Annotated in this window: 50 protein-coding genes and 1 pseudogene (2 of these 51 cut by a window edge); 25 read left to right on the top strand and 26 right to left on the bottom strand. The window is 40.8% G+C overall.

The annotated features are described in order from the left end of the window. The 5 genes from EAE92_RS11245 to EAE92_RS11265 form a co-directional block, all read right to left on the bottom strand. Positions 1 to 607, bottom strand: partial view of an efflux RND transporter periplasmic adaptor subunit gene (locus EAE92_RS11245; RefSeq protein ID WP_214068147.1) — the 5' portion only. Its footprint begins 551 nt before the window's first position; the window shows 607 of its 1,158 coding nt (coding positions 1–607); it begins with the start codon at positions 605 to 607; the stop codon falls past the left edge of the window. 24 nt (positions 608 to 631) lie between these two features. Continuing rightward, positions 632 to 5,023 carry a condensation domain-containing protein gene (locus EAE92_RS11250; RefSeq protein ID WP_214068148.1) on the bottom strand — a complete coding sequence of 1,464 codons (4,392 nt, stop codon included), beginning with the start codon at positions 5,021 to 5,023 and terminating at the stop codon, positions 632 to 634. A 17-nt stretch (positions 5,024 to 5,040) separates the two neighbouring features. After that, on the bottom strand, positions 5,041 to 5,535 hold the full coding sequence (locus EAE92_RS11255) for a hypothetical protein (protein ID WP_036779744.1): 495 nt from the start codon (positions 5,533 to 5,535) through the stop codon (positions 5,041 to 5,043). Further along, positions 5,532 to 6,542: a hypothetical protein gene (locus tag EAE92_RS11260; RefSeq protein WP_214068149.1), complete on the bottom strand. Its 1,011-nt coding sequence runs from the start codon at positions 6,540 to 6,542 to the stop codon at positions 5,532 to 5,534. The genes EAE92_RS11255 and EAE92_RS11260 overlap by 4 nt, the downstream gene beginning before the upstream one ends. Positions 6,543 to 7,088: 546 nt before the next feature. After that, the gene (locus tag EAE92_RS11265) at positions 7,089 to 8,153 is read right to left on the bottom strand and encodes a radical SAM protein (RefSeq protein WP_214068150.1); all 1,065 of its coding nucleotides are present in this window, start codon (positions 8,151 to 8,153) and stop codon (positions 7,089 to 7,091) included. Positions 8,154 to 8,407: 254 nt separating this feature from the next. Between EAE92_RS11265 and EAE92_RS11270 the strand changes: the two genes are divergently transcribed. From EAE92_RS11270 to EAE92_RS11290, 5 genes and pseudogenes are all read left to right on the top strand, one after another. Next, positions 8,408 to 10,042 (top strand): (2,3-dihydroxybenzoyl)adenylate synthase, encoded by a 1,635-nt coding sequence (locus EAE92_RS11270; protein WP_214068151.1) that lies wholly within the window; start codon positions 8,408 to 8,410, stop codon positions 10,040 to 10,042. A gap of 22 nt (positions 10,043 to 10,064) precedes the next feature. Further along, a pseudogene (locus tag EAE92_RS11275) lies at positions 10,065 to 10,685 on the top strand (isochorismatase family protein); the annotation flags it as partial. A gap of 70 nt (positions 10,686 to 10,755) precedes the next feature. Continuing rightward, positions 10,756 to 11,526, top strand: coding sequence for a 2,3-dihydro-2,3-dihydroxybenzoate dehydrogenase (gene dhbA / locus EAE92_RS11280; RefSeq protein WP_214068153.1), 771 nt, complete (start codon positions 10,756 to 10,758; stop codon positions 11,524 to 11,526). A gap of 97 nt (positions 11,527 to 11,623) precedes the next feature. Then, entirely contained in the window at positions 11,624 to 12,076 is a 453-nt protein-coding gene (locus EAE92_RS11285) for a DUF441 domain-containing protein (RefSeq protein WP_011146947.1), read from the top strand. Between the two features lie 5 nt (positions 12,077 to 12,081). Continuing rightward, on the top strand, positions 12,082 to 14,130 hold the full coding sequence (locus EAE92_RS11290) for a tRNA(Met) cytidine acetyltransferase TmcA (protein WP_214068154.1): 2,049 nt from the start codon (positions 12,082 to 12,084) through the stop codon (positions 14,128 to 14,130). On the opposite strand, the gene EAE92_RS11295 is transcribed toward EAE92_RS11290, so the two are convergent. From EAE92_RS11295 to EAE92_RS11315, 5 genes are all read right to left on the bottom strand, one after another. Further along, positions 14,081 to 14,269, bottom strand: a complete 189-nt coding sequence (locus EAE92_RS11295; protein ID WP_036779759.1) for a YpfN family protein — start codon at positions 14,267 to 14,269, stop codon at positions 14,081 to 14,083. The two genes, EAE92_RS11290 and EAE92_RS11295, sit on opposite strands and share 50 nt — an antisense overlap. Next, positions 14,269 to 14,946: a M15 family metallopeptidase gene (locus tag EAE92_RS11300; protein WP_214068155.1), complete on the bottom strand. Its 678-nt coding sequence runs from the start codon at positions 14,944 to 14,946 to the stop codon at positions 14,269 to 14,271. Before EAE92_RS11300 ends, EAE92_RS11295 begins: the two co-directional genes overlap by 1 nt. After that, on the bottom strand, positions 14,943 to 16,070 hold the full coding sequence (gene dapE, locus EAE92_RS11305) for a succinyl-diaminopimelate desuccinylase (RefSeq protein WP_214068156.1): 1,128 nt from the start codon (positions 16,068 to 16,070) through the stop codon (positions 14,943 to 14,945). The genes EAE92_RS11300 and dapE overlap by 4 nt, the downstream gene beginning before the upstream one ends. Position 16,071: 1 nt before the next feature. Beyond that, positions 16,072 to 16,455 carry an ArsC family reductase gene (locus tag EAE92_RS11310; protein WP_214068180.1) on the bottom strand — a complete coding sequence of 128 codons (384 nt, stop codon included), beginning with the start codon at positions 16,453 to 16,455 and terminating at the stop codon, positions 16,072 to 16,074. Between the two features lie 225 nt (positions 16,456 to 16,680). Beyond that, positions 16,681 to 17,316 carry a response regulator gene (locus EAE92_RS11315; protein WP_011146941.1) on the bottom strand — a complete coding sequence of 212 codons (636 nt, stop codon included), beginning with the start codon at positions 17,314 to 17,316 and terminating at the stop codon, positions 16,681 to 16,683. 589 nt (positions 17,317 to 17,905) lie between these two features. Here EAE92_RS11315 and maeB point away from each other — a divergent pair. The 5 genes from maeB (at position 17,906) to EAE92_RS11340 (ending at position 26,835) form a co-directional block, all read left to right on the top strand. Next, positions 17,906 to 20,185: an NADP-dependent oxaloacetate-decarboxylating malate dehydrogenase gene (gene maeB, locus EAE92_RS11320; RefSeq protein WP_214068157.1), complete on the top strand. Its 2,280-nt coding sequence runs from the start codon at positions 17,906 to 17,908 to the stop codon at positions 20,183 to 20,185. Between the two features lie 98 nt (positions 20,186 to 20,283). After that, positions 20,284 to 21,162, top strand: coding sequence for a ChaN family lipoprotein (locus EAE92_RS11325; protein ID WP_422616054.1), 879 nt, complete (start codon positions 20,284 to 20,286; stop codon positions 21,160 to 21,162). 277 nt (positions 21,163 to 21,439) lie between these two features. Continuing rightward, positions 21,440 to 22,240 (top strand): TonB family protein, encoded by an 801-nt coding sequence (locus EAE92_RS11330; protein WP_214068159.1) that lies wholly within the window; start codon positions 21,440 to 21,442, stop codon positions 22,238 to 22,240. A 131-nt stretch (positions 22,241 to 22,371) separates the two neighbouring features. Next, positions 22,372 to 24,429 (top strand): S9 family peptidase, encoded by a 2,058-nt coding sequence (locus tag EAE92_RS11335; protein WP_214068181.1) that lies wholly within the window; start codon positions 22,372 to 22,374, stop codon positions 24,427 to 24,429. A gap of 129 nt (positions 24,430 to 24,558) precedes the next feature. Beyond that, positions 24,559 to 26,835 (top strand): TonB-dependent receptor, encoded by a 2,277-nt coding sequence (locus EAE92_RS11340; RefSeq protein ID WP_214068160.1) that lies wholly within the window; start codon positions 24,559 to 24,561, stop codon positions 26,833 to 26,835. A gap of 31 nt (positions 26,836 to 26,866) precedes the next feature. On the opposite strand, the gene xseA is transcribed toward EAE92_RS11340, so the two are convergent. Continuing rightward, a complete protein-coding gene (gene xseA, locus EAE92_RS11345; RefSeq protein ID WP_110086443.1) occupies positions 26,867 to 28,240 on the bottom strand; it encodes an exodeoxyribonuclease VII large subunit in 1,374 nt (457 codons plus the stop codon). Between the two features lie 172 nt (positions 28,241 to 28,412). Between xseA and guaB the strand changes: the two genes are divergently transcribed. The 3 genes from guaB (at position 28,413) to EAE92_RS11360 (ending at position 33,864) form a co-directional block, all read left to right on the top strand. Further along, positions 28,413 to 29,879 carry an IMP dehydrogenase gene (guaB, locus tag EAE92_RS11350; RefSeq protein ID WP_105395649.1) on the top strand — a complete coding sequence of 489 codons (1,467 nt, stop codon included), beginning with the start codon at positions 28,413 to 28,415 and terminating at the stop codon, positions 29,877 to 29,879. 73 nt (positions 29,880 to 29,952) lie between these two features. Beyond that, a complete protein-coding gene (gene guaA, locus EAE92_RS11355) occupies positions 29,953 to 31,530 on the top strand; it encodes a glutamine-hydrolyzing GMP synthase (protein ID WP_214068161.1) in 1,578 nt (525 codons plus the stop codon). A gap of 387 nt (positions 31,531 to 31,917) precedes the next feature. After that, positions 31,918 to 33,864 (top strand): tetratricopeptide repeat protein, encoded by a 1,947-nt coding sequence (locus tag EAE92_RS11360; protein ID WP_214068162.1) that lies wholly within the window; start codon positions 31,918 to 31,920, stop codon positions 33,862 to 33,864. Positions 33,865 to 34,223: 359 nt separating this feature from the next. Here the strand turns inward: EAE92_RS11360 and EAE92_RS11365 are convergent, their stop codons facing one another. From EAE92_RS11365 to EAE92_RS11375, 3 genes are all read right to left on the bottom strand, one after another. After that, on the bottom strand, positions 34,224 to 34,484 hold the full coding sequence (locus tag EAE92_RS11365; RefSeq protein WP_065391425.1) for a helix-turn-helix domain-containing protein: 261 nt from the start codon (positions 34,482 to 34,484) through the stop codon (positions 34,224 to 34,226). A 348-nt stretch (positions 34,485 to 34,832) separates the two neighbouring features. Continuing rightward, positions 34,833 to 35,225, bottom strand: a complete 393-nt coding sequence (locus EAE92_RS11370; RefSeq protein ID WP_214068163.1) for a DUF2335 domain-containing protein — start codon at positions 35,223 to 35,225, stop codon at positions 34,833 to 34,835. Positions 35,226 to 35,318: 93 nt separating this feature from the next. After that, on the bottom strand, positions 35,319 to 35,561 hold the full coding sequence (locus EAE92_RS11375) for a hypothetical protein (protein WP_228901878.1): 243 nt from the start codon (positions 35,559 to 35,561) through the stop codon (positions 35,319 to 35,321). 279 nt (positions 35,562 to 35,840) lie between these two features. On the opposite strand from EAE92_RS11375, the gene rlmA reads away from it, so the two are divergent. Beyond that, on the top strand, positions 35,841 to 36,659 hold the full coding sequence (gene rlmA, locus EAE92_RS11380; RefSeq protein ID WP_214068164.1) for a 23S rRNA (guanine(745)-N(1))-methyltransferase: 819 nt from the start codon (positions 35,841 to 35,843) through the stop codon (positions 36,657 to 36,659). 80 nt (positions 36,660 to 36,739) lie between these two features. Here the strand turns inward: rlmA and mntP are convergent, their stop codons facing one another. The 8 genes from mntP to pabB all read right to left on the bottom strand — a co-directional run bounded on the left by mntP (position 36,740) and on the right by pabB (position 45,105). After that, positions 36,740 to 37,321 carry a manganese efflux pump MntP gene (gene mntP / locus EAE92_RS11385; protein ID WP_044467173.1) on the bottom strand — a complete coding sequence of 194 codons (582 nt, stop codon included), beginning with the start codon at positions 37,319 to 37,321 and terminating at the stop codon, positions 36,740 to 36,742. 425 nt (positions 37,322 to 37,746) lie between these two features. Further along, the gene (locus tag EAE92_RS11390; protein ID WP_214068165.1) at positions 37,747 to 38,205 is read right to left on the bottom strand and encodes a DUF986 family protein; all 459 of its coding nucleotides are present in this window, start codon (positions 38,203 to 38,205) and stop codon (positions 37,747 to 37,749) included. Between the two features lie 66 nt (positions 38,206 to 38,271). After that, positions 38,272 to 39,138 carry a PTS mannose transporter subunit IID gene (locus EAE92_RS11395; protein ID WP_036805211.1) on the bottom strand — a complete coding sequence of 289 codons (867 nt, stop codon included), beginning with the start codon at positions 39,136 to 39,138 and terminating at the stop codon, positions 38,272 to 38,274. A 13-nt stretch (positions 39,139 to 39,151) separates the two neighbouring features. Beyond that, complete coding sequence (locus tag EAE92_RS11400) at positions 39,152 to 39,952, bottom strand: PTS mannose/fructose/sorbose transporter subunit IIC (RefSeq protein ID WP_036781969.1); 801 nt, start codon at positions 39,950 to 39,952, stop codon at positions 39,152 to 39,154. 75 nt (positions 39,953 to 40,027) lie between these two features. Continuing rightward, positions 40,028 to 41,011, bottom strand: a complete 984-nt coding sequence (manX, locus tag EAE92_RS11405; RefSeq protein ID WP_214068166.1) for a PTS mannose transporter subunit IIAB — start codon at positions 41,009 to 41,011, stop codon at positions 40,028 to 40,030. Between the two features lie 621 nt (positions 41,012 to 41,632). Further along, complete coding sequence (locus EAE92_RS11410) at positions 41,633 to 42,997, bottom strand: L-serine ammonia-lyase (RefSeq protein ID WP_214068167.1); 1,365 nt, start codon at positions 42,995 to 42,997, stop codon at positions 41,633 to 41,635. 177 nt (positions 42,998 to 43,174) lie between these two features. After that, positions 43,175 to 43,738 (bottom strand): CoA pyrophosphatase, encoded by a 564-nt coding sequence (locus EAE92_RS11415; RefSeq protein ID WP_214068168.1) that lies wholly within the window; start codon positions 43,736 to 43,738, stop codon positions 43,175 to 43,177. Beyond that, positions 43,735 to 45,105: an aminodeoxychorismate synthase component 1 gene (pabB, locus tag EAE92_RS11420; RefSeq protein ID WP_214068169.1), complete on the bottom strand. Its 1,371-nt coding sequence runs from the start codon at positions 45,103 to 45,105 to the stop codon at positions 43,735 to 43,737. Before pabB ends, EAE92_RS11415 begins: the two co-directional genes overlap by 4 nt. A gap of 139 nt (positions 45,106 to 45,244) precedes the next feature. Here pabB and EAE92_RS11425 point away from each other — a divergent pair, with 139 nt between their 5' ends. The 3 genes from EAE92_RS11425 (at position 45,245) to pip (ending at position 46,933) form a co-directional block, all read left to right on the top strand. Then, on the top strand, positions 45,245 to 45,424 hold the full coding sequence (locus tag EAE92_RS11425; protein ID WP_040153331.1) for a YoaH family protein: 180 nt from the start codon (positions 45,245 to 45,247) through the stop codon (positions 45,422 to 45,424). 107 nt (positions 45,425 to 45,531) lie between these two features. Then, positions 45,532 to 45,906, top strand: coding sequence for a protein YebF (gene yebF, locus EAE92_RS11430; protein WP_214068170.1), 375 nt, complete (start codon positions 45,532 to 45,534; stop codon positions 45,904 to 45,906). A 73-nt stretch (positions 45,907 to 45,979) separates the two neighbouring features. Further along, entirely contained in the window at positions 45,980 to 46,933 is a 954-nt protein-coding gene (gene pip, locus EAE92_RS11435) for a prolyl aminopeptidase (RefSeq protein WP_214068171.1), read from the top strand. A gap of 49 nt (positions 46,934 to 46,982) precedes the next feature. Here pip and EAE92_RS11440 read toward each other — a convergent pair whose 3' ends face one another. After that, the gene (locus tag EAE92_RS11440; RefSeq protein ID WP_214068172.1) at positions 46,983 to 47,213 is read right to left on the bottom strand and encodes a DNA polymerase III subunit theta; all 231 of its coding nucleotides are present in this window, start codon (positions 47,211 to 47,213) and stop codon (positions 46,983 to 46,985) included. Positions 47,214 to 47,531: 318 nt separating this feature from the next. Here EAE92_RS11440 and ftnA point away from each other — a divergent pair, with 318 nt between their 5' ends. The 4 genes from ftnA to EAE92_RS11460 all read left to right on the top strand — a co-directional run bounded on the left by ftnA (position 47,532) and on the right by EAE92_RS11460 (position 49,995). Beyond that, a complete protein-coding gene (ftnA, locus tag EAE92_RS11445) occupies positions 47,532 to 48,035 on the top strand; it encodes a non-heme ferritin (protein WP_214068173.1) in 504 nt (167 codons plus the stop codon). Positions 48,036 to 48,230: 195 nt separating this feature from the next. Further along, entirely contained in the window at positions 48,231 to 48,617 is a 387-nt protein-coding gene (yobA, locus tag EAE92_RS11450) for a CopC domain-containing protein YobA (protein WP_036781988.1), read from the top strand. Between the two features lie 2 nt (positions 48,618 to 48,619). Next, positions 48,620 to 49,513 carry a copper homeostasis membrane protein CopD gene (gene copD, locus EAE92_RS11455; protein ID WP_036805236.1) on the top strand — a complete coding sequence of 298 codons (894 nt, stop codon included), beginning with the start codon at positions 48,620 to 48,622 and terminating at the stop codon, positions 49,511 to 49,513. Between the two features lie 140 nt (positions 49,514 to 49,653). Continuing rightward, positions 49,654 to 49,995 (top strand): YebY family protein, encoded by a 342-nt coding sequence (locus EAE92_RS11460; RefSeq protein ID WP_036805239.1) that lies wholly within the window; start codon positions 49,654 to 49,656, stop codon positions 49,993 to 49,995. 227 nt (positions 49,996 to 50,222) lie between these two features. Here EAE92_RS11460 and EAE92_RS11465 read toward each other — a convergent pair whose 3' ends face one another. Next, positions 50,223 to 50,465: a DUF1480 family protein gene (locus EAE92_RS11465; protein ID WP_214068174.1), complete on the bottom strand. Its 243-nt coding sequence runs from the start codon at positions 50,463 to 50,465 to the stop codon at positions 50,223 to 50,225. Between the two features lie 664 nt (positions 50,466 to 51,129). On the opposite strand from EAE92_RS11465, the gene EAE92_RS11470 reads away from it, so the two are divergent. From EAE92_RS11470 to htpX, 4 genes are all read left to right on the top strand, one after another. After that, positions 51,130 to 51,627, top strand: a complete 498-nt coding sequence (locus tag EAE92_RS11470; RefSeq protein WP_214068175.1) for a GAF domain-containing protein — start codon at positions 51,130 to 51,132, stop codon at positions 51,625 to 51,627. Between the two features lie 95 nt (positions 51,628 to 51,722). Then, entirely contained in the window at positions 51,723 to 52,430 is a 708-nt protein-coding gene (gene proQ, locus EAE92_RS11475; protein ID WP_214068176.1) for an RNA chaperone ProQ, read from the top strand. 19 nt (positions 52,431 to 52,449) lie between these two features. Next, positions 52,450 to 54,501 (top strand): carboxy terminal-processing peptidase, encoded by a 2,052-nt coding sequence (gene prc / locus EAE92_RS11480; RefSeq protein ID WP_214068177.1) that lies wholly within the window; start codon positions 52,450 to 52,452, stop codon positions 54,499 to 54,501. A 350-nt stretch (positions 54,502 to 54,851) separates the two neighbouring features. Then, positions 54,852 to 55,739: a protease HtpX gene (gene htpX, locus EAE92_RS11485; RefSeq protein WP_036782002.1), complete on the top strand. Its 888-nt coding sequence runs from the start codon at positions 54,852 to 54,854 to the stop codon at positions 55,737 to 55,739. Between the two features lie 66 nt (positions 55,740 to 55,805). Here the strand turns inward: htpX and EAE92_RS11490 are convergent, their stop codons facing one another. Beyond that, positions 55,806 to 57,197: an L-cystine transporter gene (locus EAE92_RS11490; RefSeq protein WP_214068178.1), complete on the bottom strand. Its 1,392-nt coding sequence runs from the start codon at positions 57,195 to 57,197 to the stop codon at positions 55,806 to 55,808. 187 nt (positions 57,198 to 57,384) lie between these two features. After that, on the bottom strand, positions 57,385 to 57,671 hold the 3' portion of the coding sequence (locus EAE92_RS11495; RefSeq protein ID WP_046397547.1) for a metal-dependent hydrolase. 262 nt of this gene lie beyond the right edge of the window; only the last 287 of its 549 coding nucleotides appear in the window; the start codon falls outside the window, past its right edge; it ends in the stop codon at positions 57,385 to 57,387.

Genomic DNA, 57,671 nt, shown 5'->3' on the forward strand with positions numbered 1-57,671 from the left:
CCGGATCGACATGGATTGCAGTCACTACACCGGCAATGGGTGAATAGATTTGGGTATAACTGAGGCTGACTTCTTCGCTGTGTAAGATATGTTGATTCTGCCTGATATCTGCCTTGAGGCTTTCAATTCTTGCCTGGCTTTTTTTGACGCCAAAAGCCGCTTCATCCAGCAGTTGCTGACTGGTTGCGGAGCGCAGGTTAAGCTCTCTTTGGCGTTTTTCCGTGATGACCAGAAGTTGATAGGCGTATTGTTCCTCCTGCAACATAGCCCGCAATTTTTCTAGCCGCGCTCGGCTGGCCTCAACTTTAGTGCGATAAAAAGTATCATCAATGCTGGCGACCAATTTACCTGCTTCAACGATATCCCCGACCTCAACATATAACTTGGTTAGCTGGCCTGAGATTTGGCTGCCAACATTGACTTGTCTGGTTGGTTGTATAACGCCGGCGGCACTTACCGTAGTAATAACGTCACCTAATGTTCCGGTGACAATTTGTTCTGCCATAACCGCAGATGTCTCTTTTTGGCGAAAGTTGTTATAAAGCACGGTAAGAAAAACAATCATGACGATAGTGATAACAACCCATTTCTTTTTTTTAACCAGCACAATCAGCATCCATTTTAATACTTGTTATCGTTCCGTATCGCCAGGCATCAGGTCATGCTGAGTGCCCATGCAATCCAATAAATCAATCAAAAATAACCCCATATCGCTGATGATATCTTCTGAGAAAATATCATCATCGTATAGCCATTCCAGACCTATCCCGGTTGGTAAATTGATCAGCTCGAGCGCAATATCTCCTTTAGGCTTGAGCCCTTTGATTTTTTCCTTGGTGCAACGGGTTTCACCAAGATATAAACCAGTTTCAAATCCTATTTGAGAAGAGAAATAGTAGGTAACTTCCGGTAATTGCATACCGTGGTGGTGGTGAAGGTGTTGTTTTAAATACGCCAGTGAGATATTGGAATGAATATTCGCGCCTGCCAGAAAATCGCGGACATACCGGGATACGTTAATCAGCGAAGTTTCCGCGGTAGCGTAGGGCAGCAGTAGTGTTGTCGCGAAGCTGCCAACACTGTCAAACGATATGGGCGGAACGCGGTTGGCACAAGGAATACCGACGATAATCTCATCTTTATTGAGTAATGAATTGATGGTCATCAGAAATGCGCCAATCACAATATGTTCCAGAGTCACCGCATATTTTTTTTGCGTGCTGGATAGCGCGGTAATTAATTGAGGAGATAACGGCATTGAATAACGTCGGCCCCGGCTCCTCTGATGAGCTTCTGATGTATCATTGCGCTGTCCGACAGCCGAAAGTACATTGAATAATTTTTCTGTCCAAAAATTTAATGTTTCATCCGACATGCGCTGATTGATGACATTAATACCTGTTTTCGTAGCGGCTTCAATTTTTGGTACATTATCGGCGTAAGCGGAAGATAATTTTTGCAGCACATGAGCAATCGACATCCCGTCACAAAATGCATGGTGGAAATTTAATAAAAAGTAGTGTTCATGCTCTGCTATTTTTAATAATTTAAAATATACCGGTGGATTATCTTGCAACGCCATCGGCTTAAATGCCATATCATTTAAGATTTTGCGTAATGAAATCTCAATATTAATGCCGGTAGCATGAGTTAAATCGATATATTCGAAAGGCAGATTCTCTTCGGCAGCAGGTGAGAAGGTTAAAGAGAGTTGCCCATCTGTTATGGTGACTCGTTGGCAGAGCGCAGGAAAATATTGCATGATATACAGCAAAGCGTAACGTAATTTCGTTAAATCAATCTCGCCGGCCAGATGATAATATAGCGGGATATTATGAGCGCCTGAACGATTAGAGATAGTATCGATAATCCAATAATACTGATCGTGTTGCTCTGTCAGGCAAGTGCTATTCTTATCGGTTAAAACCGGTATTTGCCCTTGTTGAATGATAGATTGTAATAGATAACCTACTCTTGGGGCGTGATAGAAATCTTCCAGGTGGAGAGAACAATTAAAGCGTTGCTGGATCTTATTAATTAACAATAATGCTTTAAGCGAAGTACCGCCTGCGTCAAAGAAATTAGTCTCTTCATCAATAACGCTATCACTATCGCCAAAAACTTCCCGCCATAAAGTAAAAAATATTTCTCGTTTTCCCCCTTTAATCTGCGAAATGTTATCTTCTTTATTCAACTCCGACACTGGAGAAACATCGTTGGATACTGCTAGTTCGACAATAAAAGGTACCTGCAATTTTGGATAACATCCACGTAAGAATGAGACAATTTCGTGACGCGTGATTGAGTAGGAGCCATCAGGTATAAATATATTAATATATTGGTACCCAGTTTCATTTTCTTTTATCGTTAAATGAATATCATCAATATTAATCGCCGCTGTAAGTAATTTTTGCATTTCATCCAGATCGACACGTTTTCCGTCAATTTTACGTTCTTTATCCAGGCGGCCAATGAAATTTAAATTCCCTTGGTCATCGTAAAATCCACGGTCTCCGGTTAAATAATAGATTTCTCCATCGTTCAATTGTAAGAATTTACGTGAAGTTGACTGATTATCGTTAATATATCCGGTACAGATAGAATCACCACGGATGCATATTTCTCCGCTACTGCCATTAATGAGCTTATTAGTTCCATATTCCCGAATAACGATAATGCTATTTTTTAGTGCTTTGCCAATGATATTACCAGGCTGAAATTTATCATCTATTTTGTGACTGCTAGCCACAACGCAACATTCTGTTGGGCCGTAAGAGTTAATTAGGGAAATACCACATCCTACTTTTTCCAACCAATGATGAATGGCTTTATCCATTGCCAGATCGCCACCGATAATTGTCATTCTAATCGAAGGGGCGAGTTCTTTAATGGCTGCATGTAGGAAAAAGACAATTTGATGCCAATAATTGGTAGGAAAGTTAACTATAGTGACTGATTGTGCGTGGCAAAATGAAAATAGTGTCTCCAGTTCAACTATCATATTATCGTCGGCAATCGCTAATGTAGCGCCTTGATAAAAACAGCCAAACACCTCTTCAATATAAGCGTCAAAAACCGGGGTGCTGAAATTGAGAATAACATCGTCTTGTTTAATACCATACTGCGCTGTCATCGCAGCCAAATAAGCATAAAGCCCCTTAAATGTTATTGGTACTGCTTTCGGTGCGCCAGTAGTGCCTGAGGTAAAAAAGATATAGGCTTCGTCCTCTTGAATCGCGGGACGTTTTATATCATTCCCCAGGAATATCTCGGAAGGACGAGTCTCTATATCTTCAATAAAGAGAAGATGCGTATTATTAATACTGTTTACTTTTTCACGATAACGCCGGGCGGTAATTAATAAAGAAACATTCAGGCCACCTAATATGCTATTAATTTCTTCTTGACTGAATGTCATATTGATTGGGACAAAACATAATCCCGCAGTATGGATTGATAATATAGATAATAATGACTCTATCCCTCTAGGTAATAATACAGCTACCCTTCGGTTTTGTAGCGGGCAGGATAGTAGTAGTTGACTGAAAGTTAATAATTTTTGGTAAAGTTCGCGGTAATTAAGGCAATGCACACTGCTTATTTCTGCTTGATTCCCATAAATGACTGATTTTTTATCCGGCGATATTTCAACGATTTTTGCTATTCTGGCAAGAATACTCTCTTTGAACGGCTGATAAGCGACAATATTTTCTGGGTTCCATAGGATAGAGGTAATATTATCCATTGGTTCAATTTCTTTATATTTTTTCCAATATGTCTCGACCGTTTCATTAATATTTTCTGCAATAATGCTATAAATACGTAAATAATCGTCGATCAGAACATCAGCGGCAAAATGACTGTACAATCGGCTCCCCACATCCAATTCAACTAATGCTGATTTCTCATTAGGAGAAAACCGGATGTTAATACCATAATTATTGACTGCGCCGGAAGTCATACAACCGCGAATAGCGCGATTATCTTTCATAAGATCATGTTCAAGCTCATGCAGCAGATTAACATAAGGAGCGGCAGTGAATTGATCTGCTCGATTGATTGCCTCATCGTTTAAATCGTTTATATCAATACGGCTATGCTTGCTATGCAGACTCATTTGCGACTGCATTGCTACAAGGATCTGTTTTATTGTTGCCTGAGGAGTTAAAGAAACCATCAGAGGTAACGTGTTCATTGCCGGGCGATAATAACAGTACTCTCCTTTGTCGCGTCGGTTAGAGAAAGGTAAATTAATGATACTTGTTGATAAGCGACCTCGTTTGCTCATTTGCAGACATAAAGCCAGTATCATCATTAACTTATCATTAAAGGTAAAACTACCATTGTTTGCAGTCAGCAGTCGGCTTACTTTAATTGCTTTTGAAGGAAATAGGCGTTTACGGGCGTAATCCTCTAATTTAGGCAGTTGGTCGAGGTAATTATTCCAATACTCTTTATTGTTGGCATAATGCGCGTTTGCTTTATATTTAACATCGTTAAGGTAAGCTTGATAGGTAAAAACAGGCGCTGATGTTGGGTGGAATGTTTGTCGTTCATAGCAAGACAAAACATCGTGAATCAACTGACCTATGCCCCAATAATCTGTGGCGATATGGTGAGCGATAATTCCCCAAAAACAGCACCCAACATCATTAAAGTAAAGATAATGTCTTATCGTCACCCCTTTTTCAGGCGCTAGCGGTTGAGTTGTTCTCTTTGCAAAATCAGCTTTTGCCGCTGGTTCTACTGCTGGATCTGATAGTTTTATGTGTATAACTTCGACTGGCGTAGCGCTTTTTTCCTGAAAAATATTGTGTTCGGCAATACGGTAACGTAAGGAAAAACCATCATTGAATTGATGAATGGTAATAATGGCCTGCTTCAATCTTGCCAGGCTAATATTATCACTGAAGCTGACGAATTCACCGACATTAAAGACAGATTTATCGTCAGCAACAGTATTAGCGATAGCTAAGCGGAGCTGTGTATAATTCAACGGCCAATGATTGTCACGGTATTCCATTATCTTGCGGCTCCACGCTATATTTTATCTTGCAACTCGCCTTTTATTTTTTCAAAAATAGATTCATCTATGCATAATCCAATATTACCTTCTGAGTTAAAGCAAATCAGAGGGCGTTTGCTTACACGTAGAATGAAATATTTATTTTTTCCCTTGTGATAGTATCCAGACGAATAATGGATAATATGTATGCCATTACTGCGACTAAAATCTTCCAGGGAAACGCCTTCTTCCCGGCGTAATGAGGAGATAACCCATTCGTGTGAATATACCCCGGACTTCATCAATAATTTTTCTTCCTTGACCACGGCTTTATTTGATAACAGTTGATAGCCTACAAATAAGGCAATGATGACAAAGAGTGTCGTCGCGATACTTGCCGCCAGCTTATTGGGATTATTGTTACTGAGCCAGTATGGTACAGGCAGAAAAACTAAAGCGATCAGGACGAGCATAGCGACATTCATTAATATGACTTTGAAGTCTGGATTTAATCCCACGATATTATTCATGCTGCTGCCATTCCTAAAGATAATTCGGTAAAGAGATGAATCACTTCTTTGCGTTCTTCACGTGTTGCGGGCAGATTGATATAACCACACTTTTGCGCTGCAAACAGGCAAGCGGTGATCTCCCTTCTGACAGCTTCTTTGACCAGTGTATCGACCATTTCTTGGTTGTTATAGAGTCTGGCAAGATGAAGAGAAGCCGTGCCGGTTGAAAGGTCGCTATGATCAATTTTGGGTAAATAATTTGCCATACATACAGTAACCGCTGTTTGTACCGCCAGGCTTAAGTAGGCTACTACGTTAACTGCCGCCGCCGCATTCACTGCTGCGACAACTCGGGTGCCGACAGCCACGTTGACCGCGGCGACGACATTGGCCCCTACCGCAAGGCGAGCAATCTCAATACTGGTGTCATCTTCATGGTTTAAGGGTTCCAGAATTTCCTTCAGCCGGATAAGAGGGGGACTGTTTGTATCTTGGAGCTGATAGGATTCGATGTTTTCTTTAAAATGTGCGAACAGGCTGGCATCTTGATTGAGATGGTGATTGATTCGGCTTCTCAGACTGGAGCCTCTTTCGTTTAAACCATAGGTTTTTAGGTGGGAAAAGAGGGCTTCATAGTCGTTGGTTTTTACCGCGTTCATTAAGTCTTTGTCATAAGTGATGAATAGCAGTAATTCTTCCGCGGAACCGGGGCTGACGATATCTTTGTCTATGCCAAATTCAGCCAACACTTTTTCCGGCGACTCCCGGTATTCTAATGCCAAATTGGGCTGCTGCTGTAGGGTTTCCCAGAATCGGTTATAGGTGATGATCTCTTCCCAAACTTCAACCGGAAGTTTGGCGTTTGACATTGACAACCTTAGCTTATTTTCTTCAACCTCTCCCGGAGAGAGTAATGAACGTGGCACGCCAAAGAGGCGGTTACTATCAGTGCGAGCGTTAACGGTAGGTATAACACTGCCAATAGCTGCGCCGGCAGCCACGCCAATAAATGTACGTCTTTTCATGATTCGTTCCTTTATAAGTTAACGGAATTCTTTTTTTATTGAGCGTTATATAAGATAAGATGTAACCTTTCCTTATTAAGTTTCTTCATTACTGAGATAATTTCATAAAATAATTATTTAACTGATATTTCTTACCTGCGATATTCATTGTGAGCATATATTATGGTTGCCATAACAGGATTTGGGTATCGTTCCTGATACTCAATGGAAAAACATTCAATATGAAAACATAGAATAATCTACCCTCCGTTAGGTTAAAGGTCAGACGATACTAACTATTGGCTGGATGGTGACATTTTGCAATAGCTTAGTGGATTAAATTTATATTTTGAGCGTTTAGACTAAATATATTTTGTGATAAAAGGTACTTATTTAGAGTCTGATCACAAAATAGTAAGTAAAAATATTCCTAAAGAAGAATAAAGCTTTTCCTTGATTACCACCTCATTCAATAAAAATTTTCTAGCCGAAAAGGAGTTATTTTGGCGATATTCGTTAGTAATAACATTAAAATTTGGATTCGATCTTGTTGTATTTTTAATCAAATTATTCCTCAGTTAAGTTAACGGTATTTTTCTCTGCTGAGTAGTAGATGAGATCCAGTCTTTCTTTAGCATTAAATTTCTTCATCACGGGAATGATTTCTTTGTGATAATTATCTAACAGATTCCGGCGTGTTCCTTCGTCTTTATGCAAATGAGCACAGGCTTGGCAGGGGTGAACGATTTTTTCCAGATTAATGTTGCTATCCAGAGGGCGATATTTTTTTAGGATCTTGTATGGTCCTTCTGTCCTTAACCATACTTTCATAAAGTCTTCTTCCTGACCTTTAAAAAGCTGAGATACATCGTCTTCTTGCAAACGGCCAAGTTTCATTTCTGGGATATGCTCTAATGTTAGCCCACAACAGGCGGAAATTTCACCGTGTGGTGTTAGTACAATATTTTCAAAGACCTGATCACATCCTTTTGCCAGTTGCTGATCCCGGTTTGGCACATCTTTTCGTTCTTCGCTGGTGTCATAAAACGGCATCCAGGTATTTCGTTGTAAATTAATCTTGTTTTGTTCTTTCAGGCGCTTAATAACCGGGTTCTGTGTGATTTGCGTCGCAATGGCAGAATCAGCGGTATCCTGTTCTACTGTAATCAGTGTTGTAATGTTTTGTTCGGCCAATGCTTCTGCTGCTGCAACTACGCTGTCAAGAGGAATCCATTCACTGTGATCTTTCCCGGTGCTGATGTTCATCTCTGTGATGCCGGCATCTAGTAAATCTTGGGCGATCCTTTGCGCCTTTTCTCTATTTTTTCCCCAATAACCATTAGTCACGCAACGGGTTAATAAGCCATGATCTGAGGCAAAGCGAATAGCTTCAATCAGATCTTTACCCAGTAGGAAACATTCACCACCACTGAAAACGACGAGCTTTAGCCCCGGAAAATTCGCTTTTGAGTGTGTAATAAATTGTTTGATTTCATCCAGGCTTAAACGTGCTTTTACAGAGGGATTACATTCAAAACAACATTCTTTGCAAGCTGCATTGCAAGTATATGTTGTGATCACAGTGGCAGTATTCGGATATTGCTCCCAATACCCGGGAGGAAAGCATGACATAATTTACCCCTTTTAAATTAAAGGTTATACGTTACTAACTATTAGCAGTATAAGTTTATTTTGCAATATGTTGGGTAATATAAATTTGTATTTTGAGCGCTTGCACTAAGTATGACCTGTTACGAAATGTATTTATTTAGAAGCGGCTCACAAAATAGGGATCGAAATATTTCTGGTTGAGGGTAAAGTAAATATGTATAAACAGTAGTTGGCGATTGTTCAAGGTATTGAATATTATTGTAAGGAATAAAATCATGTCTATTGAATTTACACCCTGGCCGGTTGAATTAGCCGAACGTTATCGTGAAAAGGGTTATTGGCTTGGTAAACCCTTAACTGACATACTTTATAAACAGTGTCAGGTACAACCTGAAGCAATTGCTATTATCTGTGGTGACCGTAAATTTAGTTATCATCAACTTGATCAACAATCCTCTGCATTAGCTACAAATCTCACTTTAGCAGGAATAAAGCGAGGTGATACTGCTATCGTACAATTGCCAAATATAGCTGAATTTTATATTACGTTTTTTGCGCTCTTGAAAATGGGAGTAGTACCTATTAATGCATTATTTAGCCATAATAAACTTGAGTTACTTGCTTATGCACAGCAAATTGATCCAAGTTTGATTGTACTTTCATCAGAACATTCACTTTTGCAGAATAGTGATTTCCTGGAACAATTAAAAATACATTGTCCACGGCTGAGAAATATCGTCGTTGATGGACGGAAAATACAATATTCCAATGAATTATATATCAATGAATTAAAGCCGTGGTTAGAGTCAACAGATTTATCTTTGAATCTTGAGGCGACACGTTCAGATGAGGTCGCTTTTTTTCAACTTTCAGGTGGGAGTACAGGAACACCTAAATTAATTCCAAGGACGCATGACGATTACTATTATAGCGTTAGACGCAGTGTTGAAATTTGTGAGTTGACACAACAAACCCGTTATCTTTGTGCTTTGCCGGCGCAACATAATTATCCGTTGAGTTCTCCGGGAGCGCTTGGCGTATTTTATGCTGGCGGCTGTGTCATATCAGCAACAGATCCTGGGCCTACTACCTGCTTTCCACTAATACGTGAACATCAAGTCACAATGACCTCACTGGTGCCATCGGCTGTTGCGTTATGGATTCAGGCGATTAGGAAATACGAATATTCACTGGAAAGTCTTCAACTATTACAAGTCAGTGGAGCAAAGTTAAGTGAAAGTGTGGCGCGAGTGATACCGAAACTTTTTTCATGTAAGTTGCAACAGATTTTTGGTATGGCCGAAGGGTTAGTATGTTATACCCGGCTTAATGACGATGATGAACGTATATTTACCACTCAGGGGCGTCCAATGAGTGAAGATGATGAGGTGCGTATCGTTGATGATAACGGCAATATACAAGCGCCGGGTTCAACGGGTATGTTAATCGTTCGTGGGCCATATACATTCCGGGGATATTATAAAAGCCCGGAGCACAATTCGAAAGTATTCGACAAAGAAGGTTTTTATTATTGCGGTGATTTAGCTTATATGACTAAAGAGGGTTATGTATGTATTATCGGTCGTGAGAAAGATCAAATTAATCGCGGCGGTGAAAAAATTGCTGCGGAAGAAATTGAATCTTTGCTACTCAAACATGAAGGTGTTATCCATAGTGCTTTAGTTGCGATGCCTGATCCTTTGTTGGGGGAAAAAAGTTGTGCTTTTATCGTGGCGGCTGATCCGAATATAACCGGGTTGCAACTGCGGAAATATTTAAGGGGGTTAGGAATCGCTGAGTATAAATTGCCTGATCGCTTTGAGATGATTGATGTTATGCCTGTTACACCGGTTGGCAAGATTAATAAACTATTATTAAGAAAACTCATTCGAGATAAATTAAAAAATTAATTAATGACATGGAGGTATTGAGATGACCATTCCATCATTGAAAAATTATAAGCTACCTCAGCCGAAAGATTTTCCAGGCAATAAAGCCTCCTGGTTATTCGAGCCACATAAAGCAATTTTGCTTATTCATGATATGCAGGACTATTTCTTGCAATTTTTTGGTAATAATAGCCCTTTAGTGAATAAATTAATTGAAAATATTCATTTTTTGAAACTATTTTGTCAAGAAAAAGAGATCCCCATTATATATACAGCACAACCTAAAGTACAAAGTGAGGAAGAGCGCGCGTTACTTAATGATATATGGGGAGCCGGCTTGAATAGATCACCCCATTTACAGAATATTAACCGTGATTTGGCCCCTGATAACGATGATATTGTGATAGTTAAGTGGCGTTATAGTGCATTTCAACGTTCTTCGTTGGAAAAAAATATAAAAGAGTTAGGGAGAGATCAATTAATTATTTGCGGAGTGTACGGACATATTGGTTGCCTGATTACTGCGGTTGACGCATTCATGAGAGATATAAAGCCTTTTTTAGTGGGTGATGCGATAGCGGATTTTACGCTGGAAGATCACCTTATGGCTTTAAAATATGTTGCTGAAAAATCAGGCATGGTTATGAGTACTAAAGAAATAATTTCATCAGTAAATTTCGATAAATCGGATTTATAAAAAATGCGTAATAAATCGCTATCAAAGAAGAAATAATATGAAAAATAAACAAAATTTACAGATGGATTTTAGCCATAAAACCGTCTGGGTAACGGGAGCGGCACGTGGCATTGGTGAACAAATTGCCCGTGATTTTACCGCGCTTGGTGCTAACGTAATAGGTTTTGATCGCGTATTTGAGCAAGATGATTTGCCTTATCAATGTATACAACTCGATATTAGTGATCCAGAAAAGGTCGAAATGATTTGTTCCCAACAACTGTCTATCTCAGCCGAATTAGATATTTTGGTTAATGCTGCCGGTATATTGCAATTGGGAAATATTGATGAGCTAAATATTAGTGACTGGCATCGTTGTATTAATGTTAATGCTTCTGGGGCTTTTTATCTATTGCGTGCCGTGGTTCCCCATTTTAAACGTCAGCGCAGTGGCGCTATTATCAGCATTAGCTCTAATGCGGCACATGTTCCACGTATGCGAATGGCGGCTTATTGTGCATCAAAATCAGCACTGACAAGTTTAACGCATTGTGTTGGGTTAGAACTCGCGCCGTTTGGTGTACGTTGCAATGTTGTATCGCCGGGTTCGACGGATACGCTTATGCAGCGTTCCATGTGGAAAACCGATGATGATGAAAAAAATACGATTAACGGGTATCCTGAGCAATATAAATTGGGTATTCCCCTTGGTAAGATTGCAAACGTTAATGAAATTTCACATACCGTACTCTTCTTGTCTTCTGATTTGGCAAGCCATATAACGCTACAGGATATTGTGGTCGATGGTGGTGCGACGTTAGCTTGTTAATTGTTTGAATCAATACGAAAATACCCGTTGTTTCTGTAATATAAGGAAAAATTGCCCTCGCCTAATAGGATTAGGCTGTTGTAGGGTATTGAAATCTATGAGTCATCTCGATCCTACTTTACTGGTGCTGCTAGTGTTGGCAGCACTGGGTATTATCAGCCACAACATGACCGTCACTCTTGCAATGCTGCTCTTGTTGGTTATTCGCATAACGCCACTAAATCATTTTTTCCCGTGGGTGGAAAAATATGGGTTGACTATTGGTGTACTTATTTTGACTGTGGGAGTCATGGCGCCTATCGCCAGTGGAAAAATTACGGTACAGGCTGTCCTCAACTCGTTTATGAATTGGAAATCGTTACTTGCGATAGTGATAGGTGTATTAGTGTCATGGTTAGGTAGTCGGGGTGTTTCACTCATGTCTAATCAACCATCGACAGTCGCGGGTTTGCTGGTGGGAACGGTATTAGGCGTTGCCCTGTTTAAAGGTGTTCCTGTGGGGCCGCTGATTGCAGCGGGGATTTTGTCATTGCTAATTGGTAAATCATAGCCGTTATGTTATCAGAACTAAGTGTGATACAGACGGAAATGCAGCGGCAGGGATTACGTCGTTTGCTGGTATTGAGTGGAGATTATCATTGGTGCTATTTACAGGCTAATGAGTTACAGCGGAGATTTACCGGTGATTGGTTATGGATCTCTCATCGTAAACAGAACGCTGTGTTGCCAGAAAAGGCGGTCAGTTTATTAGGTCAGGAATATCTGCACGGAATATTTGACGCTACCGAAGGTTTTAATGCGGAAGCACTGGCGATATTGGCCGGCACATTGAAAGCTGGAAGTTGGTTGGTGATGATGATTCCATCTTGGCGCCAATGGCGTTATCAACCAGATAAGGATAGCGCGCGTTGGAACGAACAGTTAGATGCTATTCCAACACCGAATTTTGTTCAGCATATTCAGCAGCAAATTGTTAGCGATTCCCAAGTTTTGCTCTGGCGGCAAAATGATCCCTTATGCATCCCTGAATTTCCACAGTACAGCGCGTGGCAACTGCCTGATGGCAACCCAACTGTCAGCCAACATGCCATTTTGGTTCGACTTTTACAGGCAAATCGGGGGGTATGGGTCATTACTGCGCCAAGAGGGCGAGGTAAATCGACACTTGCTGGTATGTTAATGCAGCAATGGCAGGGAAATTGCTGGTTAACCGCGCCGGCGAAAGCGACAACAGAAGTTATCCAGTGCTATGCGGGGGACAAGGGAAAATTCTGGGCCGTAGATAATTTGCTCAAATATTGTAGACAAAATAGCGTATCAGATATTGATTGGTTGCTTATCGATGAAGCCGCTGCTATTCCAATGCCGCAATTGTCTGAGTTGATCAGCTATTTTCCCCGAATATTATTGACCACAACCGTACAGGGATATGAAGGTACCGGGCGCGGATTTTTACTTAAATTTTGTGTTGGGATTCTTGATAGCCATGTTTTGAACCTGACGGCCCCTGTGCGTTGGGCGGAAAATGATCCGCTGGAAAACTGGTTGGAAAACGCTTTACTGTTTGAGGATGCCATTCCTGCCAAGAATTTTGATCAGGCGATCAGTTATCACGTCTATCATCAGCAACAATGGATTAAACAGCCTGAATTACTGAGGCAGTTTTACGGCATATTAACCAGCGCTCACTACAAAACTTCACCTTTGGATTTACGGCGTTTACTTGACGCCAAAGGGATGCAATTTGTTGCCGCTCTTAGAAATAATGCCTTGATGGGGGCTTTATGGATGGTTGAAGAAGGTGGGTTGTCGCCTGAACTGGCACATGAAATATGGGCGGGCAGGCGTCGTCCAAGGGGAAATCTGGTTGCGCAATCGTTAGCTGCCCATAGCGGTTTACCACAGGCGGCGGTTTTGAAATCTCAACGGATCAGCCGGGTTGCTGTACAGGCTAATAATCGCAGACAGGGTATTGCTCAGGGAATGATCGCGTATCAACGGGACAGGGCAGAAAAACAAGGCGTGGATTTTATTTCCGTTAGCTTTGGTTATACCGCGGAGCTTTGGGCATTGTGGCAGAAATGTGGCTTCCAATTAGTGCGGATGGGAACTCATCTGGAAGCCAGCAGCGGTTGTTATACCGCAATGGCTATTTTTCCTCTGAGTGAACGGGGGATTGTTCTGGGGATTCAAGCTCAGCAACAGCTTGCCCGTGATGCACATTGGCTAGAATCCCAGATTGGATTTAGCTTGCCTGTTGATTACCAAACTGACCATCATCTCAATCGGCATGATTGGCAGGAACTATCAGGTTTTGCATTTGCTCACCGGCCGCTTTCCGCTTCATTGCCGGCCTTGCAACGGTTGTTGCTGAACAGTGATTTGCCGTTGATTGCGCTAAGAAATCATCTCCAGCAAGAAATGAGCGTTGAGCAATGTGTCTCTGTATTGAGATTGAGTGGCTACAAAGCATTAGTGCAACTCTGGCGGCGAGAAACCGCACAGGCGTTGTTAAGTCTCGATGAGAAACTCGCCGGAGACTGGCAAGAGTGGACTACGGCTTTTTCTGCGGCCAATCATCTTCATCATCCCACTTGTTATTGAGATCCCGATGAGGAGGCAGCTCCGGTTTGTTGTCCAGAAATTTTTTCACATCCAGGCGACGTAACTCTTTAATGGCATTGAGAAGAACGCCAACCAATAAAATTAAAATAATCCACCAATAATCAGCTAACCATTGCATTAGGTTATCTCCTGCTCAACGTGGAGGTAATTTTCAAATATATAAGGTAGATTAGCAGATAACCAGTCAATGCCTGCGATGTCATGCTGTTGCCATACATCCAGTAACATTTGTGGAGTCAGCGATTTTTCCAATTGTTTGGCTAATGGTTGGTAGCTGATATGCCACGGTTCATAAGCGATGCCGCTATTGTAACCGACAAAGGGACGGTAAAAACCGAAATGGGCCATATTCTCGGTTAACCAATGAGCTAATGGTTCGAAATAACCGCTATTTTCATATTCCCAAGGTTCAAGTAATAACTTCTGGTTATCCGGCAGTATCGTTGGATCATAGATATCCAAATCTGTTCCCCAGTGATGACGGCTACCACCGGGCAGGGCAGACCAACGAAGAATCGCCTTACAGCGCTCTCCTTCTGATAACTGGGTGATATCCATTGGTTGGCTGTTTTCATCCAACACCGGGCGTTCACCACGAAATTTTCCATTCCAGATAGCTTGCTGACGTTGAAAATCGCGGAATGTGCTGGCCGGTTGCAGATTAATTCCGGCCTTTTCAGCGGCTTGTTGCATGGCAAGAAAAGCATTGGCGGCTTCTGGTTGTAATCGGTGATTGCCGGAGAGAGAAATCAAGTGACCAGTAGCCAAGCCGGTTAACATATTTGCTGTGATCACTGGATTAGCTGCTCCATAACGCGTTGATAAATCCGGCTGAGTTGTTGCAGATCGGCGGCGCTAACAGACTCATTAACTTTATGAATTGTTGAATTGAGTGGTCCCAGTTCGACAACTTGAGCGCCCATCTGAGCAATAAATCGCCCATCTGATGTACCACCACTGGTAGATAATTCAGGTTGATAGCCGCAATATTGGTCTATTGCCTGTATGACAGCATTGACTAATTCACCTTTGGCCGTCAGAAAGGGCTGGCCTGCCAGTATCCACTCAATTGTATAATTCAGGTTATGATTTTTTAGGATAGTTTCAACTTGTTCACGAATTTGGCTATCAGTCAGTTCTGTACTGAAACGGAAATTAAATTGAACCTGCACATTTCCAGGGATCACATTATGGCTGCCTGTTCCGGCGTGAATATTGGCAATTTGCATACTGGTCGCCGGGAAAAATTCGTTTCCTTCATCCCAGAGTGTATTGACCAGTGTCTGTAAAGCAGGAAGGACACGGTGGATTGGGTTATCAGCTAAATGCGGATAGGCAACGTGGCCTTGAATACCGTGGACGGTGAGATTCGCAGTAAGGGAACCGCGACGGCCATTTTTCACCATATCGCCAAGGCGATGCTGGCTAGAAGGCTCGCCGATCAGACAGTAATCCAATTGTTCATTACGGGACATCAACGCTTCAACCACTTTGACGGTGCCGTGGGTGGCTTTTGCTTCCTCGTCTGAAGTAATAAGGAAGGCCAGACGACCATTATGGTTGGGATAGGAGGCAACGAAACGTTCAGCCGCGACAATCATGGCTGCTAACGAGCCTTTCATATCTGCCGCTCCCCGGCCATATAACATGCCATTACGGATAGTTGGCTCAAATGGGGGATATTCCCACTGAGATTCATCGCCCGCCGGGACGACATCAGTGTGTCCGGCAAAGGCTAACGTCGGGCCTGCGCCGCGATAGGCCCAAAAATTGTTTGTATCGCCAAAGGGCATCCGTTCAACGGTAAAGCCAATTGCTTGCAAGTGGGCGATCATAATATCTTGGCAACCTCTATCGTCCGGGCTGACAGAGGGTTGCTTGATGAGTTGTTGTGCAAGTTCAATTACAGGACAAGTCATTTCAGAGTGCCTCAGCAAAAAATCGCTGATATTCATCCACTTTATAGCCTAATAGGCAATCACCTTTTGCAGAAATTAATAGTGGACGTTTGATAATAGCGGGTTGTTCCAACATCAACGCTTTTGCCGCGTCAGCATTATTAATTGTTGCTCGTTGTTGATCGGTCAGTTTACGCCAAGTTGTACCGCGGGTGTTAATCAATGATTCCCAACCAAGTTTGTCAATAAATGACTGCAAAAGTGTTGCACTTAATCCATCAACACGATAATCATGAAACAGGTAAGTAATTTTCTGCTCTTCCAGCCAACGACGGGCTTTTTTTATCGTGTCACAATTCTTAATCCCATAGAGAGTAAAAGCGGGTTGAGAAGATTTATCCAACATCATTTAACAGATCCTTAAAGAAAATTTAAATACCTAAACATAATGCTGGAAAATGCTAGTTTTATCCAGATGATATCCTGATTTTTATTACCGGAGATACCAAAGCAGGAGACTCAATTTTGTTGGCTGGTTTCATAGGAGGTATTTGCTGCATAACATTTGCTACATAACGACGATAAGAGCCGATCCTCGGTAATAAGCTCAAGGATCGGTTCGGGAGAAGTATTAGGCTACTCCATTTTTCCTATGTTGCAAATACATGATTGTTGCAGCCAGGCGGGAACGTACATTCAGTTTTTTTAACAAGTTTCTGATGTGTACCTTCACGGTCTCTTCAGAAATAAATAAGACATCAGCAACTTCCTTATTAGTCATGCCACTGGAAACTTCTTTTAATACATCTAACTCACGTTTAGTCAATTCAGATAAAGGATCAACATGTTTATGACGGTTAGCGAGATGTTGGTATATTTTTTCGCTAAATACAGTTTGTCCACGAGCAGCGTGGCGAATACTGCTTAATAACGAATCTAAATCGCTATCTTTAAGTAAGTAGCCATTGGCTCCAGCGTCAATAGCGGCGTAAACATCATTTCGGTCATCTGAAACGGATAATACCAGTACATAGGAATTGATCCCTTTTCTACGGATAGATTTAATTGTGTCCACGCCTGAAAGACCATTCATATTGAGATCTATCATAATGACATCAGGTTTCAGCTTGCATGCAATATTTATTGCTTCTTCACCATTGTCAGCTTCTGCTGTCACGGTAAGCGCTCGATCGAGCTCTACAATCTGTTTCAAGCCATGGCGAATGAGAGGGTGGTCATCAACTATCATCACTGAATGGTTATACATTTTCCTTCTCCCTTAATAAGTAAAGCCACGAAATGCAGACTTTGAATTTGATTAAAAGGCAGTAATGAATGGGTCTGCCATAAATTAAATTGCTATGAAAAAATTTTACCAAAACCGATTGATTTACAGAATTGATAGCTCTGTAAGTCCAGAAAGCACATCCTGATATAAAAATATAAATAGCGCAAATTAGTTTGATAAGTAAAAAAAGAAGATGAGTAATTTTCACAAAAAACACATAACTTCCTGACTTAAAATGATGTTAAAAATCAATAAATTAAATTTGTGATTATTAGATTTGTTTTCTTTTATAAAATTTATTTTAATTGAATTTATATTGAGAGTTTTTTCATGCGATAATTATTTTAGTTATTATAACATCAATGATATTATATAAATGGTAATGTTTCTTTCTTTATTTTCCTATATAAAGTAGGGGTATGGGGGTAAATTGGGTAGTGTTTTTTATGAGCGAAAAAGTGCTACTTTATTGATAAGGTGCTGTCAATGTTATGATTTGACACACAGTACCGATTATACTGCTCCTGCTCTTACTCCAGATTGTAGATTGTATATAAAGGATCCGACGATGGATGAAAAATTAAAACAGAGTGCATTGGATTTTCACCAGTTTCCACAACCAGGGAAAATCACGATTACTCCAACTAAGCCTCTGACAACTCAGCGAGATTTAGCCTTAGCTTATTCACCGGGTGTTGCCGCGCCTTGCCTGGAAATTGCAGAAGATCCATTAGCGGCTTACAAATATACGGCGCGTGGCAATCTTGTGGCCGTGATATCTAATGGTAGCGCGGTCTTAGGATTGGGGAATATTGGCGCACTGGCAGGTAAGCCAGTGATGGAAGGAAAAGGTGTCCTGTTTAAAAAATTCTCAGGTATTGATGTATTTGATATTGAAGTCGATGAGTCTGATCCTGATAAATTGATTGATATCATTGCGGCGCTGGAGCCGACATTTGGGGGAATTAACCTCGAAGATATTAAAGCACCGGAGTGTTTCTATATTGAGAAAAAACTTCGGGAAAAAATGAACATTCCGGTATTCCATGATGACCAGCATGGCACAGCGATAATTTGTACCGCTGCTGTTTTGAATGGCTTGCGGATTATGAAAAAAGAGATTTCAGCGGTTCGCTTAGTTGTTTCTGGCGCCGGTGCTGCCTCAATTGCCTGTATGAACTTGCTGGTTGCGCTTGGGTTGCAACGCGAGAATATTGTGGTATGCGATTCTAAAGGGGTGATTTATCGCGGTCGCGATAGAAATATGGAAGAGACTAAAGCTGCCTATGCGATTGAAGACAATGGCAGCCGCACATTAGCTGATGTTATCCCTGGTGCGGATATTTTCCTCGGATGTTCCGGCCCTGGCGTGTTGACTCAGGACATGGTGAAAACGATGGCCAAAGATCCACTCATCATGGCATTAGCAAACCCTGAACCGGAAATTTTGCCGCCATTGGCGAAACAAGTTCGCCCTGATGCCATCATTTGTACCGGCCGTTCTGATTATCCGAATCAGGTTAATAATGTGCTCTGTTTCCCGTTTATTTTCCGTGGCGCGCTGGATGTTGGCGCAACAACCATTAACGAAGAGATGAAGCTTGCTTGTGTTCATGCGATTGCTGATTTAGCGCTGGCGGAACAGAGCGAAGAAGTGGCTTCCGCTTATAATGATCAGGATCTGTTTTTTGGTCCGGAATATATTATTCCTAAACCATTTGATCCACGCCTGATTGTGAAAATTGCCCCGGCAGTTGCCAAAGCGGCAATGGATTCTGGCGTGGCAACCCGTCCGATTAAAGACTTTGGCGCATATATTGAGAAGCTAAATGAGTTTGTCTATAAAACAAACTTGTTTATGAAACCTATTTTTTCTCAGGCTAAGAAAGCGAAAAAGCGTATCGTTTTGGCCGAAGGGGAAGAAGTACGTGTATTGCATGCGACTCAGGAATTGATCTCTCTTGGGCTGGCTTACCCAATTCTAATTGGTCGCCCCAGTGTTATCGAAATGCGTATTCAGAAACTGGGATTGCATATTGAAGCGGGTAAAGATTTTGAAGTCGTTAATAATGAGAATGATCCGCGCTTCAAAAAATACTGGCAGGAATACCATAATATTATGAAACGTCGAGGTGTTTCTGCTGAACAAGCTCGCCGGGCAGTTATCGGTAATCCAACCCTGATTGGGGCGATTATGGTACTGCGTGGTGAAGCTGATGGTCTGATTTGTGGTACCGTTGGCAGTTATAGTGAACATTACGAGGTTGTGAGAAACGTATTTGGTTTCCGTGATGGGGTTCATACTGCTGGTGCAATGAATGCATTGATGTTGCCAAGCGGTAATACTTTTATTGCGGATACTTATGTCAATAATGATCCAACGCCTGAGCAATTGGCCGAGATTACCCTTATGGCGGCAGAAACTATCCGTCGTTTCGGTATTGAACCAAAAGTTGCGCTGCTTTCTCATTCAAGTTTTGGTTCCACAGATTGCCTCTCAGCGCAGAAAATGCGTCAGACGCTGGAGTTGGTGAATAAAATGTCGCCTTCACTTGAAATTGATGGTGAAATGCACGGTGATGCTGCATTGGTTGAAAGTATTCGCCGTGACATCATGCCAGATAGCCCATTGAAAGGGGCTGCCAATCTGTTAATTATGCCGAATATGGAATCTGCCCGTATCAGTTATAACTTGCTACGTGTCACCAGTTCTGAAGGCGTTACTGTTGGCCCAGTTCTGATGGGGGTTTCCAAACCGGTACACATTCTGACGCCAATCTCTTCTGTACGCCGTATCGTCAATATGGTCGCTCTGGCGGCAGTTGAAGCGCAAACTCATCCGCTGTAACACCTATTGCCCCTGTTCCCTATATGGACAGGGGCTGTTTGTTGTAAACGATTCTTATTATCTATATGATGCGCAAAACATTAATATGGATAATGGACATGATAAAATTTCTCACGACTGTAAAATCTTTTCTGATTATCTGTGGTTTACTGATCTTATCTGGATGTGTATCTGTACAACAAAAACCAACTCTCCAAACGCTTTCACCGGAACTCACTCAGCAAGGGGCTATTATCGATCTTAAAACAGGTCACGCCCTGACCCCTGATGAATTGCTCAATCGATTGGCGCCGCATCAGCGGATAGTGGTGGGTGAAAAACATGATAATCCATATCATCATCAAATCGAGCTTTGGTTGGTTCAGCAACTTCCGCTCAAAAGAGAGCAGGGTTCGGTCCTGTTAGAGATGATTAATCCTGATCAGCAGCAAAAAGTGAATAAAGTTAAGAGTTGGTTGCAAACTAAGCCTATTGTACGTGAAAGCCGTATAAAAGAGCTTCTTACATGGCGAGAGGGGTGGCCGTGGGAGTTGTATGGCGGGTTGGTCATGGAGCTGATATCTCAGCCTTATCCGTTGCTGTCTGCAAACTTGGATCGCGGTGAAATTAAAGCGGCTTACAGTAACCCTCCGCTCCTCCAGGGGAATATTTCTGTTGCTGAAAATGTCAAAGCGCAGATTAAAGCGGTGATTGAAGATGTCCACGGTGGTGAAATAACGGAACAACAGTTATCTGCCATGACAACTATTCAGCAAATGCGGGATCGCAGAATGGCGGAACAGCTACTTAAAGCGCCAGTTCCCGCCATACTGATTGCGGGCGGATATCATGCAACGAAAGTGATGGGTGTTCCTCTGCATGTTAAAGAGCTATCGCCCCAAGAGGACCTTGTTGTGTTGATCATCGCTGAAAAAAGCAATGTACTGGATGACCAATATGCTGATTATGTCTGGTATACACCAGTAAAGAAACCATAGATATTTTAAACAAATATCCCCGTTATCTTTCAAGTTGTCTCTTTGTTGGCTGCACTCGCTCACCCCGGTCACATAGTTAGCTATGCTCCCGGGGATTCACTCCTTTGCCGTCGCGATACATCTTGAAATCCATAGGGTATAGTGGTCTTTTCCCTTATATAAAGGGCTTTGGCACAAGGATGTGCTCAAGTTAACGATACATGTAAAAATAATTTTCATTAGCATATGAAATTAATTATCATTACTAAATGATAATTAAAATTATGCGCTATCATCCATGTTGACGCTGACACACCCGGCCTTTAAAACGGGTCATTTTAAAAAAGGACTTGTTTCTGCTATCGCTGTTCACCTCATTTTGGCTGGCTGGATTATCTACCAACCAGAAGAAATTGCCGTTGATGAACTGATGCCGCCATCGGCGGTGATGATGGAGCTTTCATTGTTGACAGAAGCGACACATCAGGTACACAAACAACCTATTGGTATTGAACAGCAACTTTCTGTTGCCAGCCGACAGCAGGAAAGTGAGGTTAATGAGATTAAAACGCCTGAGCTTATGAAAGATGAACAGGCGCAGATTCTGGTGCATAAACCTAAAAAACAGGAAAAGCGCCATGAAGAGCTTAAAAAGACGCCACCGGTGAAGCGCCAGCAGGTAGAAGAACAAGAGAGTGAAAAATCTCAAAATAATGCTGCTATGGCAAGTAGTACGGCCACTTCTACTAATCTGACTTCGCGAGTCGCCGCTGCTTATGATAGTGATTCAAAGGCGGTTGCTGATGCGGATGCGCTATGGCGAGCGGAAGTTGTCGGGCATTTAAATCGGTATAAACGTTATCCGGAGGATGCGCAGAGAAGAAATCGCACTGGTCGTCCTACAGTCAGATTCACGATTGATAGACAGGGCTATGTCACTAACAGTGACTTAGTTCGTCGTTCCGGAACCCATTCTTTAGACAGGGAAGCGAAGCGAATTCTGGCAAGGGCGCAGCCGTTGCCAGCTCCCCCGAATATCGTTTTAAACGGTAATGAAATTACGATAGAAATTCCGATTGATTTTAGTTTAACTAATTAATATTTTTAAATGACTTAAGGACAGCATATATGTTAAGGCAGCAAGCGAGATTTGCCCTGAAAACTAAAGGGCTGTTATTGATATTTTTATTGAGCGGCTGGTTGAATTCTGCCGCCGCAGAGGAAGGAATTATGCCACCAAAGGCTATGAAGCAACCACACCATATAACTGTTCACGGTGATACTCGTATAGATGATTATTACTGGATGCGGGATGATACTCGTAAGGATCAAAAAGTCATTGATTATCTGACAGCCGAAAATAAATATACCGAACAGGTGTTAAAACCTGGTGAACAGTTGCGGGATACATTATACGAAGAAATGGTTGGCAGGATGAAGCAGGATGATCAATCAGTACCCTATACTTATAATGGGTATATTTATCGGACAACCTATGAAACTGGAAAAGATTTCCCGATTTATCAGCGTAAACCTGCTGATGGCTCATCAGATTGGCAAGTGCTGGTCGATGGTAATGAAAGAGCTAAAGGGCATGAATATTATCAATTGAGTAATTTTGCGATTACTCCAGATAATAAACGTATTGCGATTGCTGAAGATACGCAGGGGCGCCGTAATTATCAGATCTCTTTTAAAGATCTTGCTGACAAACAGTGGAATAACGATGTAATAAACAATACTTCTGGTAATATTGTTTGGGCGAATGATAACAATACGTTGTTTTATGTGCGCAAACATTCACAAACATTGTTGCCATATCAGGTATTTCGTCATCAATATGGTACTAATGCCAGCGAAGATCAGAAGATATATCAGGAAGAAGATGAGCGTTTTTATTTAAGCATGTCTAAAAGCACTTCCCGTGATTATATTATGTTATCGATAACCAGTAATTCGACTTCTGAATACTTACTGATTGATGCAAATAAACCACAAGCTGAACTGCAACTCTTTTCTCCTCGTCAAGAAGGCCGAGAGTATTATATTGACCATTTCCGCGATCATTTCTACATCCGTTCAAATCATGAGAATGAAACTTATGGGCTTTATCAGACGGACGCCATCAATACACCGTGGAAAATAGTTATTGCTCCGCAGCAGGATAGCGATCTTGAAGACTTCGATCTGTTTAATGACTGGTTAGTCGTACAGGAGCGAACAAAAGGATTACCGACAATTCGTCAAATTAATTGGCAGACACAGCAAGAAAAACAGATTAAGTTTGATGATCCAAGTTATATGGCATGGATTGATTACAACCCTGAACCCGATACTGATTTTGTCCGTTATGGTTATTCATCTATGACGACACCAAGTTCAACGTTCCAATGGAATATGAAAACAGGTGAGCGGGAATTACTTAAGCAGCAAGAAGTAAAAGGTTTCGATAAGCATCATTATGAGAGCCAGCGTATTTGGGTGAAGGCTCGTGATGGCGTTGAAGTTCCTGTCTCTCTGGTTTATCGAAAATCATTGTTCAAAAAAGGCCAAAACCCGATATTAATATATGGTTATGGGGCTTATGGTATCAGCATGGACCCTTCATTTAGTTCACCGCGATTGAGTTTATTAGATCGGGGCTTTGTTTACGCCTTGGTGCATGTACGTGGTGGCGGAGAACTGGGTAAAAAATGGTATCTACAAGGTAAAGTCGAAAATAAAATGAATAGTTTTAATGACTTTATCGATGTGACTAAGGCACTGATCGCTCAGAAATATGGTGACAGTAAACGTGTTTATGCGATGGGAGGGAGTGCTGGTGGTTTGCTGATGGGGGCTGTGATTAATCAGGCGCCGGAATTATATCGCGGCGTGGTTGCTCAAGTTCCATTTGTTGATGCCGTGACAACCATGCTTGATCCTTCTATTCCCCTGACAGTTGGAGAATATGAGGAGTGGGGTAATCCTGAAAATAAAGAGGATTATTCCCGGATTAAATCATATAGTCCGTATGACAATATAAAACACCAACGTTATCCAAATTTATTGGTGACGAGTGGGTTTTATGATTCCCAAGTGCAATATTGGGAACCGACGAAATGGGTAGCAAAATTACGGGATATGAAGGAAGGTAACTCTATTCTGTTATTAGAAACCAATATGAGCGCCGGGCATGGTGGTAAATCAGGTCGATTTAATCGATTAAAAGATACTGCAATGGATTACAGTTTTATTTTGATGCTGGATGATGCTAAAAAGTATTTTCCGCAATTAAAAGATAACTGAAATAAATTATAAATAATATAAATTTGTTATTTGAAGCACTGATAATAATTTATCAGTGCTAAACATTTTTATTCTCTAAAAACTGGTGTGTGAGCAAATATTGATTTGTATGCATTTAGGATAATTGAAATGAAAATAATGACAAAGATAGCAGGGGCTGGTGTGGTTTTAATTGGGCTGCAAGGATTTGCTTATGGTGAGGAAAAGCAAGAGAGGAAATCAGATAAGGTAATGAAGTTCAGTAGCCTTAAGGTTTCTGGTTCGCAGGATGACGCGGAAGTGCGGGCAATGGAAAGGCCCGGTTCTTACAGTTCTAAAGGTGAAGATACAAAACTTCAATCAATGGATAGCATATTACGTAGTATGCCAGGGACCTATACCCAAATAGATCCGGGGCAGGGAACGGTGAGTGTGAATATTCGTGGATTAAGTGGATTTGGTCGAGTAAATATGATGGTTGATGGTGTTAGCCAGAGTTTTTATGGTACATCTCCGACAAGTCCAGCTCACGGTACTACTTATAACCAATTCGGTACAATCATTGATCCTAATTTTATTGTAGGAGTTGATGTCAATCGTGGTCAATCTGATGGCGCAGGTAGTGTTAATGCGTTGGTAGGTAGCGCCAATTTTCGCACAATTGGTGTAGATGATGTGATATTCGCAGGGAATTCATTGGGAGTACGTACGAAAACAGCTTATGGAAATAATGGTATTGGCTATAATGGCATGATAGCGGTTGCGGGTAAAACACCCGCTTTCAGTTCTGAAGGCTCAATAGGTGCTATGCTGGCTGTCAGCGGGCATTCAATTGATGCACATTATAAGAATGGCGACGGAGTATTAAGCGATGAGTTTGTTACAGATAAATCGTTTAAGCAAAAACCCAATTCTCAATTAATGAAAATAAAAATTGAACCAAATGAATTTCATGATATGGAGATAAGTGGTCGTAACTATCATAATAAATTCACCCGCCGTCATATTGATAGTCGGGATATTTATTTAAAATACAATTACACGCCATTTAGTGAATGGGTTGATATAAAGTTACTGGTCAGCAACAGTGAGAGTAGTCAACGCTATGAAGGTGATTCACTTTTTAAGTTGCTAAATAGCAACGCCAAAAATAAGTCAGATGCAATAGATATCAGTAATATTAGTCGCTTCGACTATGGTGATACAAATTTTGAGTTAACATTTGGCAGTAAGCTGATGGAAACCGAATACAGCAGGACAACAAGTAGTGTTTATTCTGGTCAAGGTAAAGATGAAAAAGAAAAAAAAGAATATGACAAGAAAGATGGTGAAGTAAAAGAAAATAATGTTTTCGCGCCAAGTGGTAAACAGGATATTGCCAGTATTTATGGTGGATTGAAAATAAGTCGTGGAATTTATCAGGCAGATATTACGTTTAATTATATGGACTATAGTGTTAAAGGCTATAAACCGGCTTGTGATCTGAGAATTCCTTGTTTTCCCCAAGGCGCAACCGAATTGGATTTGAAAGAACATGGGTTTAATCCAGGTATTTTACTATCAGCAGAAATTATTCCTGAGTTCCAACCATTCGTCAGTTATGCCCGTTCAATGAGAGCGCCAAATATTCAAGAGACTTTCTATAGTAATGAAGGTGGTGGATCTATGAACCCATTTCTGAAAGGAGAGTCATCAGACACTTACCAAATTGGTTTTAACAGTTTCCGCCCAGACTTAATTGTAAAGGGAGATACTTTCCGTCTGAAAGCTGCTTGGTATCATACTAAAATAAAAAATTATATTCTCAGTGATATCTGGCTTATATGTGGCAATAGAAACAAATGTAAAGCCGATAGTTCGACAGATTACAATGAAGTCGATCCTAACATCAAAATGTATATTTACCATAATAGCTTGACTCCGGTAAAAATACACGGATATGAAATTGCTGCTGATTATGATGCTGGCATGTTTTATAGCAAATTGGCTTATAGTTGGCAAAAAACTCGCCAACCAACCTCTGCTGCTACAGCGCATTTTGGGGCAGAGCCATTGTCACAATTACCTGATCGCTTTATGACGTTGGATACCGGTGTTCGTTTATTTAATGAGAAACTCCGTGTTGGTGCGATTGTTAAATATACCGGTGATTCTCATAGACTGGACCCAGATCAATATAATTTTGATGACGATGGGAGGGTTGTACAGCAAAAAGAACCTAAAATACCAACGATAGTCGATCTTTATAGCGATTATCAGATAAATCACAATGTGTTGTTGAAATTTTCAGTACAGAACTTGGCAAATAAAAATTATTCTGAAGCACTTAATCGTGCAAACTCTTCTCCATTAATGACTGAGCAAACTTCGGCTATGCAAACCGCTCGGGGCCGGACCTATATTGCCGGTGCAGAAATCCGTTTCTGACATAGGAAAAATAAGTGGCAAAGGAAAGCCACTATTTCAGATTTGCAGATCGTTTTTTCCGTTCTTTCTTGATTTTCAACACCTCACTTTCAATCCAGCCATCTTGTAAACGGGTATTCAGGACATCACCAACATGCACTTGTTTGGTTTGTTTCAGTAATTTTCCATCCGATGTTTGATTAATGCTATAACCGCGGGCCAGGGTTGCCAAAGGGCTAACCGCTTCCATCCGTGAACAAGAAATGGCAAATTTTTCTCTGGAACGACTAATTTGCCTTTCAATCGCTTGCCTTAACCGAAAATCTTGTTGTTGAATCTGTTGGCTATATTGGTGGATCTGCGGACTAGGTTCAGCGTACCAGAGCCGTTGCTGTAATTTCTTATAAGTCAGATCACTTTGTCTCAAATGTCGTTGCAAGCTGTCAGTGAGCCGCTGGCGTAAACTGACTAGTAAATTTTGTTGACGCGCTAGTCGTAAACGAGGATGTTGTTGTTGTAAACGATGAGAGACCAGACTGAAAACACGCTGTTTCTGGGCAAAGAAGTAATCCATTGCCATTTCCAGCCGTTGTTGCTGCGACTGAATGTGACGTAACAATTCGAGCTGATTACGGCTGACTAACTCAGCCGCCGCTGATGGTGTCGGGGCGCGTAAATCTGCCACAAAGTCAGCAATAGTGACATCTGTTTCATGACCGACCGCACTGACTATCGGAATATCACTGTGAAAAATGGCTCTGGCGACGTGTTCGTCGTTGAAACTCCATAAGTCTTCTAAAGAGCCGCCTCCACGTCCGACAATCAGTACATCACACTCCTGCCGTTCATTGGCTAATTCAATAGCTCGGATAATCTGTAACGGTGCTTCTGTTCCCTGAACCGCTGTCGGATAGATGATGATGGGCAGTGATGGATCACGGCGCTTTAAAATATTCAAAATATCATGCAGGGCTGCGCCACTGGTTGAAGTAATTACACCAAGCTGTTGAGCCGGGGATGGCAATGGTTTTTTATGGCTTTGGTCAAATAACCCTTCTGTACTGAGTTTTTGTTTCAATAGTTCAAACTGTTGCTGTAACAGACCATCACCGGCGGGTTGCATACTTTCAACAATAAGCTGATAGTCCCCTCTTGGCTCATAAAGCGTAATTGCCGCACGAACTAAAACTTGCTGACCATTTTGCGGCCTGAATGTTACCCGTTGATTGCTATTGCGAAACATCGCCGCTCGCACTTGGGCACGTTCATCTTTTAGCGTGAAATACCAGTGCCCGGAGGAGGGCTGAGAAAAATTGGATATTTCAGCGCTTAGCCAAATTCTGCCCATTTCCATTTCAAGCAGTTGCCGAACCGTCTGATTGAGACGGCTGACAGAAAAAATTCCAGTATTAAAAAGTAGTGACATGTGAGAAAGATCAAATTTCAAAACAATAACTTAATGTGCTGATACTAACCTGCATCATGAAGTAAGCAAGAAATTTTTTAATAAAATGCTGGAGGCAACCGATTACGTTCTGTATAATGCCGCGGCAATATTTTATCCCTTAAATTTTCAGCAGCTTGGTGAGATATTGCTTATGTTACGAATTAAAAAAGAAGCTTTAACCTTTGATGATGTTCTGTTAGTTCCTGCTCACTCTACTGTTCTACCTAACACTGCTGACCTGTCTACTCAACTGACCTCCACCATTTGTCTAAAAGTTCCAATGTTGTCTGCCGCTATGGATACTGTCACTGAATCCGGTTTGGCTATCGCATTGGCTCAAGAAGGCGGCATGGGTTTCATCCATAAAAATATGTCTATTGAGCGTCAGGCAGAAGAAGTTAGCCGAGTCAAAAAACATGAGAGTGGTGTTGTGACAGATCCAGTCACTGTGGCGCCTGAAACAACGCTGCGTGAAGTTAAAGAATTGACAGAACGTAATGGTTTTGCGGGTTATCCGGTTGTCACTGGAGGAAATGAGTTGGTTGGTATTATTACTGGCCGTGATGTCCGTTTCGTTACCGATTTGGATCAGCCTGTTACTGCGGTAATGACGCCTAAAGAGCGTCTGGTGACAGTAAAAGAAGCTGAAGCCCGTGAAGTTGTGTTGCAGAAAATGCATGAAAAACGTGTTGAGAAAGCGTTGGTAGTTGATGAAAATTTTCATCTGCTCGGCATGATCACAGTTAAAGATTTTCAGAAAGCAGAACGTAAGCCTAACGCCTGTAAGGATGAACGTGGCCGTTTACGTGTTGGCGCCGCGGTTGGCGCTGGTGCTGGCAATGAAGCGCGTATTGATGCATTGGTTGCCGCTGGTGTTGATGTTTTGCTTATTGATTCCTCGCATGGTCATTCAGAAGGGGTACTGCAACGTATCCGTGAAACTCGTGCTAAGTACCCAAATCTACAAATTATTGGTGGTAACGTGGCGACTGGGGAAGGTGCAAAAGCGCTGGTAGCGGCAGGCGTCAATGCGGTTAAAGTCGGTATTGGTCCCGGTTCTATCTGTACTACCCGTATTGTTACCGGTGTAGGAGTGCCGCAAATTACCGCTATCTCTGATGCTGTTGAAGCGTTGGAAGGCACTGGTATTCCAGTTATTGCTGATGGCGGCATTCGTTTCTCTGGCGATATTGCCAAAGCTATCGCAGCGGGAGCGTCGTGCGTTATGGTGGGTTCTATGTTGGCAGGGACAGAAGAATCACCAGGAGAAATTGAGCTGTACCAAGGACGTTCATTTAAATCTTACCGTGGCATGGGATCATTAGGGGCGATGTCCAAAGGCTCTTCTGATCGATATTTCCAAACTGATAATGCCGCAGACAAACTGGTACCGGAAGGTATTGAAGGTCGTGTTGCCTACAAAGGCTTGCTGAAAAACATTGTCCATCAGCAAATGGGAGGCTTGCGCTCCTGTATGGGACTGACCGGCTGTGCAACTATTGATGAATTGAGAACCAAAGCAGAATTTGTTCGCATTAGTGGTGCTGGCATTCAGGAAAGCCACGTTCACGATGTCACCATTATCAAAGAGTCTCCAAACTACCGGTTAGGTTTGTAATCCATATTTATTGTGGCCCGTATAAGGGCCGCTTATCTTTATTTGTTACTTGTTTTTTTGGAATTCACCGCACATGACAACTAATATCCATCAGCACCGCATTCTTATCCTTGATTTTGGTTCGCAATACACTCAATTGGTTGCTCGCCGTATCCGTGAAATCGGGGTTTATTGTGAACTTTGGGCATGGGATGTCACTGAAGAGCAAATCCGCGAATTCAACCCAAGCGGTATTATTCTTTCCGGTGGTCCGGAAAGTACTACAGCACAAGGAAGTCCACGGGCTCCTGAATATGTTTTTAACGCTGGTATTCCTGTTCTCGGCGTTTGCTATGGCATGCAAACGATGTCAGTACAATTCGGTGGTAAGGTAGAAGATTCTACTGAACGTGAATTTGGTTATGCTCAGGTTGAGATTAAAGCGGAAAGCGCATTATTCCGTGGAATTCAAGATTCATCAAATGAGCAAGGTAAACCATTATTGGATGTATGGATGAGTCACGGTGATAAAGTTACGGCAATTCCTGAGGACTTTATCACTATCGCCAGCACTGATACCTGTCCATTTGCCATTATAGCGAATGAAGAAAAACGTTTTTATGGCGTGCAATTCCACCCGGAAGTCACCCATACCCATCAGGGGCAGCGTATATTGGAACGTTTTGTACTGGATATATGCCAATGTGAAGCGTTGTGGACACCTGCTTCTATTATCGAAGATACCGTTGTACGCCTGCGTGAACAGGTTGGTGAAGATCACGTTATTCTGGGGCTGTCCGGTGGTGTTGATTCCTCTGTCACCGCATTGTTACTGCATCGTGCAATTGGTGATCGCCTGACCTGTGTATTTGTTGATAACGGTTTGTTGCGTTTGAATGAAGCTGATCAGGTGATGGAAATGTTTGCCGGCAAATTTGGGCTGAATATTGTTCATGTTCCCGCGGAAGATCGTTTCCTTGCTGCACTGGCTGGCATCAATGATCCGGAAGAGAAACGTAAAACGATTGGCCGTGTATTTATTGAAGTCTTTGATGAAGAGGCAAGTAAGCAGACTCAGGTTAAATGGCTGGCGCAAGGCACTATTTATCCAGACGTCATCGAATCAGCAGCATCTGCGACAGGCAAAGCACACGTTATCAAATCTCATCATAACGTAGGTGGTTTGCCGGAAGAGATGAAATTGGGTCTGGTGGAACCGCTGAAAGAGCTGTTTAAAGATGAAGTACGCAAGATTGGTTTGGAATTGGGATTGCCTTATGACATGTTGAACCGTCATCCATTCCCTGGCCCAGGCTTGGGTGTTCGTGTATTGGGTGAAGTGAAGAAAGAGTACTGCGATCTGCTACGTCTGGCTGATGCTATTTTCATCGAAGAGCTGCACAAAGCTGACTTGTACAATAAAGTCAGCCAGGCGTTTACCGTATTCTTGCCGGTTCGCTCCGTGGGCGTAATGGGGGATGGTCGTAAATATGACTGGGTTGTTTCGTTACGGGCAGTAGAAACGATTGATTTTATGACCGCACATTGGGCGCATTTACCATACGATTTCCTGGGCCGGGTTTCTAATCGGATTATCAATGAAGTCAATGGAATATCAAGAGTTGTCTATGATGTCAGCGGTAAACCACCTGCGACTATTGAGTGGGAGTAAAAATTTAGCTTCCATAAGCTTCTGATAAAGTCTATCAAACCCAGTTAATTCAATGGATTAACTGGGTTTTTTAGTTCATATTGAGTCCAAACGATTTCATAGAGAGGCAGTAATTTTTACCGTTCAATCTAAGCGGCAAAAATACAAGGGGAATGAGGATGCTGGCGGACACGAAACTGAAATCATTAAAGCCAAAAGATAAAATCTATAAAGTGGGTAAAAGAATTTATACGTTGTTTCGTATCGATTGTCTGATATTCCCAGCCAGGTATTTAGCCCAGATTCTGGTGGTATATTTTGGAAGGTGAAGTATAATATTATAGCTCTTTTATTCACTTGTGTATCTTATGATAAAGCATTAGAATAATTTATATTTTAGATGATTTTATGATGAATTATTTAGACGATCTTCCAAAGCATAATAAAGCAAGTAAATCAGAAATTGCAGCTATCGAAGCTGTTGAAAATGCAATTAACCAAGCTGATTTATTTGAATTACAAAGTAAAGATATGCATGATTATGGAACTGATGCTCAATTAGAACTTAAGCATAATAGCTCCATGACGAATATTCGAATTTATACTCAAGTTAAAGGCACGGAAAAAAAAGAGAATGCAGATGGATCGATTAGTATTAGTGTTAACCGTACAAATATAAATTACTTATATCGCCAAAGAAATTCTTTATATCTTTGTTATCACTTAAATAGCAAAAGGTTATTGGTTTGTTCTGTGGATGATGTTATAAGAGAATACGAGCGTATAGGAAAAAATTGGCATTCTCAAAAACAAATCACTATAAATTTTCACCAATTATTTGATAATGATTTCCAAAAAAAACTACATCAATTAATTTTATCAAAAAATAATAATATATTATCTCAACATCACCGATGGAATACTGTTGAACTACAAGAAGTAACGCAATTATTGCAACAGTCTGTACCTTCTATAGACATTCCTTATAATTATACTCAAGCTAGTCAACTATTAACTCATTTCTATAATAATGAACGAGACGATATAATATCTTATTATTTTGATGAGTTTTTTGCTGTTTTAGGTAAATCGCCCAACATTATTCAATATGCTTATATGGCAGAAATTAACTTGGGTATTAACGGGGTTCCTGTGAAAGAAGAAAGAATTCGTGCGGGAATTGATATATTTAATAAACTTATAGATAATGGGAAGTATCATAAAGGTGATATGTTATATTGCATTGGAAATGCATGGGCAGCTATTAATGATACTCAAGCAGCAAAATCTTCTTACTTATTAGCCTTAGAGCATTTAAACGAATCCCAAGTAAAAGATACTAAAGCAATGTGCTATAAAAATTTGGGGGCAGTTTATGATCAACTAGGTGAAATTGATAATGCTCGTGATGCTTATGAGAAAGCACTTAAAAACTATCCGTGTTTAAAAGAAGCACATTTATCATTAGGAATATGGCACTATAAATATAATAACGATTTCGTTGCGGCATTAAAATATTTAGACAAGGTTATGGGTTTTTCTCCGGTTAAACAAGCTACTGTACATGGATGGAAAATAGCTGTTTTTTTTGAATTGAAAGATAATATAAATGCATTCCGTGAAATTAATACTTTGCTAGGACAAACAGATCACAATGAGTGGATCTTACCTTGGTGTGCAAAAAATGTTAGTCAGTTTGGAGGAAAAGATATTGAATCGGTTAAAAAATCCTCTGAGTTTTGGCTATATTATCTATCAAAAGATTCCTCACACATTGGTGCTGAAATAGAATATCTCTTATGCCAATCATTTATTCAATTTGAAAAACAAAATACTGATATTGATTATACTGAATTTAAAAATAGAATGCTAAGTATCCTTAAACATGAATCGAATGAGCAACAAGCGTTTATTTTGGATAGGATAGGTCATTGGGCACAAGATGAAGAATTATGGGAAGAAGCTGAGCAATATTTTAGGAAAGCTTATGAACTAGAACCTCAAGGTCATTATGGTTATTGCTTAGGTGTTGTTTTAAACAACTTAAAACGTTATACAGAAGCTTTACCTTTATTACTCTTACAGGCACAAGAATATCAACCAGATGCACAAAGTTGGTATCAGGTTGCGGAAGCTTATAATGGCATGGGAGACATTGAAAATACAATTACTTCTCTTCAGAAAACATTAGAATTAGATCCTGATTTTGAAATAGCTTGGATTAATTTAGGAGGAGTATTTTTAAATAATGGTGAGTTAATAAAAGCTAAACAAATTTTGGACATTGCAATAAAAAAATTCCCTGGAAATGAAAATATTAAAATTCTTGTGCAAAGATATCCTTTTTGGAATTAATCAATATATTTTTATATTTAACTTTTCACGGTATTTTAAGCGGTATAAGTTTAATTAATTTTCATTGAAAAATAATTCAATGCAACGATTTAGTGGGAGATCACAGGGTCTATAGACATTCGTTGAAGCCTAAAAATACCAATAAAGCTAAAATGTTTTTTGGTGTTTTTATCTATGGAATGTACTGAACTATATTCGCCTGCTGGGTATAATTGAGATTAGATTGAAGAGGTTTTAACTCATGAGTAGCATGTGTTCATAGCGGCTTATTAACAAAGTTGAATGCGTTAAATAGAAAAAAAACTGCTATTGAGCTGGTTAACAAATTGATTGAAGAATATAAAGAATAAACTCGATATTTACTTTAGCTTATTGTTAAAACTTGGTTTTTTCAGCTTTATTTTGTCTAGAATCTGGACTGGATTTAATGACAACAAACGAGACATGTGCACAAATTCCACGACATCTAGTCTTCTTTCACCATTTTCAACTTTGGTTATAAATGATTGAGGACGGCTAAATGCTTGTGCCAATTTTTCCTGTGTAATGCCTTTTTCCAAGCGCGTTTCGCGTAATAATCGGATAACATGCTGATATTCTTCTGAATAAATCGATTTCATTCGTTTTGCCTTAATGAAGAATCCTAAGATAGAATATCTCTCATTTGTAAGAATATTCAAAATAAGAAAAAAGAAACTTTACTGGTTATTTATTAAAAACTTAGGTTTGTGGTCTTTATGGCGATGATAAGAGTATACGAAATAAAGATATTAACAGGTTTTACAACTAGCTAGCAGTTAGGAGGAGCAATATGATGAATGTTTTGCCCTGACCTATACCCGTTATCTTTCAAGTTGCCTCTTTATTGGCTGCACTCTCTCACCCCAGTCACATCGTTATCTATGCTCCCGGGGATTCGCTCCCTTGCCGTCGCGATGTATCTTGAAATCCATAGGGTATATATTTATTCATTTTACAAATGGTTGTGGATTTCTATTTAAAACATAAATAGCTAGAATCGTTGTTACAGTACCGCATCCGATAATCCCTGCTAACCAATTATGCCCATTTAAGCCCAAGATTAAAGCGACAAACAGAGAGGTAAAAGTGAGTAATAATCCATAACTTTGTCCCCTTATAATTTTTCTTACCATTTGCTCTAAGGCGACTTTTTCCATCTCGTGTCTATGCTTCTGTTGTTGTTCGATGAGGGTTAGAAATCGGTCAGCAGCTCCCTTTGTATGTTGTTCATAAAGCGTTAATATCTCTGAATCAAGCAATTGATAATATAATGGATTGATATCACCTTGATTAGATTGTTTAACTATTTTCGGATGTTTTCCGGTGGCTCTTTGGCTCATATATTGTCTCTTTCCCTGTAGATAATATATACCCGTCATCTTTCAAGTTGCCTCTTTGTTGGCTGCGCTCGCTCACCCCAGCCACATAGTTTGCTATGCTCCCGGGGATTCACTCCCTTGCCGTCGCGATGCATCTTGAAATCCATAGGGTATAATTTCATCATTGAATTGCTTTAATACAGCGGCAAAGTCCGCACGGACTTTATCCAGATCATCCGCTAAAGTATCAACATCACTTTTCTGTGGGATAAAATCCAAATAGTTTGTATTGGGCATAATATCGAATTTCGGTGAAATTGATCTTAATTTATTAAAATATTGTATGAAAATATTCATTATATTATCCGCATTATTAGTTGTTTATATTAGTTAAATAATTTATTAGCAATGATGTTTTCTTAAGTTTTGATTGAAGAATCATACCTGATAAATAGATTTATGCCATAGAAATATTGCGAGCCGTTTCAAAAAAAGGACTGAAAATAATGGAATATAATTTCATTCAAGATAATGATTAGTCGTTTATATAGAATTATTAATTGGTATGATTTACGACGAAAAGTATCAGAATATGCTATAGTGCCGGCTGGTTTTCGCTTATATTTTGGGAATTTTATGTCTTATCAATGCCCCCTGTGTCATCAATCTTTATTTCTCACTCGACAGCAATGGCGCTGTGAGAATAATCATCAGTTTGATTGTGCTAAAGAAGGGTATGTCAATTTGATGCCCGTTCAGCATAAAAGATCCAAGGAACCGGGGGATAGCCCGGAGATGATGCAATCAAGAAGAGCATTTTTGGATTCAGGGCATTATCAACCATTACAAAGACGGGTTTCGGAATTACTGGAGAAGTATCTGCCAGAAAATGCAGAGAGTTTGCTGGATATAGGATGCGGTGAAGGTTATTACACCGCTGCGGTTGAAGCGCAATTAAGCAAGAGACGTAATCTTAAAATCTATGGGTTAGATGTTGCTAAGATCGCGGTTCGTTATGGCGCTAAACGCTATCCTGTCGTTAACTTTTGTGTTGCGTCGAGCCATCGTTTGCCATTTGCCGATAAATCGCTTGCCGGGGTATTAAGGATTTACGCGCCTTGCAAAGCGGAAGAGTTGGCAAGGGTGGTTAAGCCACAGGGAGTTGTTTTGACAGTTACTCCTGGTCCTCGCCATCTTTATCAGCTCAAAGAGTTGATTTATCAAAATATTCATCTTCATCCATTGAAGGCGGAACTATTGGAAGGATTTGAATTGATAATCGATGAATCGTTATCTTATCCAATGAAATTAGATGGCTTGCAAGCGTATCATTTATTACAAATGACACCATTTGCCTGGCGAGCAACAGAGGATGTGAAAAAAGGATTGGCAGATAGAACTCTGTTTGAATGTGAAACTGATTTTATACTGCGGGTCTATCAACGCCTTAATTGATCAAGATTTCAGCCCAAAATATAGCGTTTAACAGATATACCCTATGGACTTACGGGCATAAATATTTTGGGCTGGTGGCGTTATTTGGCGTACATAAATAATTCGAGATGTTCAAACAAGATATTGAAGCCAATTGCAATCAGAATTAGCCCACCAATAAGTTCAGCACGTTTGCCTAACCGTGGGCCAATATAACGGCCAATTAACATGCCCAATGTTGCCATAATCATTGTCATCATTCCGATAGCCATCGCAGTATGCACGATATTGACTTCAAGGAACGCTAGCCCAATACCAATTGCCATTGCATCCAGACTGGTGGCAATGGCTGTTGTTATCAACACAATTGAATTATGGCGGCAGGGTGATTCACACTTTTTTTCCTGCTTTGCTTTGAAACTCTCTGTAATCATTCTACAACCCAGAATGAATAACAGAGTGAAAGCAACCCAGTGATCCCACTCCATAATATATTGGCTGGCATAAAGCCCTAGAGACCAGCCAATCAATGGGGTACAGGCTTCTGCCAAACCAAATATTAAACCTGTACGGATTGCTTCACGAAAATGCGGTCTATGTAGTGCGGCCCCTTTACAAATTGAAGCAGCAAAGGCATCCATTGAAAGTGCTAAAGCTAGGATGAGGGTTGCGTACATATTCATTAATATAGCCTCGGTTGGGTGTTTCCATATACATATAACCCACCCCCAACCAATGATGGTGCTATATGCAATGGTCTTGCCAACCGAATTAATAGCTATCTCATTAGACTATTTCATTTGCTATTTTGAGCAACAATAATGCCTGTTAAGATAGCAATAAGGCTACCCGCACCACGTTTATTTTGTAACGAGCGTGTTGATACGGGCTTTTCAGAGAAATTAACTAAATCGTTTCTCTGAAACAGGCTACTCCCCATGACAATTTAAAAGATAGCACAATAATTCAAAAAGGGAAAATAATATTATTTTTAGGGTTAATCAATGATATTGATAATAATTATCATTATCTATTTTATGGGAAAAATAAAAGCCAGCGTATAGCTGACTATTTATTACTTATTTGCTAATTCATTATTGTTTCTTATCTATCTGTTATCGATAAGGAATTTATAAATTCTTTCTAAATCATCAAGTTGGTTTGCTGATATATATAATTTTTTGTTTTCTAAACCAATAACCAGGATGCCATCTTCAGATAAATTCATGGTTTTTATCCGGCTATAGGAAATAAAGGTGTTTGCATAGAAGAAGCCGTCATTTTTAAAAAGTAATTTAGGCGAACGCATATAGGCAATATAAATAGTCACCAGGATAGTAAACAGTAATAAATATGTGGTTAAACGGCTACCATAGGCGGTAATATTGTTATAAACAACAATAAGTATAAGGATAATAAAGATGAATGCATCAATTTTGTGTTTTCTTTTTAGCTTTATTTGTAAGTAAGTTTTCCCTTTCAGTAAGTTAACCACGAATTCATCATAAACAGCAAAAGCTAGCATTAGTACGATTAAGCCAGCTAATACTATATCATTAAGGCTCATTCCTTATCCCTATATTGTTATAAAAAAGAAAAGATGGGGAGGAGTTCCTCCCCGAATGATATTGTACTAGAGACCAAGGAAACCAAATCTGGCGCCAATAATCCCCAGAATAAAGAAGCCAATAATGATCCACAGGGCATTGACTTTATGCCGTAATAACCACATACAGGCAAATGTCAGTAAAAGGGGTACCAGGCCCGGCATCAACTGATCGAGGATATTCTGAACCGTGGTTATTGTCGTTTCACCCGTCTGTTGGTTAGGAATTTCTGATACAACCAACGGGATATTGACTTTCGTCCATTTATTAACTAACGCCCCCATGACAAATAGACCAAGGATTGACGCTCCTTCCGTCATTTTTTGCAGGAAGCCGCCACCCATATCTTGAACGATATTGATCCCTTTCTTATAACCATAAGAAATACCAGAGTAGAGAACTAATAAGCGTACTAGGTTGAATAAGAAGAAGAACAAGACAGGCCCAAGCCAGCTACCGCTCATTGCGAGGCCAGCACCCAAAGCGGCAAATACTGGGCGGGCTGTTCCCCAGAAAATAGGGTCGCCAACACCGGCCAAGGGTCCCATCAGACCAACTTTGATACCGTTGATTGCACCATCATCAATGGTTGCACCGTTAGCACGCTGTTCTTCCATTGCCATAGTGACACCCAGTACAGGCGCAACGACATAAGGGTGAGTGTTAAAGAATTCAAGGTGGCGTTTGAGCGCCTGTTTACGCTCATCGGTATTTTCTGGATATAAACGACGAAGAGCTGGCACCATAGAGAAGCAGAAGCCCAAGGCTTGCATACGTTCAAAGTTCCATGAACCTTGAAACACATTAGAACGAAGAAATACACCGCGGATATCACTGGGCGTCAGCTTTTTCTGGTCTGCTGTCTGAGCAGCCGCTTTTGTTGTATCTAACATGTTGCTCATCCTTTTAATCTAATTCGTTATCAAGATCGTTATTGGTGTGTCCGGGGGCGGCAACTACCTGAGATTTGTTATATTTAGGGCTTAGCTGAATGTACAGCACGGCCATAACAATACCAATAATGCCTAATGCAACCAGGTTAAATTCAGTGAATGCCGCTGTGACGAAGCCGAGGTAGAAGAAAGGCATTAGGTAGCCGGCACGCATCATGTTGATAACCATTGCATAACCCACAACGACGATCATCCCTCCTGCTATGTTCAAGCCATCTGTTACCACTTTTGGAATCGAGGCAAGTAACTGCTGGACTTCGTTGGTACCAACCGATAGTGCGACGATCAGGGCAGGGATAGCGATTCGCATAGCCTGGAGCAGTAACGCGGATAGATGGATAAAGCTAATCGCACGCAGGCTGCCACGTTCTGCCGCATTGTCAGCCGCATGCTGGAAGGCGACTGTGATGGTACGTACAATGATAGTCAGAACTTGTCCTGCTGCGGCTAGCGGAATGGCCAAGGCGATACCTTCACCGATATCACGACCACCGGCGATGACCAGAATTGTTGAGATGATTGATGCTAAGGCCGCATCCGGGGCAATCGCAGCACCGATATTCATCCAGCCAAGGGCGATCATCTCTAGCGTACCACCGATAATGATACCGGTTGTCATATCACCAAGAATGATCCCGATTAAGGTGCAAGCCACGAGTGGGCGGTGGAATTGAAATTCATCAAGAATGGAATCCATTCCCACTATACAAGCTACGATGAATATCAATGTAATTTGAACAACGGTAATTTCCATTGTTTGTCTCCTGTAACCAAATTAAATTTGGTGAGAAATTTTTATCATTGAGAAATTTTTGTCATTGAGTAATAGTTAAATTGCTCTGATCTGGTTTTCGTTTTTAACCTTCTGGAGTAGATCCATCATTTGTAGACGGCTGTCACTGGCAACCTTACGGGCTTCAAGCTCAATACCTCGTTCATCTAGTTTTTTGAAAGCTTCAATATCGGTTTCATCAACGGATATTGCGTTGTTAACTTGTGTTTTCCCCTGACGGAATGCCATTCCTCCGATGTTGACAGATGTGATATCGACACCATCCTCGACTAAACGCAAAACATCTGTTGGGTTTGTAAACAGCAACATGACACGTTCATTGGCATATTTCGGGTTGTTATAAACGCGAACACATTTTGCAACATCAACAACGTGAGCACTGATCCCCGGTGGAGCAACTTGTTTTAGTAAGGTGGTACGAACAGTATCAGCAGCAACTTCATCGCTGACGACAATGATTCGCTTGACATTGGTTTCTTTTGTCCAACGAGTAGCGACCTGACCATGAATGAGGCGGTCATCAATTCGAGCCAATGCGATTTTCATGTGACCACCGGTTGATGGCGCAAATGAAGGCGCCGCAACGGATGCTACAGGCTTGGCTGGTTCAGTTTTTTGAGGTTCTTCTGTTTTCATGGCCCGGATGCCTTCTTTCCCTGTTTCCAGAGCAACAGAAACCAGTTCTGCCAGAGATGGGCCATCATCTCGACACATAAAGGTTTCAACCAGCATTGGAACGTTAACACCGGTGATGATTTCATAATTCTCTTTATCTACGGCGATACGGCTAGCCGCATTGAATGGACTTCCTCCCCATGTATCGACAAGAAACAGCACACCTTGCTCTGTATTAAGCGCTTCGAGTTTACTGTTGTATTTTTCAAATAAAGTATCGGCATTTTCACCAGGAACGAAGTCAATGTAAGAAACATTTTCTTGCTCTCCAATTAACATCTCTGCGGTACGAAGCAGTTGTTCAGACGCAGCCCCGTGTGTGCCAATCATAATGGCTATACTCACTTGTTTTCCCCTCTGTTAACAATATATACCCGTTATCTTTCAAGCTGCCTCTTTGTTGGCTGCACTCACTCACCTCGGTCACATAGTTATCTATGCTCCCGGGGATTCGCTCCCTTGCCGTCGCGATCCATCTTGAAATCCATTGGGTATCAACGCAGGATTATTACAAAGTTACTGCAATAATTTTGATGAATCATTCCTCCAATAAAAATCTTATTTGTATGAATAATGACCTTTTATCAATATGATACCTAAATATTTGACTTGATTTAGACTTTATCTCTTATTGACTGAAAAAATCGGCTGTTAGATTAACATTAGAAATACCGAAGGAAAATTGCTGTCAGTCAGAAAAAATGAAATAGATAAAAATGTTAACCACAAAACAATTTAATAAGCTAAAAATTGTGAAATTAATTTATAATTATCTATAATTTGTTTATTGTTAGGTGTTTATTCTGTTTCCGGTAACATTTTATTAATTTAAAATAGAAAATATATTCATCTTTTTAGATCAAAAGATGATCATTTTGATTTTTGGCTAAAAATATCCCTACCATAAGGTAGGGATATTTCATTACAGAAGCATTTATTGATTTAAAAAACAGGTTATCTATTTGATTAATCACACTGAACTTTAATTGCCAAACCACCGCGGGATGTTTCACGATATTTAGCGTTCATGTCTTTACCTGTTTCGTACATGGTTTCAATAACTTTATCGAGAGAAACGCGCGGTTCGCTGGTGCGGCGCAAAGCCATACGTGCAGCATTGATTGCTTTTACTGAAGCAATGGCATTTCGTTCGATACAAGGTACTTGTACTTGGCCTGCCACCGGGTCACAGGTAAGGCCGAGGTTATGTTCCATACCGATTTCAGCTGCAACACAGACCTGTTCAGCGCTGCTGCCAAGCAGCTCAGCAAGGCCGGCTGCCGCCATCGAACAGGCAACACCTACTTCCCCTTGGCAACCCACTTCAGCTCCAGATATTGATGCATTCATTTTATAGAGAATGCCAATAGCGCCGGAAGCCAGGAAATAGCGGATATAGAGTTCTGGCGTTACAGGTTCAATACAATGATTGTAATAAGCGAGTACGGCAGGAACAATGCCACAAGCGCCGTTGGTTGGTGCGGTAACAACACGCCCACCCGCAGCATTTTCTTCATTGACTGCCAGAGCGAACATGTTCACTAAATCCACAACATTCATTGGATCATTAGACAGATTGTTTGATGAGGTCAGCATGCGATGTAGTGCCGCTGCCCGGCGTGGTACACGCAGTGGGCCAGGTAAAACCCCTTCTGTGTTCAAACCACGTTCAATACAAGCCTGCATGGTATCCCAGACATCGGTAAAATAGGCATTAATTTCTTCTTGGCTGTGGAGATCCAGCTCATTTTTCATCATTAAACCGGAAATAGATAACCCGGTTTTATTACAATTCATCAGTAATTCTTTTGCTGAATTGAATGGATATGAAACGGGTTTGGTATCCTGAGAAGGTTTACCAAAGTGTTCTTCATCAACAATAAAACCACCACCAATTGAGTAGTAGGTTTTGCTATAAACTTTTTTGTCCCCCGCGAATGCGTGAATTTGCATGCCGTTTTCATGTAATGACAGGTTATCACTACGGAAAACCATGCCGCTATCACGTGGGAAATCGACTTCATGTAAACCGTTGGCTAACTTAATGCGCTGTGTTTGCTCTACATCACGAATAAAACCGGGGATCGAATCAATATCAACGGTGGCGGGTAAATTCCCTGCCAGACCCATGATAATGGCGATATCCGTATGGTGACCCTTGCCGGTTAATGAGAGTGAGCCGTAAACATCGACGGCTACACGCGTGATAGAAGGCATTAATCCCTGGTTTACCAGATCGTCGACAAACTGTTTGCCGGCTTTCATCGGGCCAACCGTATGAGAGCTAGATGGGCCAATACCGACCTTAAACATGTCGAAAACGCTAATCACGCCAGACTCCTTAAAAAAGATAGAGATATAGTTATATATATTGGGGATACGCTACTTTACTGTGATTTAGTAGTGTTGATAAGGGAGTTTACAGTTTTTTTTGAATTATGATAGCAACAGCGATAAAAATGGGCAAAAAAAATACAAATCAGTTATCCTTAAATTAAATGATTTGGGTCAAACCTGAACTTGTTGAGCTAATTGATGAATTATCATTGCTGTCAGCCCCCAGATGAGGTGTTCTTGGTACCAGTAAAAATAGATACGATGCTGCTGACCACGACGGTTAATATCAAGATAATGATAACTCGAAAGTGAAAGTGCTTCTGATAGAGGAACTTCGAATATTTTGGCGACTTCTTCCGGGTTGCTGTGAAGGGATAATCCGGCGGGTAATAATCCGACAATAGGTGTCACTAGATAGCCACTGATGCTATTTAAAGGAGCGAGTTGTCCCAGAACCTGAACTTTCTGACGAGGTATGTTAACTTCCTCTTCCGCTTCCCGTAGCGCTGTCGCGATTATTGATTTATCTTTAGGATCAACAGCTCCCCCTGGGAAGGCGACTTGACCGGCATGTGACCGTAAAGTGGCGGAGCGTCGGGTCAATAATAATGTTGGTTTCGGTTTGCAGATGATGGGTAATAACACCGCGGCATGGCGGTTGTTATCTAAAAGCCGTTTAGGTGGTGGTGGAAGTTGTAACTGAAATCTGTTAACGAAATCAGACAGCGATATCATATGACTTTTATTTTCCCTAGTTGTGGCAAAATACAATTCAACTTATCAAATGTTTCTTGATACTCTTTTTCGGCAATGCTGTCGGCAACGATCCCGCCGCCAGCCCAACAATATATTTTTTCTTTCTCAGTTAAGAGGGTACGAATGGTGATATTGCTATCCATTGTGCCACAGAAACTAATATAGCCAATTGAACCACAATATCCATGTCGGCGGTGAGGTTCAAGTTCTTCTATTATCTCCATCGCTCTGATTTTAGGCGCTCCGGTAATAGAACCTCCAGGGAAACAGGCACGTAATAGATCCGTGGCATGTTGCTCATTTGGCAGTGTTGCGGTGATTGTGCTAACCAGATGATGAACGGCAGGGAATTGTTCAACCACAAATAATTCAGGAACTTTAACTGACCCAGGTGTGGCTACCCGGCCAATATCATTCCGCAATAAATCGACGATCATCAAATTTTCAGCTTGGTCTTTTTTTGAAGCTGCTAATTTTTCAGCTTGCAGGGCGTCCTTTTCTGCATCACCTAAGCGCGGTAATGTTCCCTTGATCGGGCGAGTTTGAATTTGTTTATTTTCCAAGAGTAAAAAACGTTCGGGAGAGACACTGATAACGCTGTTTTCCGGTAAACGAATAAAGGCTGAAAAAGGTGCGCGGTTGCTCTCATTAAGTTTTATGAATGCTTGCCATTCATCTCCTTGGTAATCGGCGCAAAATCGTTGTGCCAGATTAACTTGATAACAATCGCCATTTAACAGATAGTGATGAATGCAGTTAATTTTCTCGTTATATTGTTTAGCGCTCATATTTGACTGCCATTCACTGGTCAACGTAAAAGCTGCTTTTGGTGAAGCTTGGCGAGATGTAAGCCAGTTCAGACGCGTGTCAACATTACTGTAACTGAATAAAATCACCTCTTTTTTATGATGATCAACAATCAGTGCCCAGTCATAAATACCTATTGCCATATCTGGAAATGACAGCTCATTTTTGGCTTGTGATGGTAATTCTTCAATATAACGCCCTAGATCATATCCCCATAGGCCCAGTGCGCCACCTTGAAATGGCAAATCAGTATCAAGCTTTGCTGTGATATTTAATTTCTTTAGTTGTTTTTTTAACAGGTGAAAGGGATCTTCCTCAGTAATATAGCTATAACCATCTTCGTTTATTTCAGTCGATTTATTATGACTGAGCAGTGTTATCCGTGGTTCTGCAACCATAATATCAAACCGGTTATGGGGGTGGTTGGCAGAACCAGAATGGAGCAGCATTGCCCAAGGCTGGTTTGAAATCGGCGCGAAATAGTTGATGGCAGCGTCTGGCTGATAAGGTAATTGCCGTTTTTGTAGTGAAATACTCATTATGATGTTGGTTTAGCAGTTGTAACGTAAAAGTTAGTTTTGATTTTAATCCTTACAGATTAGCATAGAAATCCATTCCTTACTTGAGTTAAAAATCGCTATACTCCTCGGCATAGATCACTTTATAGAGGTTATTATCATGTTTTCGGATATGCCAGCTTTATCCCATCAGGAACAGCAACTAGCAGTGGAAAAAATTCAGCAATTGATGGTTGAAGGAATGAGCAGTGGGGAAGCGATTGCGTTGGTTGCTCAAGAAATTCGTGAACAGCATCGAGGAAAAGAACAGGTGAATGTAGTGTTTGATGATGAAAAATGAACATAATTAAATTATTTATTTAACAATAATCACACATTTGTTTTACCTGACATGCTAGGTTAGCTCCATATTTAATCTCTTACTTTGAGATATTAACGGGAGGTAGTATGAAAGCATGTCATATCATTAACAGAGTTGGCCTATCGGGGGCCGCACTTTTGCTCACTGTTTCATTCACAGTATCTGCTGTATCGGAGAACAAACGTGTTGGTAAATTTATTTCTTGCGATAATTTAACCAAATCGCAAATTGCCGCTCAAGTCAAGCGTGATTTTCTGCAAAACCGCATTAACCATTGGTCGGAAGATAGAAAGCAGTTGGGAACTTCTAAACCAGTGGCGTGGGTAAAGGCGGAAAATATTACTGGCGATAAAGATATCTTAAAAATTCCGCTGACTGTTCGTGGTTCCAAGCGTGACAAAGGTTACCGTGTTGTCGTTGATTGTCAGCAAAATACGATTAGCTATAGCGAATTGAAATAACATTTTCTGCTAGTTATCTCTACCCGTCGTTAGACGGATGCCAGGTTTGGTGTTAGTCAGTAAAGGAAATGTTATGTCAGAATTGAGAAAATTATATCCGGCTTGTGAAGCTTATCGTTCGGGTTATTTGGATACAGGCGATGGGCATCAAATTTATTGGGAATTGTGTGGTAATCCTGTAGGTAAGCCTGCTGTGTTTATTCATGGCGGGCCGGGCGGTGGGATTGCCTCTTATCACCGTCGGTTATTCGACCCGAAGAAATATCATGTCATGTTATTTGATCAGCGTGGTTGTGGGCGTTCAAAACCTCATGCCAGCTTGGAAAATAATACCACTTGGCATTTAGTTGAAGATATTGAGCGTTTACGTCAATTGATGGGGGTGGAAAAATGGCTGATATTTGGTGGTTCGTGGGGTTCAACTTTATCTTTAGTTTATGCCCAGACTTATCCTCAACGCGTTTCTGAATTAATTCTTCGGGGAATTTTCTTGCTGAGGCCACAAGAGTTGCACTGGTATTATCAGGATGGCGCTTCTAATTTCTTCCCTGACAAATGGCAACGAACGGTCTCTATTTTATCGGAGGAAGAACGAAAGGATGTGATTGGAGCGTATAATAAGCGGCTGACTAGTGATGACCTTCGGGTGCAATTAGAGGCCGCTCGTCTCTGGAGTTTATGGGAAGGAGAGACGGTAACATTACTGCCTTCAAATAGTGTGGAGTGTTTTGTAGAAGATGAGTTTGCCTTGGCATTTGCTCGGATTGAGAACCACTATTTCATCAATGAGGGTTTTATGAATGAGGAGCAGCAACTGTTGAATAATATTGACGTCATACGGGATATTCCGGCAGTTATCATTCATGGCCGATATGATATGGCTTGCCGGGTGCAAAATGCTTGGGATTTGGCGCAGGCATGGCCGGAAGCGGAATTACATATCATTGAAGGAGCGGGACATTCATTTGATGAGCCGGGTATTTTACATCAGCTTATTAGTGCGACAGATAGGTTTGCCGATCAGTAATTGGATATAACCACCGGTTATCCGGTGGTTACCCATGCTTACTGATTGATTAGCGGCCTTTGGGTTCGTAGGGTAAACGGGAAAGCTGTTTGGATAATTGGCGATAATGCACTAAGCGTTGTTGAAAATATTGCCGTAGATGCTCGGGTTGCTCTTGTTCAACTGTATCAGGCAGTACTGGCATATTGTAACGCTCCTTAAAAGCTACGCCGGAAGCAGCCAAATCAACATTCACTTTATCCATATTCTCTGTGGAAAGCTCGGCCAGATTATGTTTCATAAGTGTCTTTCTCATTCACACACAAAGTGATAAAACTAATCCAGAAGAGTTTTTCTGGCAAGGTCTGAATTGATTATTTTATAAATATAAATAATATTCATTATCATTAAATATAAAAATTCCTTGATGAAGAGTATTTTGTAAATGTAATTCATTTTCATTTAAATATATTAAATGAGATTCATTTTCATTTTTTTATCAAGAAATATATTTATATTTCAATGTGATATGTATATTTTATTTATTTTCTCTTATTGGGTTTTATTATTCTGATTTAATTGGCATAATACAGGTGAATTAATAACTGGAGTATCTATTATGTTAAACCAAGAAATGATTAATAAATTAAATGAGCAGATGAATCTGGAGTTCTATTCTGCGAATTTATATCTGCAAATGAGTGCCTGGTGCAGTGAACAGGGGTTACCAGGCGCCGCTGCGTTTTTTAAATCACATTCTCAGGAAGAAATGCAGCATATGCATCGCTTGTTTGATTATCTGAGTGATACAGGTGCAATGCCACGTTTGGGACAAATTGATGCTCCTTCGATCGATTATGAATCTATAACCCATGTACTCAATAGAACTTATGAACATGAGAAGTTTATTACTGCCGAAATTAATAAACTTGCTCATTTGGCGATAACCACGCAAGATTATTCTACTTTTAACTTTCTGCAATGGTATGTAGCAGAGCAGCATGAAGAGGAAAAATTGTTTAAATCTATCCTTGATAAACTGGATATGGTTGGTGAGGATGGTAAAGCACTTTTCCTATTAGATAAGGATCTGAAAGGTCTGGCTGCTGCAAATCCTGTATAAATGAAATGGAATTAATTAGCCGCAGTAGTCGCAATAACTTTAGGTATTTAAAGTCAATGCTGCGGTTTTCCTTTATTTTTGCGCGATAGTTCACAAGACGAAATTCTCATTGTAAGTTATCGCAGATAAAATAACTCTTTTGATATAAAATGATGACAACTTATCGAGATTCATTTGAAAATTAAGAGGTTATTGATGACTATTAGCACAATTCGCTCTTTTTGTCGAAAATTATCTGCTCTAATTGTTCTTTTTGTTGGCATATCCTGCCAGCAAGCTTTGGCGCATGCTCATTTGACAGAACAAATTCCGGCGGAAGATACTACTGTAGAAAATACACCGCAGGTAATCACATTAAGCTTTTCTGAAGGTATTGAGCTGAATTTTAGTAAAGTAAAAGTGACTGGTCCGGAAAATAGACCCATTAAAACCGGAAAATTGAAGCTTGATCCGGCGACTAATACAAAACTGATTCTTCCTATCGAAGATAAACTAACGACAGGGAGATATGATGTGAACTGGAGCGTGGTCTCTGTTGATGGGCATAAGACCAAAGGTGTCTATAGCTTTACAGTGAAATAATGATGTCTCTGGCGGCGCTGTATATTCTTTGTCGCTTCACCCATTTTGTGGCAGTTATGTTAATGTTTGGCTTTAGCGTATTTACTGCCATCTTGGTTCCTGAGCGTTTATCTGTGCTGATTGATGCGCGCCTTCGTTTAGGGGTAATTATCAGTACCGTTGTGACATTAATAACAACAATTGGATGGTTGGCAATTCAAGCGGGAATAATGGGTGATGGTTGGCAGGATATTTATAATCTAGAAATCTGGTTGGCAGTACTGGGAACAACTTTTGGTAAAGTTTGGCAATGGCAAATACTGATTTCAATAGTTGCTACGGGGTTTTTGTTTATCAGTAAACAAAAAGCCAGAAATATTCTGATGTTAATCAGTTCTACGGTTTTACTCGCCTGCCATGCCTTTATAGGCCATTCGGTAATGCATGATGGGATAACCGGCGTTTTTTCTCAGGTCAATCAGGTAATTCACTTAGTGAGTGTTGGGTATTGGTTTGGTGGATTATGGCCTTTTTTGTTATGTCTGCAATTTTTACGGATAAAAAATGAATTGGCCGTAGGGTTGGATAAACAGATTATGATTTCTATGATGCGTTTTTCCACGTATGGTCACGTTGCTGTAACCCTGATTATTATAACGGGCATCATAAGCAGCTTAATTTTGCTGCCGAACTGGCCGAAATATAGCGGCAGTGAATATCAATCCATGCTATGGCTGAAGATAGCATTAGTGGCGGGTATGGTGATGCTGGCATTAATTAACCGCTATATCCTGGTTCCCAAACTGAAACAACCTGGCCGTTATCAGTTGTTGATTATCAATAGTTGGATTGAAATTATCCTCGGAGCATTGGTTTTATTATGTGTTGCTGCTTTTGCCACTTATCAACCAGTTTGATTTTCTTAGTTAACTATCTATCTCAATAGGTGCTGTTGGTGTAGCCTATTCTTGACACTAAATATATAGTGAATATGGAAAAAGCTGGAGTGTATAAAAGATCCACTTCGCTCGCTTTTATATCTACATTGGTAACTATTATGAAACGTTTACTCTTATTACTTTCCTTGTTTTGTCTCTCTTTTCAAAATGTTGCTGCATCGATTGAAACAGTGAGTAAGCTACAATTTGGTGATAAATGGGCATTTACACGGGAAGAGGTGATGTTGGATTGCCGAGCAAACAAGGCTCTGTTTGTGATTAATCCAAGCACGTTAGTGCAATACCCATTGAATGATATAGCCACAGAGATGATGCAGGTAGGGAAAGTGAATGCTAAGTCTTTGGATATTATTTTATTGGATGATAGCAAAAATCCAACTCAAAAAATGAGTATAGAGCCATTCCAACAAGCAGCTTTAGCATTGTGCGATAAAAAATAATGTCATTGAGTAAGCGATAGCGTCTATATTTGGCTTAATGGAAGATGTTGTTTTTGATTATTTATTATCCAAAAAGTTGGTAAAATGCAAGTATGTCGGCTACGCTTTAAGTTGTAAGTTGTTTTTCGTCTCAATGACACTTTTAGCGCACGGCTCTTAAGAGCCATTTTCCCTAGGCCGAGTAGAGGAGTCAACTCGGCCTTTTTTTGTCACAAGTTTTGTGGACATCAGGCCACCCTCATAACCCATGCATGTTTTTGTCTATCATAATGCTTTCTGTAGAGAAGAATGTGTTTATCGTTTAATAAGGCGGGAATGCTGGTGTGTTCATCCCATCCGTCCAACTGCATACAAAGTTCGCGGTCGGAATTACAGGGAATGCTGATGGTGATATCGTCCTCTTCAGAAGGTGAAGAGAGAATAGCATCATCAATTTCGTAGCTGGAGATTCTTAATATTGTCTGGTTCATGATCGCTCCTTAACTTTTAGATAACAGGTAAGACCAGTGTGGCCATCATTGAGGATAGATCAAATAGCTGAGATTTCCAGTAATAATATTTTCTGTGTTGGATAATTGGTAGATGATATTGCTGTTATAATTATCTGTTCTAAAACTTACTATCGTCATATTGCTTTTTTTATCTTTGTCATTCTTTGACCTTTTATACATTCAGTAGGAAATATTTATTTGGTGTGGTAGTAAGGAGTAAAAGTGTTAGTGATGGTGTAGTAGATGCAATAATTCTACGGATAAATTGTTTGAATGTTTTGTTTTTTACTACACAACCAGTCAATTCTCAAATGAAAGAGGCTAATGAGCGACACTGTTATCAGATAATTGATCTTTATAATTGTGGAAAAGTTCAATTTAATTTTATTGTATGGGAACCTGGAGGTGCTGACGGTGAATCATATTCATACTGGTTGCGCCTCTGATAATGTTTTGGTAAGTAGTGTGATATCTCACAAGCTTTTGCGAGTATTCAATAAATATATTAAAGAATATCTTATTAAAGATAGTAAAGAATTTACGTCAGTGTGACAGACTGTTAACCTTATTGTTATGGGCATTTGATATTTTTTTGATATAAAAATAGAGATGCGTTTTGTGAATTTCATCGGATAGGTCAATTATGAATAAAAATGAGTTCTATCGGGAGCTTACGGGGGACTTAAAAGCTCTGTTGTCTGGTGAGTATGACTTAATAGCAACGCTGGCTAATGCCAGTGCATTGTTGTATGAACGCTTGCATGATGTTAACTGGGTTGGCTTTTACCTGATTGATGGCGATACGTTGGTGTTAGGGCCATTTCAGGGAAAAGTTGCTTGTGTCAGAATACCTGTTGGCAAGGGGGTATGCGGAACGGCTGTATTAGAAAAGCGCATCCAGCGTGTTGATGATGTTCATGCGTTCCCAGGCCATATCGCCTGTGATGCCGCTAGTAACGCTGAAATTGTGTTGCCGTTGATCGTAAGCGATAGAATCATCGGTGTATTGGATATTGATAGCACGGTCTTTAATAGGTTCGACGAGAAAGACGAATTTGGCTTACAAATCCTTATTGATGGGCTTTGTGCTCATTTAGAACAGTGCGTTATGCCTAAATATGTTGAATTGAATGTAACTTAACATATGGATAACGTGGCATTTATCAGCAACGCTATTATAATGACGCCAGTTCATGCCTATGCTGGTTGGCAAAACCGTTGTAATCAGGAAATTTCATGGAAAATCAACCTAAGTTGAATAGTAGTAAAGAGATTATTGCATTTTTAGCTGAGCGTTTCCCGCTCTGTTTCGTAGCAGAAGGTGAAGCTCGTCCTTTAAAGATCGGTATTTTTCAAGATATCGTTGAACGTATTCAGGACGAAGAGTGTTTAAGTAAAACACAACTGCGCTCCGCCTTACGTCTGTACACATCAAGTTGGCGCTATCTGTATGGTGTTAAAGAAGGTGCACAGCGTGTTGACCTTGATGGTAATTCATGCGGTGAACTGGAAGCGGAACACATTGAGCACGCTCTCCAGCAACTGACTGAGGCTAAAGCACGGGTTCAGGCACAGCGTACGGAGCAAAGAGCTAAGAAGCGTGAAGCTGAAAATGCGGCTGCTGGTGAAAAAAATGAACGATCCACAGCCAAGAAACCTGCACCTCGTCGCCGTGCTAACAATACTGAGGGGGAAAAACGGCAGCAACAGCCGCGCCAACAAAAGCGTCCTCAGCAAGCACGTAAACCAGTTGCTAAACCCGCTCAACCCGCGCCTACTCAGATTGTCGATGTTTCATCGCTGAAAATTGGTCAGGAAATTAAAGTAAGAGTGGGTAAAAGTTCAGTGGATGCTTCTGTGCTTGAAATCGCCAAAGATGGTGTACGAGTACAATTGCCTTCCGGTTTGGCAATGATTGTACGCGCAGAACATTTACAGTTCTGATACGGAGGCCAACCTGGGCATGAACAAATTCGTCAGACTGGCTTTTGTCTTAGGTGTTTCAATTTTTGGTACTTGTTATGCGAATACAAACAGTCCGGTGGCTGTTCCTGTTGGTATTGAACAACTACCTATATTGAAGCAAGAACCTCAGCATTCAACAGTGAGCGAGCGGGTAACATCCCGCTTCACTCGTTCTCATTATCGCCAATTTGATTTAAATGGTGATTTCTCGGCAAAAATATTTGATCGCTACCTCAATATACTGGATTACAGCCATAACATATTATTAGCGTCAGATATTGCTCAGTATGCCGATAAGAAAAAGTTGTTAGGCAAGGAATTGGAAAGTGGGAATCTGGAAATTCCATATGACTTGTTTAATTTGTTACAAAAACGTCGCTTTGAGCGTTATCAGTACGCTTTATCGCGTCTTGAACAGCCAATGAATTTTGATGGTAACGATACAATTGATGTTGATCGTTCCAAAGCCCCTTGGCCACAGAGTGTGGAAGAGCTAAATAAACTTTGGGATGCTAAAGTTAAGTATGATTGGCTCAACCTCAAGCTCAGTGGCAAAGAGGACAATAAAATCAAAGAGATGCTCACCAAACGTTATCAGTCTGCGTTAAAACGTCTGACACAAAGTCAAAGTGAAGATGTTTTCCAATTGATTATGACTGCGTTTGCTCGTGAAATTGATCCTCATACCAATTATCTTTCACCACGCAATACTGAACAGTTTAACTCAGAAATGAGTCTTTCCCTGGAAGGGATTGGTGCTGTTTTGCAAATAGATGATGACTACACGGTTATAAATTCTTTGGTTGCTGGTGGACCTGCCGCCAAAAGCAAAGCATTAAACGTGGGCGATAAGATTATTGGTGTCGCTCAGTCAGGGAAGTCTATGGTGGACATTATTGGCTGGCGTCTGGATGATGTGGTTGCGCTGATTAAAGGTCCTAAAGGGAGTAAAGTACGGCTTGAGGTTATTTCTGATACCAAAGGAGCAAAACCACGCACTGTTACTTTAACGCGTGAACAGATCCGTTTGGAAGATCGGGCTGTGAAGATGTCAGTTAAGACAATGGGTCAGGAAAAAGTGGGTGTTCTTGATATCCCCGGTTTTTATGTTGGTTTGACTGATAATGTTAAAACGCAATTACAAAAACTGACCAAACAGCATGTCAGTGCTATTGTCATTGATTTGCGTAGCAATGGTGGTGGTGCGCTGACAGAGGCGGTTTCTTTATCAGGCTTGTTTCTCCCAAGCGGCCCGATTGTCCAGGTTAGAGATAATAATGGAAAAATCCGTCAGGATTCTGATACCGATGAAGTGGTGTACTATAAAGGACCTTTAGTTGTTCTGGTAGACCATTTTAGTGCATCTGCTTCTGAGATTTTTGCCGCGGCAATGCAGGATTATGGGCGAGCGTTGATTGTTGGCGAGCCGACTTTTGGTAAAGGCACGGTTCAACAATATCGTTCTTTGAGTCGTATTTACGATCAAATGATGCGTCCTGATTGGCCATCACTGGGGTCTGTCCAATATACGATTCAGAAGTTCTATCGTGTCAATGGCGGTAGTACTCAGCGTAAAGGGGTTACTCCTGATATCGTAATGCCAACGGGGGTTGATCCGGCAGAAACGGGGGAAAGTTTCGAAGATAATGCTTTGCCTTGGGATAGCGTTCCTGCTGCCCGTTATACAGGGTCTAAAGTTATTGCCGCATTAACTCCTCAGTTGAATACCGCTCACAATGCTCGTATCACAACTGATCCAGAGTTCAAGTATATCAATGAGGATATTGCTCATTATAAGGCGATGAAAGAGCATAAAAATCTTGTTTCTTTGAACTATGCGCAAAGAGAGAAAGAAAATAAGGAAGCAGATGCTCTGAAGTTGAATCGCATAAATGATCGCTTTAAACGCGAAGGTAAAAAGCCGTTAACTTCACTGGATGATTTACCTAAAGATTATCAGGGGCCAGATCCCTATCTTGATGAGTCAGTGAAGATTGCACTTGATTTAGCGCATCAACCTGCTGAGAAAATGTTAGCTAAATCTAAGTAAAATAATGGGTTAAAGCCTGTCAATGATTAATGCCCAATACCGTTCGCTTGAGATGTTTTGAGTGAACGGTATATTGGATTTTCAATAAAATAATATGAACAGCCTTTTTAAGGTGTTTTTTCTTTTCAGAAAAGATGAATTATTTCACATTTTCTCAGCCTTACTAGGTGTTGGAGTATTTTGTTTAACCAATTGGTGTTAGGCTAATGCGGATTTTTTTATGATTTTGTAAAGTTGTGTTGATTTTATCGCTTAACAGGTTAAAAGCCTTGAATATAGCAAGAACAGCCTTATTTATAGAGTAGTTCTGAAAGTGCATTTATGATTATTAATATAGGAAGCCGGTTTTTATGATGCGAATTGTTTTGTTCCTCCTCACTAACCTCGCTGTCATGTTGGTGTTCGGGATAATACTTTCTTTGACAGGAATTCAGAGGAGTAGTGTACAAGGTCTGATGATTATGGCTGGCCTGTTTGGTTTCGGGGGCGCATTTGTTTCCCTGTTGATGTCCAAATGGATGGCTCTGCGTTCTGTGGGTGGTCAGGTCATAGAACAGCCAGCAAATGAAGTTGAACATTGGTTAGTGGAAACTGTTCGTCGTCAAGCGGAACAGGTCAATATTGCCATGCCCCAGGTTGCGATTTATGCCGCGCCTGATATTAACGCATTCGCTACCGGAGCGCGTCGTAATGCTTCCCTGGTAGCTGTCAGCACTGGTCTATTGGACAACATGAGTAGGGCGGAAGCAGAAGCCGTTATTGCTCATGAGATTAGTCATATTGCTAATGGTGATATGGTGACGATGACCTTGTTGCAAGGGATCGTGAATACTTTCGTTATCTTTATTTCTCGTCTGTTGGCTCAGGCTGTATCAAGTTTCCTGTCTGGCAACAGTGATGAGGAAGAGAGTAACTCTTCTGGCAATCCGATTGTTTACATGGTTGTTTCAATGGTGCTGGAAATAGTATTTGGCATTCTGGCGAGCATTATTACAATGTGGTTCTCTCGTTACCGCGAGTTCCATGCAGATGCAGGTTCTGCCAAATTGGTCGGCCGTGAGAAAATGATTGCTGCCTTACAGCGTCTGAAAACCAGTTATGAACCGCAGGAAGAAGGCAGTATGATGGCGTTCTGTATTAATGGTAAAGCAAAAACATTCAGTGAGCTGTTCATGTCTCACCCACCATTGGACAAACGTATTGAAGCGCTGCGTAGTGGACAATACCTGAATAAATAACATTGTGAATAAAATAAAAAGCCGGAAGATCAACTCCGGCTTTTTTGCAACTTTTGAAGTTTTAAATTATAGCTGACTTAATTCAACCTGTTCTTCCTGATCGAAGATAGTTTTATCAGTTTGTCCCATCAGTTGGCTGGTAATAGTACCAGCGGTCATTGAGCCACTTACATTCAGTGCCGTACGGCCCATATCAATGAGAGGCTCAACAGAAATCAATAAAGCAATCAACGTCACAGGTAATCCCATTGCGGGTAAGACAATCAGTGCCGCAAACGTAGCACCGCCACCTACACCCGCCACGCCAGCAGAGCTGATAGTGACAATACCAACGAGTGTTGCAATCCACATCGGGTCAAGAGGATTTATGCCCACTGTTGGAGCAACCATTGCTGCCAACATAGCAGGATAAATCCCGGCACAACCATTCTGACCAATTGTTGCTCCAAAAGAGGCTGAGAAACTGGCGATAGATTCTGGCACGCCAATACGGAGTGTCTGGGTTTCGACATTCAGTGGGATACTGGCTGCGCTGGAACGGCTGGTGAACGCAAAAGTTAACACAGGCCAGGTTTTTTTGAAGAATCTAAGTGGATTGATGCCGATGAGAGAAAGCAGAAGCCCATGAACAACAAACACGAGTGCTAATGCAATGTAAGATGCGATAACAAAAGTTCCCAGTTTTGCAATTTCATGGATATTAGAGTTGGCGACAACTTTGGTCATTAAAGCCATAACACCATACGGCGTTAAGCGCATAACCAGACGAACCAGTTTCATTACCCATGCTTGTATAGTATCGATAGCGACTAATATGCGCTCACCCCTCTCATGATCATCTTTCAGCATTTGCAGAGCTGCGATACCTAAGAAGGTTGCAAAGATGACAACGCTGATAACAGAGGTTGGATTAGCGCCGGTTAAATCTGCAAATGGATTTTTAGGAATAAAAGATAAAATCAATTGTGGTACAGATAAATCAGAGACTTTGCTGACGTAGTTGTTTTCGATAGCAGACAGGCGGGTTGTTTCTTGAGGACCTTGGATCAGACCTTCAGCAGTCAAGCCGAACAGGTTGATAATCATGATACCGATAAGCGCTGCAATCATTGTAGTAAATAGCAACGCTCCAATAGTCAGAAAACTGATTTTTCCTAGAGAAGATGCTTTGTGTAGTTTGGCGACTGCGCTCAAAATAGAGGCAAATACCAGAGGCATAATGACCATTTGTAGAAGCTGTACGTAACCATTACCGACAATGTTGAACCATAATATGGATTCCTTCACTATGGTATTATCAGAGCCATAAACTAGTTGCAGTGCCAAGCCAAAAATAATGCCAATGGCAAGGCCCGCAAAAACCTTTTTCGACAAGTTCCATTGCCGTGAACTCGCTTTTGACAATAGCAAAAGCAGTGCTACGAAGACGAGCACATTCGAAATGAGTGGTAAATTCATCCCCAAACTCCAGAATTCAATTTAGTTGAGTCATAAGTTGTATCGAATCGTGTAAGTTTGCAAACGAACACATTACAACAAGCAGTTGGGGAATATAGTATCAGCTTAAATTATTCTCATTTATAACTATATAGAATTTGATATAACAAATGTGACTTTTAAGATTTATTTTTAGTCAATTAGAGCATTATAAATAGAGATCTTTGATGCGATTGATATAAAAAAGTATAGAGTATTCAATATCTTTTGGTAGAAAAATGGCAATGACAATTAATAGAGCAGAAATAAACCTTTCTGCTTTCTTATTTCCTTGCTTGCCAAGCACGGGTAGACAGAAACGTATTTTGATTGGCCATAATAACGGCACACCCGCAGGTGTTAACATATCTGCAATCAGATGGCTCAAATAGCCAACAATCATGGCATGGAAAAAATCAGTTGGGATTAGCCATTCTTCTGGTATTTTTAGCCAAA

The organism is Photorhabdus hainanensis, assembly GCF_018448965.1.
Classification (GTDB): Bacteria; Pseudomonadota; Gammaproteobacteria; order Enterobacterales; family Enterobacteriaceae; genus Photorhabdus; species Photorhabdus akhurstii.

Excerpts from the sequence above, each read along its gene's own strand:
- EAE92_RS11250 (WP_214068148.1), bottom strand. The coding sequence starts at position 5,023 with ATGGAATACCGTGACAATCATTGGCCGTTGAATTATACACAGCTCCGC.
- EAE92_RS11255 (WP_036779744.1), bottom strand. The coding sequence starts at position 5,535 with ATGAATAATATCGTGGGATTAAATCCAGACTTCAAAGTCATATTAATG.
- EAE92_RS11260 (WP_214068149.1), bottom strand. The coding sequence starts at position 6,542 with ATGAAAAGACGTACATTTATTGGCGTGGCTGCCGGCGCAGCTATTGGC.
- EAE92_RS11265 (WP_214068150.1), bottom strand. The coding sequence starts at position 8,153 with ATGTCATGCTTTCCTCCCGGGTATTGGGAGCAATATCCGAATACTGCC.
- EAE92_RS11270 (WP_214068151.1), top strand. The coding sequence starts at position 8,408 with ATGTCTATTGAATTTACACCCTGGCCGGTTGAATTAGCCGAACGTTAT.
- dhbA (WP_214068153.1), top strand. The coding sequence starts at position 10,756 with ATGAAAAATAAACAAAATTTACAGATGGATTTTAGCCATAAAACCGTC.
- EAE92_RS11285 (WP_011146947.1), top strand. The coding sequence starts at position 11,624 with ATGAGTCATCTCGATCCTACTTTACTGGTGCTGCTAGTGTTGGCAGCA.
- EAE92_RS11290 (WP_214068154.1), top strand. The coding sequence starts at position 12,082 with ATGTTATCAGAACTAAGTGTGATACAGACGGAAATGCAGCGGCAGGGA.
- EAE92_RS11295 (WP_036779759.1), bottom strand. The coding sequence starts at position 14,269 with ATGCAATGGTTAGCTGATTATTGGTGGATTATTTTAATTTTATTGGTT.
- dapE (WP_214068156.1), bottom strand. The coding sequence starts at position 16,070 with ATGACTTGTCCTGTAATTGAACTTGCACAACAACTCATCAAGCAACCC.
- EAE92_RS11310 (WP_214068180.1), bottom strand. The coding sequence starts at position 16,455 with ATGTTGGATAAATCTTCTCAACCCGCTTTTACTCTCTATGGGATTAAG.
- EAE92_RS11315 (WP_011146941.1), bottom strand. The coding sequence starts at position 17,316 with ATGTATAACCATTCAGTGATGATAGTTGATGACCACCCTCTCATTCGC.
- maeB (WP_214068157.1), top strand. The coding sequence starts at position 17,906 with ATGGATGAAAAATTAAAACAGAGTGCATTGGATTTTCACCAGTTTCCA.
- EAE92_RS11325 (WP_422616054.1), top strand. The coding sequence starts at position 20,284 with ATGATAAAATTTCTCACGACTGTAAAATCTTTTCTGATTATCTGTGGT.
- EAE92_RS11330 (WP_214068159.1), top strand. The coding sequence starts at position 21,440 with ATGTTGACGCTGACACACCCGGCCTTTAAAACGGGTCATTTTAAAAAA.
- EAE92_RS11335 (WP_214068181.1), top strand. The coding sequence starts at position 22,372 with ATGCCACCAAAGGCTATGAAGCAACCACACCATATAACTGTTCACGGT.
- EAE92_RS11340 (WP_214068160.1), top strand. The coding sequence starts at position 24,559 with ATGAAAATAATGACAAAGATAGCAGGGGCTGGTGTGGTTTTAATTGGG.
- xseA (WP_110086443.1), bottom strand. The coding sequence starts at position 28,240 with ATGTCACTACTTTTTAATACTGGAATTTTTTCTGTCAGCCGTCTCAAT.
- guaB (WP_105395649.1), top strand. The coding sequence starts at position 28,413 with ATGTTACGAATTAAAAAAGAAGCTTTAACCTTTGATGATGTTCTGTTA.
- guaA (WP_214068161.1), top strand. The coding sequence starts at position 29,953 with ATGACAACTAATATCCATCAGCACCGCATTCTTATCCTTGATTTTGGT.
- EAE92_RS11360 (WP_214068162.1), top strand. The coding sequence starts at position 31,918 with ATGATGAATTATTTAGACGATCTTCCAAAGCATAATAAAGCAAGTAAA.
- EAE92_RS11365 (WP_065391425.1), bottom strand. The coding sequence starts at position 34,484 with ATGAAATCGATTTATTCAGAAGAATATCAGCATGTTATCCGATTATTA.
- EAE92_RS11370 (WP_214068163.1), bottom strand. The coding sequence starts at position 35,225 with ATGAGCCAAAGAGCCACCGGAAAACATCCGAAAATAGTTAAACAATCT.
- EAE92_RS11375 (WP_228901878.1), bottom strand. The coding sequence starts at position 35,561 with ATGAATATTTTCATACAATATTTTAATAAATTAAGATCAATTTCACCG.
- rlmA (WP_214068164.1), top strand. The coding sequence starts at position 35,841 with ATGTCTTATCAATGCCCCCTGTGTCATCAATCTTTATTTCTCACTCGA.
- mntP (WP_044467173.1), bottom strand. The coding sequence starts at position 37,321 with ATGAATATGTACGCAACCCTCATCCTAGCTTTAGCACTTTCAATGGAT.
- EAE92_RS11390 (WP_214068165.1), bottom strand. The coding sequence starts at position 38,205 with ATGAGCCTTAATGATATAGTATTAGCTGGCTTAATCGTACTAATGCTA.
- EAE92_RS11395 (WP_036805211.1), bottom strand. The coding sequence starts at position 39,138 with ATGTTAGATACAACAAAAGCGGCTGCTCAGACAGCAGACCAGAAAAAG.
- EAE92_RS11400 (WP_036781969.1), bottom strand. The coding sequence starts at position 39,952 with ATGGAAATTACCGTTGTTCAAATTACATTGATATTCATCGTAGCTTGT.
- EAE92_RS11415 (WP_214068168.1), bottom strand. The coding sequence starts at position 43,738 with ATGATATCGCTGTCTGATTTCGTTAACAGATTTCAGTTACAACTTCCA.
- pabB (WP_214068169.1), bottom strand. The coding sequence starts at position 45,105 with ATGAGTATTTCACTACAAAAACGGCAATTACCTTATCAGCCAGACGCT.
- EAE92_RS11425 (WP_040153331.1), top strand. The coding sequence starts at position 45,245 with ATGTTTTCGGATATGCCAGCTTTATCCCATCAGGAACAGCAACTAGCA.
- yebF (WP_214068170.1), top strand. The coding sequence starts at position 45,532 with ATGAAAGCATGTCATATCATTAACAGAGTTGGCCTATCGGGGGCCGCA.
- pip (WP_214068171.1), top strand. The coding sequence starts at position 45,980 with ATGTCAGAATTGAGAAAATTATATCCGGCTTGTGAAGCTTATCGTTCG.
- EAE92_RS11440 (WP_214068172.1), bottom strand. The coding sequence starts at position 47,213 with ATGAAACATAATCTGGCCGAGCTTTCCACAGAGAATATGGATAAAGTG.
- ftnA (WP_214068173.1), top strand. The coding sequence starts at position 47,532 with ATGTTAAACCAAGAAATGATTAATAAATTAAATGAGCAGATGAATCTG.
- yobA (WP_036781988.1), top strand. The coding sequence starts at position 48,231 with ATGACTATTAGCACAATTCGCTCTTTTTGTCGAAAATTATCTGCTCTA.
- copD (WP_036805236.1), top strand. The coding sequence starts at position 48,620 with ATGTCTCTGGCGGCGCTGTATATTCTTTGTCGCTTCACCCATTTTGTG.
- EAE92_RS11460 (WP_036805239.1), top strand. The coding sequence starts at position 49,654 with ATGAAACGTTTACTCTTATTACTTTCCTTGTTTTGTCTCTCTTTTCAA.
- EAE92_RS11465 (WP_214068174.1), bottom strand. The coding sequence starts at position 50,465 with ATGAACCAGACAATATTAAGAATCTCCAGCTACGAAATTGATGATGCT.
- EAE92_RS11470 (WP_214068175.1), top strand. The coding sequence starts at position 51,130 with ATGAATAAAAATGAGTTCTATCGGGAGCTTACGGGGGACTTAAAAGCT.
- proQ (WP_214068176.1), top strand. The coding sequence starts at position 51,723 with ATGGAAAATCAACCTAAGTTGAATAGTAGTAAAGAGATTATTGCATTT.
- prc (WP_214068177.1), top strand. The coding sequence starts at position 52,450 with ATGAACAAATTCGTCAGACTGGCTTTTGTCTTAGGTGTTTCAATTTTT.
- htpX (WP_036782002.1), top strand. The coding sequence starts at position 54,852 with ATGATGCGAATTGTTTTGTTCCTCCTCACTAACCTCGCTGTCATGTTG.
- EAE92_RS11490 (WP_214068178.1), bottom strand. The coding sequence starts at position 57,197 with ATGAATTTACCACTCATTTCGAATGTGCTCGTCTTCGTAGCACTGCTT.